The sequence below is a fragment of the Spiroplasma sp. TIUS-1 genome, assembly GCF_010365785.1.
Taxonomy (GTDB): domain Bacteria; phylum Bacillota_I; class Bacilli_A; order Mycoplasmatales; family Mycoplasmataceae; genus TIUS-1.
In genome coordinates this window covers 634,387-692,057 of sequence record NZ_CP048387.1, presented here as the reverse complement: position 1 = coordinate 692,057, position 57,671 = coordinate 634,387, and the positions used below count along the sequence as shown (strand labels likewise).

Sequence of the window (57,671 nt, the reverse complement as noted above, 5' to 3'; positions counted from 1 at the left end):
TTTTGAAGAATTAATTAAATTAAATATTGATCCAAAAAAAGCATATAACTTAATAACTTCAGATATTCAAGCTTCACTAAATACTCATAATATTGAAATAAAAGAATCAAATTTCACACCATCAAAAATTGCAGATGTAATGAATAGATTAGATAGAGGAAAAATTTCTTCTAAACATGTAAAAGCAATCGTTACAATATTGGGAGATCACAATAAATCTATTAGTTCAATAATTGAAGAAAATAATTTAAAGGTTATTTCAGATCCTAAATTTATAGAAGATATCATTGTTAGACTTGCAAAAGACAATCAAGAGATGATACAAGAAAATATTCACACAAGACCAGAACGTGTCGAAAAAACATTAATGGGTCAATTAATGAAAGAAACTGGTGGAAATGTATCTTTAGTTGTAGCAAACGAAATTCTATTAAAACTATTAAAATCATTTAAGTAATCAAAGAGCAATATATATTGCTTTTTTTATTTGAATATTGTTAAATTAAATAACTATTTTAAATAGAAATATTTAAAATAAAAATTAAATAAAAGGAGAAAAAATAAAAATGTTTTTAGCAACAACAATAGAAATAATTAATACAACATTAACAACTGTTACAACATTAACAGTTGTTACAGCATCACTAATTCTTCCTCTAATTATTAAAAAAAATAATGATAGAAATAAGAAAAAAGATGCAATTGAAGAAGCACTTTTAGATTCATTTGATAAATACTTTTCAACTGAATATCCTAAAAATGATTTTGAATGGTACTACGCTGAATTGCTAGCAATTATAAAAAAATTTAATATTCGAATTTTTATTTGTTTAAATTGCAAAAGAAAATTAGACGTAAAAAAATACATGGATTATTTTAAAACTGTTGATAAAGTTATTCCTGAGATAAATAACTTTTCAGTTAACGCTGGTCAATCAGGCTTCAAAATAGAAATGATGGTTTTAGCTTGCTACAAATGCAAAGGTGAAGACCAATATAAAATAAACACAAGTAATAAGGAAATTTAATTTATTATGGACAAAAAGAAGCAATTAATAAAAGAACAAAAAAAATATGCAGGTGGTTATCTTAAATTAAAACCATACCTATTTGCAATGTTCTTAGTTGATCAGGTAGTATTTTTAATAGCTTTAATATTTTTTATTTTAGAAGTAACAATGTTTAAAGATAATAACCAGGCTTGATTGAATTACTCAATATTGGGTTCAACAATATATTTACTATTAAAGTTTACAACTAGCAATTGACTATCAAAGAATTGATATTACAAATCATTAGTAGTTTTTAAAAAGAAAACTAAAATTGATGAAATTGATATGGAAATTTTTAGAGAAGTAAGTTTTTTACCTTTATCATTTCTACTTTATATAATTTCAGTTAACTTTTTAACAGCCGTTTTTATTAATGTAGAAATAAATAATATTTTTGCAGATAACATTGTCTTATCCTCATTTATTGAAATAGCTATGAACATGTTATTACTACCTTCATTTTTGAATACATTTAACAAAATAGTTGGTACAAATAGTAAAGTTGATGCAAATTATGTTAAATTACTAAAAGATCAATATTATTCAAATAAAACATTGTTTGAAGATACTGAATTTAAGAACGACTACTTAAATGTTTATTTTAAAAAAGTAGATTTAAATTCAAAAAAGGGTATTTTTGTATTTAAAAATTCAAAAGATTTAACAAGTACAGAAAGTAATAATATAGAAAAGTTAAATGGTGAGATTTTACTTATATATAAAGAAATTTGAAATCAATATTATGACTTACTACAATTAAAAATGAAAACAAAATTCAAGAGATCAGAAATTCACACATTGTATTGAATAGAAAGAATTTATGATCATATATTTGTGGACTTTTTCGAAATTTAAATTTTTAAAAATAACATAAATAAAAAAAGCATTTTAAATGCTTTTTTTATTTTGCAGTGTTATATAGAAAGTAAATATTTTGAATAATTGCTTAAGGATAATTATTGGGTATTATTTTGATTTCCATAATTGTAATTTTATTTGTTTATCATAAATTAATGGTAAAATATTACTAAGAATTGGTGAGGGTGGGTTAAGAAAAAAGGAGAGATAAATGATTAAATTATTAAGTTTAATTGGAAGCATAGGAATAAGTGCTTCTGGTTTTGCACCTGTAATTGCAGGTTCAACAAACATAATTAATAAAGATATTACTGAAAGTTTTGATATTAGCGAAGTAAATGATTACATAACATATTCTCCGGAGATGTCATATTATCAAATGGATATTAATTACTTTAGTCTCGTTTTAAGAGGGTTTGCAGCTCGCGGAATTAATGAAGCAAGAAATTCAAATGATCTTAATTTTAATGATATAGATATTGAATATATTTGAAATATTGATGAAAATAGAGAGTTAAACAGGCAAGATGTATTGGGGCACTTTGGAGCCGGTACAAGAACTCTTGAAGTAAAAGTAGTTCCGTCAGAAGAAGGAAAGGAAAAAGGTTTAATTGGAGAAATGCTATTTATCAATTTTATGAAGCATGACTATTTAGACTTGTCAAACTCTGAATTGACTAATGCTCATTACCCAATTAATATACCAGAAAGATGACATCATGAAACAATTGAAAGCATTGTTGAACAAATGAAAATATGAATCTATGAAGTTTATAGAACAGCTCATCTTGGTTGATATACTCCATTAGCTTTTGGGCCAGAAATATTTAAATCTCAACCGAATCTTTTGTTTAATGCAGAAACAGGTAAAAGATTTACTCAAAATGATCTAGATAATATGAAAGATGGAGAAACTACTACATTAAAAATGGTTTTAAGCCCAAGTGAATATGGCAATGAATATGGTGTTTTGAATACCACTTTATATAGTTTCGATTTTGCAAAATACCCAAATAATATTTAAATATTTATACAATAAAAAAATTAATAAGGCAGATACTAGTTAACTAATGTTTGTCTTATTTTTTAATATAAGTTTTACTTTTTTAAAATTCGAGAAAAAGAAAATACCTTAGAAAGTTAGCTGCTTTAGAATACAAAGTTATAATAAGGCTTTATAACAATATTTTAAAGTCATTCAAAAAAGGTATAGTTTAGCTTTTTTTATTTTAACAAGCGTTGTTGATATAATTAACGTAGTTAGGAGTATTTATGTTTTTCACATCCAATACACAATTGCCAACATGAGCTTGAGCAATTATAGGAATTTTTACAATAATAGGAATAGTTCTTGGTTTTTGATCTTTCTTCTCTGGATTTAAAATTTTTTCTATAACGGCAAATAAACGAGAAAGAATTAAAAATCCTTTAAGTGGTTCAAAAGATATTGATTTAAGTAAATTAGAAAAATATAGTAATTTAATTGGTGTTGTAGGATTTGTAATAGATACCAAAAATGATGAGTACTTTAAATCTATATTTGTCGATACAACAGAAGATGCTAGCAAATGAGTTTTGGACATGAAAAATGAAATTATAAAAAATGAAACTAAGTTAGCAAAACAAGTAAATTCTTGATTGTGAGAAAAAGAATACACAATCAATAAAATAAACTTTGTATTAATTGCAAAGTTAGATTCTATTGATGAAACAATTAAGTGAAAAGAAACTCTTTTAGATGAGTTAAAATTAGAAAATAGAATGTTCGAGAGGTAGTTGTGAATTTATTAAGAAAAGTAGAAAATACAGATCCAAATTTATTTTGAATTTGAATAGGGATAATGATTGTTGGACTCATATTAGCTGTTGTTTTTGGTTGACTAACTTGACATATTAACAATCAAAATAATAAATATATGAACAAAAAAAATAGAGAATCAAATTCAATTTGGGAATTTACTAAAAAGAACTTTCCAATTTTTGTCACATTATTTGGAGTTATTTTGTTTATAACTGCGTTAATGTTTATTATTCAAACAAGTTAATTTATGGAGTTAAAAGTATTTACCAATAAGCTTATAAATGAAGCGCATGCATATTTAATTATAAAAAATAACAAAGCAGTTTTAATTGATACAGGGTGTTCTAGTGAAGAAATAATAGAATACAGTTTAAACAACAATATTCAAATTACAGATGTTTTTTTGTCACACTCACACTTTGACCACTTATTGGGATTAAATGAAATTGCAAAAATTTTTAAAGATTTAAAAATTTATATTGGACAAGCTGATTTTAAGAATGTATTTTCAGCAAAGAGGAATTTTTCACTAAGTAAAAAAAATCCATATGTTTTAGAAAAATCATTAAATTTCATTCCACTAAAAAATAAGCAAGAAATAGTTTCAACTCTTATAGGTAATGTGAATTATTATTTGATGGGCGGTCATTCTAAAGGAACTGCATTTTTTAAAATTGAAGAATTACTATTTGTAGGAGATACACTGTTTTTAGAAACATTAGGATTTCATAACAAAAGAATGCCCGGATGTAATATTAGAAAATTTAATAAGTCTCTAATTTGAATTGTTAACAATTCGTTTGGATTAACAATTTATGCAGGACATAGAAAAGCAGGATTTAAAATAGAAGATGTTTTAAATAATAAAGATCACCAAATTTATAAAGAAAATATTATAAAAATAAAATAAAAAAATTTGATTTCTTAGTAAAGGAATCATTTTTTTTATTTTATTTGTATGCTAATATATTTATGAAATAAAAAAGCAAAAAATTAATAAGGTGTCAGGGAATTGAGTGTCAATCTCAAACTGTACCAGCAACTGTAATGAGGATTGTTTAGCATTATCCATTGGGAAACCGAGAAGGCGCTAAACATATGAATCTAAGTCAGGATACCGGCCTATTAATTAAAAACATATTCTTTCCTGGCTAGAGAGAAGTAGTGTAAGTCATTTTTAATATTGTCTTTACTATAATTAATTAAGCCACGATTTGTAATCGTGCTTTTTATTTCCCAATTTTAGGGATAAATTAAATAATAGTGAAACTTAATAACACTAATTCTATAATTGTCCCCTTTTATAAAAAAAGGAGGTTATATGGCTAAAGTCCAAAAATATTACAACAACTCAGTGTCTCCACTTGAGTATGTTAAAAACAATTTTAAAGGTTCATTAAGATCGGTGAACTGAAATAATATCAATGATGAAAAAGATTTAGAAGTATGAAATAGAATTACTCAAAATTTTTGATTACCAGAAAAAATACCAGTATCAAATGACTTACCATCATGAAGGGCTTTGTCAAAAGAATGACAACAATTAATAACAAGAACATTCACGGGTTTAACATTGCTTGATACTATTCAAGCGACAATCGGTGACATAGCTCAAATACCTAGTTCGCAAACTGATCATGAACAAGTAATATATGCAAACTTTGCATTTATGGTTGGTGTACACGCTAGATCCTATGGAAACATATTTTCAACACTTTGTTCAAGTGAACAAATTGAAGAAGCACATGAATGAGTAGTTGGATGTAAGTCACTACAAGAACGTGCAAATGCTTTAATACCTTTTTATGTTGGTAAAGATGAATTGAAATCAAAAGTAGCTGCAGCGTTAATGCCAGGTTTCTTATTATATGGAGGATTTTACTTACCTTTCTATCTTTCTGCTAGAAATAAGTTACCAAATACATCAGATATAATTCGCCTGATATTGCGTGACAAAGTAATTCACAACTACTACAGTGGTTATAAATACCAAAGAAAAATAGAAAATTTATCAAAAGAAAAGCAAGAAGAAATGAAGAAGTTTGTGTTTGATTTAATGTATGAACTAATTGATTTAGAAAAAGAATATTTAAAAGAATTATATGAAGGATTTGATATTGCAGATGAAGCAATTAAATTTAGTATTTATAACGCAGGTAAATTTTTACAAAACCTTGGATATGATTCACCATTTACTGAAGAAGAAACAAAGGTTGAACCTGAAATATTTAACCAATTATCAGCACGAGCTGATGAAAATCATGATTTCTTTTCTGGTAATGGGTCTTCATATGTAATGGGTGTTTCTGTTGAAACTGAAGATGACGATTGAGAATTTTAAGATGCATAGCGAATTAAAAAAAGTCAGTGCTGATGAAATCATCAGACCAAAAGGTAAAGTAACATTAGTTTATTTTTCTTCTACATCAAACAACACTCATAGATTTGTGCAGAAATTAAATATTAATAGTATTAGAATCCCTAATGAAGAAACTGAGAGTATTCAAGTGGACAATGAATATGTATTACTAACACCAACATATGGTGGAGGTCATATTCATGGAAATAAGGTTGTTGATACAAAGGGATCAGTACCTAAACCAGTTATCAACTTTTTAAATAATAAAAAAAATAGAAGTCTATGCCGTGGAGTTATGGCTTCGGGAAATACAAACTTTGGTGATTCATTTGCGTTAGCTGGACCAATTATATCTACAAAATTAAATGTTCCGCTATTGTATCAATTTGAGTTATTAGGAACACAACAAAACGTTGATGATTTAAAAAAAATCTTAAATGATTTTTGAATTAAGGAGTAAAAATGAAAATCGAAAATATAAATAAATTAAATATTGAAAATGACGAATATATAAAATTAAATGCGCGTTCAAAAATTTTTAGTAAGGGTAAAGACAATTATTCGCTTGATAGAGAAGCAGCAAATAGTTATTTAGAAAATAATATAATGCCAAAATATATGAGTTTTAAAAGCACTAAGGAGCGTTTTGAATACTTATTAGAAAACCAGTACTATGATAAAAAATTAGTATCAAAATATAAAATGAGAGATATTGATGAACTAAACAAATTAGCTTATTCATATAATTTTAAATTCCCAAGTTTAATGGGAGCACTAAAATTTTTTAATGCCTATGGGTTAAAAACAAAAGATAATAAAATGTATTTAGAAACTTATACAGATCGTGTTTTAATGAATGCTTTGTTTTTTGGAAATGGTGATCTAAAGATTGCAAAAACAACTTTAAAAGAAATAATGCTAGGAAGATATCAGCCAGCAACGCCAACATTCTTGAATGCAGGTAAACAACAAAGAGGTGAATATATTTCTTGTTACTTATTGCGTGTTGAAGATAATATGGAATCAATTAGTAGAGCTGTTACAACTTCTTTACAACTTTCTAAAAGAGGTGGAGGTGTTTCTGTTTGTTTAACTAATTTACGAGAGGTAGGAGCTCCAATTAAGAATATTGAAGGACTATCAGCTGGAGTTATTCCTGTAATGAAAATATTGGAAGACTCATTTTCATACGCTGATCAACTTGGACAGAGACAAGGAGCGGGAGCAGTTTATTTAAGCGCACACCATCCAGACATTATGCAATTTTTGGATTCAAAAAGAGAAAATGCTGATGAAAAAATTAGAATCAAATCATTATCATTGGGAATTGTAATGCCTGACATTACTTTTGAATTAGCCAAAAAAAATGAACAAATGGCTTTATTTAGTCCTTATGATGTTGAACGCATCTATAAAAAGCCCATGTCAGATATTTCAATTACAGAAAAATATTATGAAATGCTTGACAATAACGATATAAAAAAAACTTTCATTAGTGCACGTAAACTATTTCAATCTATTGCTGAACTTCATTTTGAAAGTGGATATCCTTATTTATTATTTGAAGATACTGTCAATAAAAGAAATGCTCATGATAAAACAGGGCGTATTATAATGAGTAACTTATGTAGTGAAATTGTTCAAGTAAGTACGCCAAGTGAGTATTCAGAAGATTTAACATTTACAAAAATTGGTGAAGACATTTGTTGTAACTTGGGTAGTTTAAACATTGATAAAGCAATGAAAAGTGGAATAGAGTTTGGAGAATTAATTGAAAATGCAATTACGTCATTAGATCATGTATCAAGAGTTTCAAATATAAATTGTGCTCCATCAATAAAAAATGGTAACAACAATAATCATGCAATAGGACTGGGAGCAATGAACCTTCACGGATTTTTAGCAACTAATGGTGTTAACTATAAATCTGAAACAGCCGTTGAATTTACAAGTATGTTTTTTTATACTGTTGCATATCATGCATTTAGATCTTCAAATAAACTTGCAAAAAAATATGGATCATTTAAACACTTTGGAGTATCTAAATTTAAAGATGGTTCATATTTTGAAAAATACACTAAATGTGATGAACTAAAGTGAACACCTAAAATTCAAAAAACAATTGAGCTATTTGAAAAATATGGTGTTGCAATTCCAACTCAAAAAGAATGAATTGGATTAGTAAATGAAATTAAAAAATCAGGACTAGCCAACTCACATTTATTAGCTGTGGCCCCAACTGGATCAATAAGTTATTTGACCTCTTGTACACCAAGTTTACAGCCAGTTGTATCAACTGTTGAAGTTAGAAAAGAAGGGAAAATTGGTAGGGTATATGTTCCAGCATATAATATTAGTTTTGATAACATGGAATATTATGCAATGGGTGCTTATGAGTTAGGGCCAGATCCAATTATTGATATTGTGGCCGCAGCCCAGCAACATGTAGATCAAGCAATATCACTAACATTATTTATGAAAGATACAGCTACAACTCGTGATTTAAATAAAGCTTATATTAATGCTTTCAAAAAAGGTTGTGCATCAATTTATTATGTAAGAATAAGACAAGAAGTATTACAAGATAGTGAAAACTATGAATGTGATTCTTGTATGATTTAAAAAATATTGCTCAAAAATAAAAATGATTCTTTCTTTTGGAAGAGTCATTTTTTTGTTAAATTGTATGCTAATATAACCTTATAAATAAAAATAAACAAGAGAGTGTCAGGGAATCAAGAAAATCTTGAACTGTACCAGCAACTGTGATGTGGATTGTCTAACTATTATTCCATTGGATGTAAATCTGAGAAGGAAGTTAGATGTGTGAAACTTAGTCAGTATACCGGCTCAATTTGTTTGAGCGATATTCTTTTCTGGTTAAAAAGATGGTCATTGAAATATTCTTTTGATACCTAATTAAAAAAGCCACGATTAAATATCGGTGGTTTTTTTATTTTGTTAGAGTGGGTTAGATGAAATTAAGATATAGAAGCACAATTAACATTACAACAGTTGCTTGTTATTCTGCACTAGTATTTGCAATACAAGTGGCACTTGCCTTTATCCCAAATGTTGAATTAGTCACGTTGTTATTATCTTTTTCAGTAATGTTATTTCCATTATGGATGAGTGCAAGTATTTGTATAGTATTTACAATGCTTGAAGCATTGGTATTTGGATTCATGCCTTGAGTTATTTTATATTTAATAATTTGACCCTTATTATGTGTGATAACTTTATTACTTAAAAAAGTTATTGAAAAACAATGATTAGTTTTTGTTGCTGTAAATACAACATTTGGCTTTTTGTTTGGATCAGTTGATACATTAATATTTTATATAATGTATGGGTTTGATGGCCCAGCAACTATGGCTTATTGGATTAAATCATTACCATTTGATGTAATTCATGGGACGTCAAACTTTGTAATAGCTTTAACATTGTATAAACCTTTGACTTCTTTAAAAGAAAGATTAAGTGAAAAATACAAATTCTAAAGGAGAGATGTATGAAAAAATTATTTAAGATATTAGCTGCTACAATATTTCTTTCAAGTACCTCATTAACTTTGGTGTCTTGCTTTCCAAAAGAAGTTGAAGTGTATTATAGTGCCAATGGTTATAAATTTATGACATCAGAAGAAACTAAAAAACAAGTGCCTTTGATAATGAATAAAATTGCTTCATTTGCTAATCCATATATGAAGGGTAATATTACTGATGAGCTTTACTTTAATATTAAAACTTGAGAAGAAAAAGATATGATATTAGGCCAACCGGTAAATGAAAGACAAAAAGAAATCATGCTTGATACTTTTTCTGCAAATCTTAGAATATATAAAATAATTAGTATTGATAGTATCTTGAATCCAGCTTTTTTTGAAGCAACTTGATCAAAAGTTAGTGATAATCAATTTTCAATTGATATTACATATGTTGGAACAAAAGTAGCAACTATGAGTGGTGAATTTTTTGTTAGCAATACAAACGAAATAAGTGAAATAAATGAAAATACATTTGTTCAAATTTCTGAAATGGCAGAAGGAAATAAAAAGATAGTGACTTCACCAGGAATGGGGGCTTTTTGAGGAGTTACATTTATTGGTGATAAATACACTAAAGAAGAACAAGTTCAACTTTGGGAAGAAGGTGGTAAGTATCAGTACTATGATTGGAAACCAAAACAAACAATGACTTGAAAGGGTGAACAAAAAATTGAAGTTGATGAGTTGAAACAGACAATGACAGATTATTTAACTTCAAGATTAATTACATCTGGAACAATTCAATCCAACCTAAAAATTGACTACGAGCAAGTTGATATGAGTACAAGTGGGTTTAAGGGTAGCTCTACAGAGTTTATTCCAAAAGAAGGGGTTTCTCCTGAAACGGCAGAAAAACATTATCAATCTATAAATATGGGTAATCCAAAAAATAATGAATATTTTTTTTACTTTGAAGAAGATAATGATTTTGGAGCTACAACAATTATAGATCCAAACTATCCATATATTTGATATAAAACAAGACCAGATCACAAAATAAAACAAGGAGGATCAATGTTCCAATCACATTTGGAATATAAATGATAATTATGAAATACAAAATAACAGCATATATAACATCAGTAGTTATGGCAATATCTATTTGTGTCGCAGCACTTTTGGGATTCAAGTTAATGAACTATAAGGATGCAATAGGAAATTCAGGGAACGATAGTGTTCTTTTAATAAATGTACAATGAGATGACGAACATGGTAAAAGTCAAAAAGATAAAAAAATTTATAGTGATGTCTATGGTCGATCACTATACTCGATTATAAAAGATGATGAATATTTTACTGTGACAAAAACTGGAATGGTTAATTCAATTAATGGAATTGATGGAACAAAAAATCCATATTGAATGATGTACTCTACTACAAATGTCAAATGTATCAACAATCCAATTATAAAAAATTCTTGTGAGGTTGGTTCTGCAGAATTAATCTTAACCAATGTAAATGAAGTCACTTTTAAACTTGAGCACTATGGATATGCTTAAGATTTCTGAGTTAAATAAAACTTATGGCAAAAAGCAAGTTCTTTTTGACATAAACCTTGAAATTAATAAGGGTGAATTTGTTGGTTTGATTGGAAATAATGGGGCGGGTAAGACGACATTAATTAAAAGTATATTTGGAGAAATTGGACTAGACAGTGGATCTGTAACTTTAAATGGTGAGGATGTTTATAAAAGCGGTGCAATTTCAAAAATGTCATTTTTTCCTGATTCAAATAGTTTAAGACTGAATATAAACTTAATTGAATATTTAGACTATATTTCGTCCTTAAATGGAATTGAAAACAGAAAGGTAAAAATAGATAAGATTATTGAACTGTTAAAGTTAACACCTTACGTAAATAAAAAACTCAACCAACTTTCAGCTGGTTGAAAGAAAAGAGCTATTATGGCTTTTTGTTTAATTAATAATCCAGAAATTATTATTTTTGATGAGCCGACAGCCAATTTGGATATAGATTCTAAAATTGAGTTTTTAAGAATAATAAGATTTATAAATGACATGGGAATTACAGTTGTAGTTACAACACACTTAATTGAAGAACTTCAAAATAATATAAACCATTTAGTAATTTTAGAAAATGGAAAAATTATTTATGATGACAAATTTAATATTGAAACTGAAAGTATTAAAGAAATATATTCAAGAAAAAATAATGTTGAGGAAATAGATTTAAATGAATTACAGGGCCTATTTAAATAAAAAATTATGTGTTTTGAAACAGTGCATGATTTCAATTTTAAAAAATTGATTTTTAGTTGCAATAGTATTTCTATTTTTAGTTTCAGCAGTTGTTTATAGTATTTTGATTGATAGAATTAAAAATACAAATATAAGTGAGTATTTATCAAACACTAAAACAACAAATCAAATATATTTAATTATTGATTTTACTTTTATAACTATAATAAACTTAATATTGGCCAACATACTATTTTCAAGTCATATTAAAAACGGACTATATTCAATTGAAAAGAGATCTGGAGTAAAAATTAGAGAAATATTTTTGGTTAGATATTTTGTAATATGTTTATTTTCACTATTTGTAATCTCATTCTTATTGTGTTTTAAATTAATAGGTTTGATTTCAATAAACCCAGATAGGAGTTATGTAACTGTTGATAAAATTATGTTCTCTTATTTGGCAAATATAATATTTAACATATTAATAATTAATTTATTAGTCATAGGATTTTTCTTATTTAATAGAGTAATCACAATGATACTAATTTTGTTATTTGTATCTTCAAATGTTATTTCCCCAATAATATTTAATATAAGTTTTACAGGTTCAATTGCTAATAGTGTGAAACTAACTAACGCTCGAGATTTAGCTTCATCAAATGCCAAATTGAATATTGGGAAAAGTTTTTCTGATTTCATTGATGATAACCAGGAATATGAATTCTTGCGAAATGATTTTTCTAGTCTTGACATAAGACTAGATGAAGGTTCTGCACAAAAATCTTGACAATTATATGAAAGAATTTTTTATTTTGGAGACATCAGAAATGAAGGAATCTATGATCAATTGAAAATTAATTTGGACAATAACCTAAGCACTGATCCTGAATCTAATATTTATAAGATGCTGGAAGGTATATCAAAAGCAAATGAACAAATTGAACAAAATAATAACATCAATGATTGAAATAAACTAATGTTCAATAAACCAAATCACAGTTTTCTAGAGCCAAATAATTACTTAAATAAATTAATAAGTTTAAATATTGAAAACGGAAAGTACAACAAATTATTTAAGTACTTTTTAAATGAGTTTGATAATTTTTTCTTAATAAATGAAATGATAAATTCAACAGCATGAAGTGCCATCCGTACTACAGGTTCAATTTTTGAATATGGACTATTTGATACAGACGGTGAAGTCAGTTTAAACCAATTTAGACGTGATTATGTAGATCCTGGTGAAGTTACATTTTATTGATTGTTATTTCAAACATTAAGATACTCATTGACTATTGATTCAAAACAAATAAGAACATTTTATAGAGAACAACCATCATATGACACATATATGATGTTTAATATGTTTAATTATTTGCCATTTATTGCTAATGGTAATTCAATTAATAATAGGATTTTTGACGATATATATGCAGTTAATGGATTAAGTTTTGTTCAAACTCCAAGATTCTCATATGATTTGAATGTTGGTAAAGAATTTGAACAATACAAATCAAATACTGGTAAAGCTAAAGATATTAGAATTGATAGGGCATATCGTGTTTCAGAAAATGAATTAAAAGCAATTAAAGTAGGTAAACTACAAGCCAGTACAAACTATATATTAGTAGTATTGTTTGAAGTTTTAATTTCAATAATATTGTCACTTGTTGGATATTTCAACTATAAAAGAATTTGAAAATAAATATTTTTTTGAAAAAAATAAAATATTGGAAAATATTACAAGATATGTCTTGTATTTTTTTTTTTTTTTGTAATACTTAAATTGTACTTAATAAGATTAAGTTACAATTTATATAGGAGAAAAAATATGAATAAACCAACTTGAAATGGGTTTAGTTCTGGTTTCAAAGCTCAATCAAAAGCCTTTGGAAAAGGAATTATGCCTACTCTTTCCAAGTTATCTAAAGCTTTCTTATTACCTATAGCATTGTTACCTATAGCCGGGGTTTTCCTAGGTGTAGGGGCGGCAATTGCTAATCAAGGTAGTGCAGCTGGAATTAATGATGTTGGGATCTGACAAGGTCCTGACTTCGTTTGATACTTAGGAACATTTATGAATAAAATCGGTGATGTTTGTTTTGGAAACTTACCAATATTATTCTGTATTTCTGTTGCTCTAGCATATTCTAAAGACTCAGGTATTGCAGCTATTACTGCTGTAGTAGGGTTCTTAGTTATGAACGGAGCACAAGCAGCGTTAATTCAACCACTAAATCATATAGTAACAGCTGAAGAAGCTGCAAAATATTTAGATGAATTTATTAAAACTCTTAGTGATGAGCAAATTGCATTAATTTCAAGTTTAAATGGAGCACCTTGAACAATTGCAGAAGGTTGAGAAGCATTGAACTCAGATGCGCTAGGTTATTTACAATCAATAGCATCTCAAAATGGTGTCTTATTAACTGGTAACAAAACTCCAATCCTAGGTTCAGATGGGCAACAAGGATTTTCATTATTATGATATGGAGTTATTAATAGTGGATTGATTACAAACAACATTGGTATTCAATCATTGAATACTGGGGTTTTTGCTGGTATATTTGTAGGAGCAATTGCTGCGGCAGCTTACAACAAATATCACACAATTCAATTACCATCAGCAATCTCATTCTTCTCAGGTACAAAATTTGTTCCAATTGCAACTTTTGTATTTGTATTACCATTATCATTTATCTTTATGTTCATTTGACCTCTATTGGGAACTGGTTTAGCAGTTTTGGGGGAACAATCAGGTAAAGCGCCAATGGGTGTTTCTTCATTCATATTTGAAATGATTGAAAGATCACTAGTACCATTTGGACTTCACCATGTATTTTATGCACCATTATGATGAACTTCAGCTGGTGGATCTATTTCAGAAACAATTAATAAAGCCAATGAGGCATTTACAAGTGGTGGAACTTATAATGGGTTAACTGTAGAACAATTTATTGAAAAAGCTACAGCATTTACAGGTACAACATTTACTTGAAGCGACTTCTTTACAGCAGTAAGTACAAATGAAGCCTTATATTCAAAAATGGGTGACCAATATATGATGGCAGCCGTAATTTCAAACTTGAATAACGAAGTTGGAATTAACTTCATGTCATTCGAATATTTAGGTCTAAACATGGGACAATATCAATCAGGTAAATTTGGATTCATGATGTTAGGATTGCCAATGGCAGCCGTAGCGATGTTTCTAAATGTACCTAAAGAAAATAGAAAAAACGTTATGGGTATTTACTTCTCTGCAGCGTTTACATGTTTCTTAACAGGTATTACAGAACCATTAGAATACACATTCTTATTCTTAGCACCATGATTATTCTATGGTGTACATATGCCATTAGCAGCTATCTCATTCGGATTTGCTGGATTAATGGGAACACACATTTCTATGACAGTTTCAGGTGGATTCATCGATTACATCGTATTTGGAATCGTACCATTCTTAGCTGGAGCTATGAGTGCTATGTCAGCATTTGGAATCTTAATAGTTGTCGCCGCTATGGGACCAATTTATTTCTTCGCATTCTACTATGCAGTAAAATATGGAAAAGTAATGGTACCAGGTCGTGACGGAAGTTCTGATGCGCAATTAGCAACTAAAGCAGACTACAAGGCTGCTAAAGGAATTGAATCAGAAGGAAACGTGGTTTCATCTGGATCAGCTAAAGACGATAAAGAAGATGCTCGTATGGAAAAAGCTAGAAAAATTATAGAATTCCTTGGTGGTGAAGAAAATATCTTAGATGTTGATTCATGTGCTTCAAGATTACGCTTAACATTAGTAGACAATACAAAATTTGATAAAGCAGGAGTTATGTCTCTTGGTGGAACAACTGGAGCTCTTGTAAGAGGAACTCAAACAGTTCAAATTGTTTATGGTGGGGAGCAAGAAGCTATTAAACCAAGAATGATTAAAATTCTAAAAGAACAACGTGCAGCTAAAAAAGCCGCTTAGTTAACAAATATTCTCTTTTGAGAATATTTTTTTTATTTTTTTAAAAGAAAGAGTGGAACAAAATCCACTCTTTTATTAATTTAAAATATTAAGCAACTCCACAAATTTTTAAAACTAAATCATTAATGATTGTGTTTTTAGCAAATATGTACAACAAGTCTTTTTCTTTTAACATTGTATATTCATCAGGAATAATAATTTTACCATCACGTCTAATTTGAACAATTGTAAATTCTTTATTTGCAGCTAAGTTATTATCTTGAATTGTCTTATCGAAGTTTGTTTCTTCTAATAAATCTAATTTAACAAAAATATATTCATCATCAATTGATTGAACATCAACGTCAATATCGAATAATGATTTTGTCGCAATTAATTTACCTGATATTTCGTTAGGAATAATAATTTGTGTTTCTTTAAGACCTAAAGCTAACAACATACGCTTATGTTTATCATCATTAGTTTGAACTAAGAAGTTATCAATACCTAAGTCAATTAAGTTAAGGGTAACTGTTAAAGAAGAATTGATGTTTGAACCCATACATACAATAACACTATCAAATTGACCAACACCATTCTTTTCAAGTGTACGTTTTATTGTACAATCAGCAATGATTCCTTCAACAAATTCAAACTCATCCATATATAAGTTTAATTTATCTTCATTAATATCAAATAAATTTACTAATTGTTTCTTTTTATCAAGTTCACGAGCGATAGATATACCAAGGTTATTGGCTCCAATTATCGCAAATGTTTTTTTCTTTTTTGCCATGTTGCTAACTCCTTATAAACTTATATAATTATACAATAATGTCTATAAGTTGTATAATGATATTAATTCAAAAGGAGGTGGCTTGTGAAAACAAATAATTCAGTTGAAAATACTTCAAAAAATTTAGAAGAAACTAACATCTCTGATGACGTTAAAGAACTTCGAGAAGAAAAGAGGCGTTCAAGAAAAGATAAGATAAGAGAGCGTAGAATTGAATCTAAAAAATGAGTAAGAGAATCATCATTTTTTGCTAAAGTTAAAAAGGCAATGCCTTTCTCAAAAGTAATTGGTAAGATTTTTATGATTTATCTATTTACAGTTTTGTTTACAGGATTCTTATTAATGATTCCTGGAATTATTTCAGTAAGTGGTTCGGAATATAATTGAGATTACATATCTGGAATATTTAATGCTTCTGCAGCTCTTTCAGATACAGGTATTGTAACTGCGCCTGTTTGATCAACATACACTTTCTGAGGTCAGTTAATATTACTAATTCTATTTCAATTGGGTGGAATTGGAGTGCTAACAATTAAAATTACTTTATTGATTATGCTTAACAAAAAGATTTCTGTAAATGATCAAATTACAGCACAAACAGAACGTGGTGGTATTGCTTTATCTAATACAACAGAGATGATTAAAGATGCATTTGTATTCTTGATTATTGTTGAAATAATTGGATCATTTGTACTGTTCTTTGGATTTTATTTTATTGAAGTAGACCATGATTCGTTAATGCAAGATGGTAAGGCAATTGGTCAATCACCATTTAGAAACTTTGAAATGTCATTGTGGTTTTCAATTTTCCATTCAGTAAGTGCTGTTAATAATGCAGGTATGGATATATTTTCAGATAATTCTTTACAAGGGTACAATACAAATCCATATGGTTATTCAATACAATCAGTGTTTTTAATTCAATGAGTTATTGGTGGACTTGGTTATCCAACTTATCATGATGTAAAGAAAAAAATTAGAGCTATGAAAACAGGTGAACATGTTCAATTCTCATTATTCACAAAATTAAACTTTACTGTTTATTCAGCATTATTCTTTATTGGACCTTTATTGGTATTTTTCACAGAATTATCATCAGGACAAGATTCAAATATTTTATATACACATAATATTTCAGATGGAGTCGATACAGTGACTGCAGTATCTTGACATAAAGGTTTATTTGATATAGTTTTCAATGTTAGCGCTTCGCGTAACTCGGGGTTTACAACAATTGATATTAGAAGCATGAATGAAGGTTCAAGAGTAGTTTTATCAACATTAATGTTTATTGGTTCTGCTCCTTCATCAACTGCTGGGGGTATTCGAACAACCACCTTTGCTATCTTATTAATTCTATGTTGGTCAGTTATTAGAAATAAAAAATCTGTTTCTGCTTTCTCAAAAACTATTCCACAAGATACAGTTAGAAAATCTATGGCTGTGTTTGTAGTTTCTATGATTCTAAGTGTAAGTATGATATTTATAATATATGTAGACAGTTATACGCAAGCAATGGCTGAGGGCTTTGATATGACAGATATTATGGTTCTAGTTTTCTCAGCATTTGGTACGGTAGGATTTTCACCATATAACACTCATATAATTACAAGCTTTGGAATGGCATCTAAGTTTGCATTGATTATTACTATGTTCATTGGTCAATTAGGTATATCAAACACATTACTTGCTTTTGTTAAGCCAAGTTCAAAAGAGAGATTTAAATATTTAGAACAAGATGTTATGATCGGTTAATTAAAATTCCTTTGGGAATTTTTTTATTTTGTGACGTTAACAATATTGGAGGTCTTATGAATTACGAACACAAAATAAAACTTGAAGATGAAAATAGAACACTTGAAGATTCACTAAAGGTAGTTAATAACAATGGAAAAATTAGATTTGGAATTGTTTATGTTAACTATGTTTTCAATAATGATGAAAAAAATGCTCACTATAAAATTTTTGTAAAACCAGCAATAAATCGAGAAGCTGATAATTTTAAAGAACAAACATATCAATTTACCTATGATAACTTTAGAACAAATATTATAAATGGTGATTCACCAAACTTCTTATTTTCAAAGGGCACACCATATAAGTCAATCGAAATACCTTATGAAAAAGTAGTAAATAATAAAATAGACATAGGGGTAAGAACTGTGGTTGATGGCAAAAATGAAATAGCTTTTGCTTCAATAGACTTAACACCAATATATAAAGATAACCAATTAGTTAATTTTGTATATGGAGACAGACCAAAGATGATTAAAGAATCAACATTAGATACTAAAATAGTTAGAACTAACTTTGCCAATTATAAATTTAATATCAATCAAATAAATAAATACAAAGAAGGATATTCACCAAAATTTGAGTTTAATAATGAAATTGAGTATGTTCAATTTGAATACGGAAATTATGATGACGTATCGTGAAGAAATATTAGTAAGCCTTTGCTAACTATTACAGAAACAATAGCTACAGGAGTAGTAGTTAATAAAAGCTCAATCAAATCCGAGGTTGTTTCTTATAATGATAAATTTGAAGATAACTATGAGGATGTTCTAAATTTTCAAGTTAATCAAGTAGGCAAAAACACGATTTTTGAATCTAAATTCTCAACAAGATATGATGATCAAAAACATATGGTTGTAAATGACAAAAATAATGCACAAAATTTTATTGTAAAAAATCCAAAAGCACATATAAATTCAGATATCAAATACGACATACAAATAGGTGCAATTCACTACTCTGCATTGTCAAATCTAAATTATGAAAGTAGAGTTGATGCAATGCTAAGTAATAGTGCAAAAGGAATATTAATTGAACAAACAAAATATGTTTGGAAACGTACTAATTTAACCAATCTTGACTTTGGTGATGATAAAAAAATAAAGGAAATAATTATGAATGCTAAAGAATCAATTAATTAAAAAGCTTGGATGAATTTCACTACTAGTTATGCCAACAATTTATATTCCTTCTGTAATTGTGTATAAAACTATTCACTACCTAAATTCTGGAGTTGACGTAATACAAGATGCGATAACTGAAGAAGTTGAGTCTGAAAATAAAATAAATATAAATGATGAATTAGGTTTTATTGAAATTGGTCCATTAAATAACATAAATGTATTTAATGTTATTCAACGAATAAACTTAATAAAAAAAACGAACTTTGACTATAGGGACTTTAATATCAATATGTTAAGCATCAAAGATGATATTGGCTTGGCAGAACTAATAGTAAAGAAAGAATCATCCAAGTATACACAAGACGAAAATGTGTTAGTCGAATACAGTGTTCAAAAAAGTGATCAATTAGAATTCACATCAAAAAGTATTGATATAAATTTTTCACTATTTGAAAAGATTGATATAGTTAAATTTGAAAGAGATGAAGTTTATATTGATAAAGATAATTTTGAAATGATATTTAATAAGAAGTTTTTAAAACTTGAGCCATTAAGTGAAAGAGTAGAATTAAAATTTTCTTATGACCATACTAATAAACCAAAAAATGTTAAAGCTATTTATGTTGGTTTTAATATACCATTTGAATGGTCTTATTCAATTGAATCAAAATAGTAGTTGCCTATTTTCTTATCGAGTAAATATATATATATAATGTATTTGTGAGGTAAATATGAACTATTTTGAAGAAATAAAAAAAGGACTAGTTGCAAAAGGTGCAAAAGGTAATATCACAAAAGAATCTGATTTAAAAGAAATTGGTATCGATTCACTTGACCTAATGGATAGTGTTGTTGATCTAGAACAAAAACTAAATATTCAACTTTCAGATGATACATTGATGAGTATTAAAACCATTAATGACATTATTGTTGCAATTGAAGAATTGGTTAAATAATGAATTCAACTGAAATGAATGATTTTTATATCAACAGATTAAAAGAATTAAAAATCAAATTAACTGAATTACGAATCAATATTATTAAAATAATTTCAAGAACAAAACACTTCACAATTAATGAACTTATAGATATGTTGAAGCAAATGGACAGTAAAGTAAATATTATGTCTGTTTATAACAACATTGATTTATTACTTGAAAATCACTTATTGTATGCAAATACATTTAATGGTAAATATATAATTTATGAAGCAATTAAACCTCATCTAATTCACATCAAATGTGATGAATGTTCGAAAATTATTGATGTTGATGATAAAAAGGAAAATACACAATTCATGAATTCTTTTATTAGTCTTGGTAAAAAATTTAACGTTGAAGTTAATCATTATAAAATTGAGTTACATGGAATATGTAATGAATGTAAATAAACATATTGCATTTTGTATATAATTACAAAAGGCAAATTATAGGGGTATAGTTCAATGGCAGAACATCGGTCTTCAAAACCGAGTGTTATCGGTTCGAGTCCGGTTACCCCTGCCAACTAGAAACAAAGCCACCTTAAAGGTGGTTTTATTATTTAGGAGTGTAGTTCAATGGTAGAACATTAGTCTCCAAAACTAAGTGCTGTGGGTTCGATTCCTATCACTCCTGCCAATAAGAAAAAAATAAACATGCTTAATTTGGGCATGTTTTTAATTTATTTGCTTTTATTTGCATAATACTTTTAAATTATATAAATAGAGGTTTACATGACAAAAGATCAATTTAATGATAAGGTTAAAGAATTTAAAAGTATTTTACTAATTGAAAATAAGAAATTAAAAGATATAAATCCTGATGCTGAAAAATTCTTTGAAAACAGAATTAACGAGATAGAAGACATTGTTGAAAGTGCTTCAAGGATGCTAGCAATTAATAAAGAAAATATTGATTATGGAAGTGTTTTGTTGACGGCCTCAAGAATGCATTTACGAGAAGTACAAGATTATTTAGAGACAGATGATGAAAACACAATCGCTGTTGCAGTTGACTCATTAGATCATATATTTAACTTCTATTTTAAAATACTAGATTTTATTATGCAAGATAAATCAAATTATAAAAAATCAATGGATGATTTAAACAATATAAGTGAACAAATTTTTAAGTCAATTTTAGGCAATGTAATTATGGGATCAATACGAGCTTTAAAAGAAAAAGGAGGCAATTCAGAAGTTACAGCTTACATGTTAAATAGATTTTCTGAAATTGGTTCTTATATAGATGACTCAATTAATATTTTGGGTAAAATAGAAGATAATATTGAATATGGTTCTGTTCTGTTGGTAGCTTCAAAAATGCAATATCTAGAAATGACTAAAGTTATCAAAGAATCTAAATTAAATCCTGGTGAATTAGTTAAATTTATTCTTAATTACATTGGTGCTATTTATTTTGAAGTGTTATTTGAAATAAAAAAAGTAAAAAATAAAATGTAAAAAATATGTTCTAAACGAACATATTTTTAATTAATCTTTTGGCACAAACATTAGTGTAAAGAAATTTACACCACCATGACAGGCAAATACTGTAGGAAGATCTTCTTCTCTAAAAGTGATTTTATGTTTGTTTAGGGTGTCAATAACTGATGATTTAATTGTTTGTTTCATTGCTGTTGATCTAACAAATAAAACATCTCTATTAGTAATAGTCTTAATTTTATTAGCATACTTCAACATGTTTTCAACAGCCGCGTCAATTTTGCGTGACATTCCAATTTTTTTAGGTGGAACTGTTCAATGAATAGCAATTTTTGTATTAAGCGCTGCAAGAATAGAAACCATCATTCCTCCACCACGTCCTGATTTGGCAAGTCTTTTAATATCACCAGGAACAAACAATATTGCAGATTTTTTACTAAATTCAGTTACGAAGTTTTGAATATCTGCAACCTCAGTTAGTTCTCCACTTTGTATTTTTTTATCTAAAGCAAATGCTAAGTATTTAATCATGTTTCCATCTGTTGTGTGGTCCATGATTGAAACCTTACCAGCAACTTCTTCTTCTTTGGAAACCATAAAAGCCGTTTTAATCATTCCTGATAATTTTTCAGAAATTGTAATATGAATTATATGATCATATTCTTTTAGCATTTCTAGGTAAAATTCTTTTAATTTACCAGGAGAAGCAAGTGAAGTAGTTATGTCATCTCCATTTTCAATTAATTCATAAACTTTGTGACTTTCAATGTTTTCAATTGTATCGTCGAATTCAGTTGTTTTATTGTGAATAACAACCAAAGGAATAGTTTTAATGTTTTTTCCAACTAACTCTGATTCCAATATTCTAGCTGAACTATCAACTAATATTCCGTATTTCATATTATATTTTCTCCTTCATGTCGCACATAAATGCAAATACCTCTAAACCGATGTGGGCTGATAAAACGTAAGGTATATAAACCACTGTTCCTATTTCAATTCCAGCATCTTTTAGTTGTTTTAATATATAGTCTGAATCACTTGTGTTTGAAAGTGATCAACCAATTTCAACTTTTTTAACATTATCTTTTTTCAATTGATCAATAGTTTCGTTAACAGCCTTTTTTCATGTTCTAGCTTTACCGAATTTATCAATCTTTCCATTTCATTTTAAGATAGGGCAAATTTTTAACAATTTAGCTAACATAGCTACAGCAGGAGTGATTCTTCCACCAGCAACTAGTCTTTTTAAATCCTGAACAATAATAAAACCATTTATTGATTCACATTCCTTATCAACTTTTTTAACAATTTCTTCAGCATTCAAACCTTCGTCTGATAATTGTTGAGTTCACTTGGCAATATATTGTTGTAAAAGTGAAATACCATTTGTGTTCACAACATGGACTCTACCGTCAAAATCCTTAGACAACATTTTCATTGTTTGGTATTGACCTGATAATCCACTTGAGATAGGTAGGTTGATTATTTCATCATATTCTTCCAACAACGTTTCTCATAGTTTCAAAACAACACCTGGATTAGATTGTGATGTAAGTAACCTTTCGTTATTTATGAGCATATCTTCAAATTTTTCTAATGTTAATGACTCGTCGTCATTGTAATTTTTTCCATCTTGTGTTGTGATGATTAATGGTACAAAGTAAACATTATCGTTTTTAATGTGACCTTTAAATGATTGAATTCCACAAGAAGAATCCAATACTATTGCTAATTTCTTTTTCATATAATTATCCTTACTTCTAATAAATTTATTATATACTTGCTAAAAATAAAGGCAAATTATGTATTTATTATATTTTTTCGTCTAAGTCAGGAAAGAAAGCAAATGTTTCTAAACCAATATGTGCTGATAATACGAATGCAATATACATATCGATACCAACAACAATACCTGCATCCGCAAGTTCTTTTAAAATAAATTTTTTATCATTTTCATTTCTCAAAGATCAACCAATAATAATTTTTTTATTATCATCTTTTTTCAATTGTTGAACAGTTTCAATTACAGCCTTTTTTCATGTTCTAGCTTTACCAAACTTATCAATCTTTCCATTTCATTTTAAGATAGGGCAAATTTTTAACAATTTAGCTAGCATAGCTACAGCAGGAGTAATTCTTCCACCAGCAACTAGTCTTTTTAAATCTTGAACAACAATGTAACCATGTATTTTTTTACATTGCTCATCTAGTTGCTTAGATATTTCTGAACCACTTAATCCTTTTTCAATTAACTGTTCAGCTCATGATGCAATATATGTAAACAGTACAGAAATACCATTTGTATCAACTACATGAACTTTGCCATCAAAATCCTTAGACAACATTTTCATTGTTTGATATTGGCCAGACAATCCGCTTGAAATGGGTAGGTTGATTATTTCATCATAATCTTTTAATAGTTCTGTTCATTTTTCAATAACTTTTCCTGGATTAGATTGTGCTGTTAATAACTTTTGATTGTTATTGAGCAGTTCTTCAAATTTTTCAACTGTAAGATTCTCATCGTCATCATAACTTACACCCTGTGGCGTTGAAATAATCAGTGGTACAAAATGTATGTCTGCGCTTTTATTCACTTCTCTAAATTGTTTAATACCACATGAAGAATCAAGTATGATTGCTATTTTCTTTTTCATGTCTAGTTTCCCTTAAATTTATAATAGTATTATTATATATAAGAACAAAGGCAGAAATCATGAATTTACTAATAGCTTACAACTCAAGATTTAAAACAATTATTATTAAAATTTCTAACAAGCAAAGAACTAGCATTGTTGAAAATGAGGACATGACATTAATTTATTCTGGATCAGAATTAATTGGTATCAATGTTTTAAATGTTGAATTAGATAATAAAATTTCAAGAAAAGAATTGGAAATGATTGCATTAGATAAAATTTCACATGTGCTAGATGTTCAACAAATAAATAAAGAGCCTCAATTTATTGTAGTAGAAGTAATTGAGTGTGAAAAAATTCCAGATACACATTTGAGTTTGTGCCAAGTTAAAACTGGAAAGGAAATAATTCAGATTGTATGTGGAGCCAGCAATGTAAAAGCTGGTATGAAAACTATTCTTGCGAAAGTAGGAAGTTGAATGCCCAATGGTTTATTTATTGAACAGGGAAAATTACGAGGTCATGATTCTTTTGGAATGTTATGTTCTGCAAAGGAATTAAATTTAGATAAATTTAATGAAAAAGGAATAATTGAATTATCAAGATTTACAAAAATTGGTAAGTCACTATGGGAGTTATAAAATGAAATATAATATACAAATTGATAAACGTGTTTTAGACAATTATTTTTGTTCTGATTATTTTGATAAGTCACAAAAGATTGCTAAAGCAATTAACTCAAAAGCTATTGTAACAATGCAATGGTTTCAAAGAAAGGATAACTCAACTGTTGCCGGGCTTGAATATATTTTTGAAATTTTAAGATTATCTGGATTATCAAATAAACTTCAAATTGAAGCAATAGAAGATGGAGAGGTTGTTAACAATTTAGAACCAGTATTAAAAATTACAGGTAAATATAAAGATTTTGTGCATTTTGAAGGGCTATTTGATGGTATTTTAGCACGTGCAACAACTGTTTCTACAAATATTAGAACAATTAAAAAAGCGGCTAACGGTAAAGCTATTTTAAATATGAATGATCGTGGAGATTATTTTTTGAATCAGCAACTTGATGGATATGCTTCATATGTTGGAGGTGTTGATACATTAGTTACACCAGCTTCTACAGAAGTTGTAGCTAAATTAGTTGCCAAACCAACTGGTACACTACCACATTCACTAATTGCATTATTTGATGGGGATTTAATTGCAGCACTACACGAATATAAAAAACAATTTCCAAATAATAATTTAGTTGCATTGGTAGATTTTAATAATGATGTTATTACTGATTCACTAAAAGTAGCAAATGAATTTGGTAAAGAGTTATTTGCTGTAAGAATTGACACATCTGTATCAATTGTAGATAAATCACTTCAAACACTAAAAGAAAAAGACAAAGAGCTACATGGAGTAAACCCAACTCAAGTTAAAATGTTAAGAAAAGCATTAGATGAAAATGGTTTTAATCATGTGAAAATAATTGTTTCTTCAGGATTTGATGATAAAAAAATTAAATACTTTGAAGATGAAAAAACACCAGTTGATATTTATGGTGTTGGTGAATTTATATTATCTAATAAAATTAACTTTACTGGTGATTTAGTGATGGTTAATGGAATTGAAAGATCAAAAGTAGGTAGAAAAAACTCAAGCAATAATAAACTTAAAAAAATTATTTTATAAAAGGAGTCATATGTGAAAAATATTCAAACCTAAAAATAAAGAAACAAAACAAACATTATCAGATCATGAAAAACAAGAGCGTAGTGTAATTCGTCAAAGTAGCTATGAAGATGATTGAATGTTGAATATAGAACCAGTATTAGAAGGTGATGAAGAAGCAGATGAAGAGGCTAAAAAATTAATTGAAGAAAATCACGGTAATTCTTCAAAAGTTGAAACAAAATCAGTTTCAAAATCAAAAGTTACAGAAGGGCCACTATCTTCAATTATTTCTGGTGCAAAAAAGACAAATGAGGCAAACATAGCTGAAGTTATTGAAGGAAGTGATACTCATAGGAAAATGGCGCTAATTGAAAAGATTAGAAGAGAAGGTGGTGAAATGCCTGAAGATGTATTCACAGATTTATCTAAATCATCATTTGGTTCAGAATACAAAAATCGTGCAAATAGTATATCTTCAACATATAAACCAATGTCTATTGAAGAACAAATTGAACAACGTCGTTTATTAAGTGAACAAAAAGCAAATTCAAGAAAGCTTACAATACCTCAACCTGAAGTAAAAAATGATATTGCAACTGAAATTCAAAAAAGAAAAGAATTAAGTCAAAAAGTGTTGGAACAAAGAAAACCTTCAAATGAAGAAGATAAAATAGAAAATGAGAAGGTGGAAACTATAGATTAGTTTCTATTTTTTGTCTTTTTTTATTTATACTCTTAATAGATATATAGATTAATAATATATATAAAGACTTGGAGGTTTTATGAATAGTAACGACTTAACTTTAACGCTTCTGATAATTATGATAGTTTTCTTTGTAATAGGAATTATTGTTTTTATCTATGTTGCGTTTGTGATGAGAAGATTTGGAGTGGCTGCTAAAAAAGTTAACTATTTCTTTGAGGATTTAACATATAAATCAGAGATGCTAAATTCTACTGCTGAAGCGGTTAATAGAATCTCAAACTATATTGATCTATTCGATGCATTTGCAAAACGTAATGTAAAAAGTTGAGCAAAAGTTGCAACTCAAAATAAAGATATTGCTTATAAAATTGTTGATAAACTAAGGGATTTTGCTAACTCATCAGATAGCGAGTAGGTGAATGTATGCTTAAAATAATAAAGATAATCGGTTGAGTCGGAGTTGGTATGCTTCTTGCACCAAAAAAAGGTCAAGAATTACGTGTTGACTTTGTTTCTTATGTTTCAAAATTTAAACCACAATTACAAAAATTAATTAACTCAATTGATGAAGTTTGAGAAAAATCAAATGAAGAAAGACATGATGAGCTTGCTGCTAAAGTAGATATTAAAATTAATGAAATAAGAGAATTAGAAGAAGAACTAGATATTGTTAAAACAAAAGAATTAGCATTCAAGATAATTCAAAAAATTGGAAAAGTTTCAGCACAAATTGCAACTGAAGTTGGATCATCAGATAATGTAAGGCAAGTTGCAAAAGAACTTACGGGTGTTGCTGTTAATATAATTGATAAAGCTGGTACAGCTTATGAGGAAGTTAAAAATAAATCTGAGATCATTGCAAATGATGTTGCTGTTGAATCGGATCAAGAAAAGATAAAAAGAGAAGAGAAACAATAATATGGATATTTTAAAAGAATTAAAAGATCGAGGAATTGTTAAGCAATTCACAAATGAAAAAAAAATAATAAACGCCCAAAAAAACAAAAAGGGCGTTTATTGTGGCTTTGATCCAACTTCAGATTCTTTACATATCGGTCATTTAATTCAAATTGTTAACTTAAAAAGATTTCAAGAATTTGGGTTTAATGCTATTCCATTAATTGGTGGAGCAACAGGTATGATTGGTGATCCATCATTTAAATCTGATGAGAGAGTATTATTAAACAATGAAGATGTTATTAAAAATAAAACAGCAATTGCAAATCAACTTAAGTCAATGTTGGGTGAAAAAATTAAGGTTGTTGACAACTTAGATTTTTATAAAGATATGAGTATTTTGGATTTCTTAAGGGATGTAGGAAAACACTTTAATTTATCGTACTTACTAGCAAAAGAAAACATCGCAACTAGAATATCTACAGGATTATCAATTACTGAATTTTCATATACAATGTTGCAAGCGCATGACTTTAAAACATTATATGTAGATTATGATTGTCATATTCAATTTGGTGGATCAGATCAATGGGGTAATATTACTTCAGGATTAGATTACATATCTGATTTTGATAAGAATCACAAAGCTGCAGGTATAACTTTTAACCTTTTGACTAAAAAGGATGGAAAAAAATTTGGTAAAACAGAATCTGGAACTATATGACTAGATTCAAGTAAAACTAGTGAATATGAACTTTACCAATTTTTTATTAACCAAGAAGATGATGAGTGTGAAAGTTTATTAATGTTTTTAACTACGCTATCAGTAATTGATATTAAAAAAATAATGGTTGATCATAAGAAAGAACCATTCAAAAGATTAGCACAAAAAAGATTAGCAAAAGAAGTTGTCACATTTGTGCATGGTAAGGAAGGATTAGAAAAGGCCTTAAAAATTACTGAAGCACTATTTAGTGGAAATGTTGCTTCATTAGACAAAAATACATTAAGTAGCATTTTAAAAACAATGAGTATAGTATCTATAAATAAAGTAAAAAGTATTAATGAATTATTTATTTCTTCAGGAGTATGTAGCTCTAATAGAGAATTCAGGGAACTTCTTGAATCTGGATCGCTATACATTAACGACGAAAAAATAAATACAGCAGACGTAGATGTGACACCAAACATGTTCATATCAGATAATAAAATTTTAATTAGAAAAGGTAAGAAAAAATACTACTTAATTAAAATGGCATAGGAGTACTTATGAAAAGTTTCAAGTTGTTATTCAAAAATGGTTTTAAACAATTATTTCAATTTAAATTTAGTCTTTTGGCTATTTTAATTTTGGCAATGATCGGAAGTTTAGTAATTTCAACATCAGTTTCTACTATGAAGAAACTAAATCATGAATTTAATAAAGTGGTTAATAGTCAAGAAAAATTTTCAAACGTATATGAAAACACAACAGAAGTGGGATTGGGAGAAGACTTTGGTTATCTTCCATTTTTAGACCTTGTTTCAAAAGAACAATCAACAAGTGCTTTCATCAACTTCTCAGGTGAGGTTCAGTCAAATATAAATTTAAATTTAGTTGATGATTCGTTTATTGGTAAATATTTTACAAGTGAACAATTTAAAAAAATATTCCCATTTTTATTGACTTTATATTCAACAGAAAGAAGAGGTAATCATTTCACAATGATTCCTCACACAACTATTAATAATTATTTCACTCCAGATTTAAGCGGAATTAATAATCAAGATTTTAAGAATCAATATGGTGAATATGTAAAAAAATGAATACCAAAAAATATAGATGATTTAAGCTTTAAGTTACAATCGAGTGAAAATACATTAACAGTTGATTCAGATAAATCAACTTGATATTCGTATGCTACTGATATATTTTTTAATTTTTATGTAGATTATTTATCTTCGTCATCGGATGTGGAGCTAAGAAAAACTCTAATTGGAGAATATACCCTTGCAAACAAAAGTTGATTTAAAAGTTTTGAATCAAATACATGAATTAAAAATTTGGAATTAAACGAGTCCAATCCTCACTTTGAAATGTATAAATATGTACACTTTTCACTTTCTACACTTATTTCTCAAGTTATGTTCATGAGTGATGAGTTTTATAGTTTATTTAAAGCTAAAAACGATAACTTTAATTGATATGAAAATATGCCTGTATATACATATGCATATATTTTTGGAAATGCATCTAAATACGAAGACAAAGACGAAGTCTACAAAGAGGGAAATAAAGTTGTTGGGGAAAACAATGTAATATATGATCACGATTGAGAAAAATACATAGCAGATCCTTATGAAAGATTTAATTTTACAGAATTAGTTAATTTCAAATCAGTGTATGAAGGTTCCGATCCAAATAAAGAACCTAGTTTTGAAAATATAAAAGATATGAAAAATCTTGTTCCTGCTTTTGACATTAAACCTGATGGTGAATTTAAAAATAATGATTTTAAAAATATTCTTTTATATAACGGCGGATACAGAGGGGTTTTAAATCCAGTTGTGGCTATTAATCGTAATGAAAGTATAGCTGAATCTGTACCTACAATTATTGCTAAAAATGATTTCAAATCATTAACAGGTATAACTGATGGTGTGTATAAAAATAAATTACAACTAAATGTTACACAATCTCAATTATTATCAGCATTTTATCAATCAGATGAAAGTACTGAAAGGGCAGCTGGAATTTATGGCATAGATTTTGAGTCTTTGTTTGAACAAATTAATTCAGATAGTGCTCAATTCCAACCAATTAGCCACTGAAAATATAATGTACATGAAAATGTATATAATAACCCATTAAATTATTACTATAAAATGCATTTAAAAATGGCAGCTAAATCAGCTAATATGGATTTAACAGTTCGTGATGAATTGATTTATTCTGATATTTTAGCAGGTAAAAAATATAGATTAATTACTATGGACTCTCTTGAAAAAACAAACTTTGAATTAATTGAAGGTACTAAACCTTTAAGTCGTGGAGAAGTGGCAGTTAGTTCACAATATGCAAAATATAATAATGTTAGAGTTGGTGACTTATTAAAAATCGGTAAATCTAACTTAGCTGTTTCTGGTATTGCAGTTGATGCATATTCATTCTTTCCAATAGTAGATGCTACAGTTCCAATTCCAAAACCAAGAACTTCTGGAATTATGTATCTACAAAAAGAGACATTGAATGAAATTTTTAAAAATGATTTAACTCAAATAGATATGTCTAGTTATAAGCAATCAATTTATTTATTTGCAAAATCAGATGAACAAAGAAATGAATTTTTATATAAAGCAAACCTATCAAAAAATAACTCATACCAAAACTACTTAAATTTTGGTAATTCAGATCAAATTACCCCAATGAACTTAAAGAGTTTTGATAACAGTACAGAAGCATTAAACTGAAAAGTTTTTGAACTTTTCAGTGAAATATTCTTTTGATCAATTTCGGGCATTGTTTTAGTTATTATGGTTGCTATTGCGCTTATGCTGTTTTTAGTTATTAAAAAATCAATTCAAATGAACTTAGAAAAAATAGCTATTTTAATTTCAATTGGATATAAACCAATTGAAATTTCAGTAAGTTATGTTTGATATGCAATTATTATTACAGCTATTTCAGTGCCATTAGGTTGAATAGTTGGGACGGTATTACAATTACCAATTGAAAGGTTATTTCAAGATTTCTTTACAATCGACGCTAAGAAAATAGCAATTAGTGCTGAGGCATTTATTATAACATTTGCCCTTATGGGAATAGTAATTGGATTATTTTTAACAATGTTGATAGCATGGAAAAAAATGTCAAAACCTTACATAGAATTGATGAATGAAAATAAAGTTCCAAATACAAGTAAAATATTTAATTTTCTTAAGAAAAAAGTATTTGGTACAAAGGGATTTAAAAGAAGATTTGCATTTGATGTTGCTGCTGGAGCATCAAAAAGTTTATTTTTAATGTCAATGCTTATTGTCGTTTCATCACTAATGATTTCAAACCTGGTGTTTATTCCTTCAGTAGCATTAACAACCAAGTCAAAATATAATGAAAATGTCAAATATAAAAATGAATTTAAATTTAATGATCCAATAACTAATGATCCGTTAGCTTCAAGAAACATAAACTATTGAGCGGGTGTTAGTGACAATATTAACAACATGATTGATATTAATTATGAAATTGGTAAATCAAAAGATACAAGAATTATCAATAACTATAATGGATATAAATCAATATCTTCTAATTCATCGTTTATGCCTCATTTATTGTATTCATCAACTAATAATTCGGGTGATAAAAAACAATTTATTAGAACTACATATGAAGATATGGTTAACGATCCATCTGAAATGCTATCAATTTTACTAGGTTCATTTATGTATAACTTGCATAACAATAATGGTAAAGCGTTGTCAATTGGTATGTTTGATCAATTAATAACTGAAACTTTAAATGAAAATAGTGGTCTTTCAATGAAAGCAAAAGCTAAAACTGCTGATAGACTTACAAAAATTATTGGTGGTTCTTTACCAACAATTTTGAAAATGGTTAACTTTCCAAACATGGAATTTAATGATGGGGATGATTGAAAAGAATCACTATTACGTTCATTTACAACAAAAGCACCTTCATATATTAAAGAATATATTGGTGTTAAAGAAAGGCAATCAGCAATTAACTTTGGTTTTAATACAGTAAACGTTGTACCAGGAAAAGACTCACTTGGAACAGAACTAAAACTAAATAGTGATAATGGAACGTTGAATGTTGTAGGGGTTGATAGAAACCAATCAGCGTTTGAAATACCATATAATTCATTTGATAAAATTTATGGTAGTGATCAAGAAATTAATGAAATTTATAAATACTTAAATGGAGAAACAAATACTGCACCAAAAAATAATCAGTATTTTGATTCGTCTACAAACACATTAACAATTCCAATGATAATTAACCAATCTGAAAAAATAGTTAATAAAATAAAGGTTGGAAATGAAATAAATAATATAAATGTAAATACTAATAAATATGTAATTAATACACCAAAAGGTGAAAAGGATTTTGTAGTTCCAAACGCTGCATGAAAATATGATGATACAGACTTCTTTCTTTCTGATTATTACCGTAACAATTTTAAAAATGAAAGTATTAATACCGATTTACAAAAATTATATACAACAGACTCAAATAACAAAATTCGTCACTATTATAAAAATGCATTTGCAATAGACCAAAACAAGATTTCATATAAAAATCAATATACTCATGTTGTAGTGGGTAACAAAGATGATTTTTACGAATCTCTTGATCCATATGCTGTTGAGTTCATAGGTGATGATTTCGATACCAGACGCGATTATGAGGCAAATATTGAAAATGTAAAGCTTAAAGAAAAAACATATATGTTTGGTGATTTTGTTTATGAACAAAATGGTCAAACTGAAGTCAAGGCTTCATATGTAAGACCTTATTACAACTATAGAAACTTTAAATTATTTATACCTGTATCTTCTATTGTAGGAAAAGATTATGATAAAAATTCACTAGAATACAAAGCTGATTTATCTAAATTTGTTTTAAATAATGGTTTGCTATCAACAAATAATAATTCATTAGTAAATTCAGGTTGAATAGATGATAAAAATAATCCAACAACTTCAGTTAAAACTGTATCAAAAGAAGAAGTTCCAACTGATACGCTTGATGCTTATAAAGCAGCAGGTAAAGAAGAATCAGAACTAGCTGACTGAGTTGTAATTAGACCTTATGATATAGATCCATTAACTGAAAGAAGAGGTCATGAACAATACTTATCAAAAGTAAGTCAAGAAGGTACTGGTCAATATTGATTAAAAAATATGTTGGATCGTGCAGATAAAGATGTGATGGGAATGAGTTCTCAACCAGTATCAAGTTCTAATCAAACAAATAAAAATGTTAAAGATTTAAAAGTAAAATTAAGAGTTGTCGGTGTAATGGATACCTATAATGGAGTAGGTATGATTACTAATTCAGATTTACTTAATTTATTAATATCAGTAGAAAACAATAAGCAAACTGTATTCGATCATTCTAGATTAGACAAATATCAAGAAGTCGGAACTGATGAAGGTATTAGGTTGTATGATAAAAAAGATTTCAATGTTTTTAATACTAAAGATTGATGAAAAGATGCATATATTTATACTTCAGGAACTGAAGCAAATAGAAAAAATCAAGTTAACAATTCAATTGTTAACAGATACTCTAATTCAATATATTCAAATGTATTAGAGCCATTGCAAATTACAACTGGTGTGTCAATGCAAACTGCTGGTAACTCAGCAACGTATGCACTCCATGATGATTTAAATACTTATGGTACTTCAATTGTTGAAACTAAATTATTAGCTGAACAAAAAGAGGTTATCGATCAATTGTTTAAAATAGCAATGTTTATTGCTCTAATATTTATAACAATTATCTTAATAATAGTTATTATTGTTATTTTGATTTCATCAGATATTTATCTATCAAAACTAAGAACATTTATTGTTTCATTGAAAGCATTTGGATATTCAAAACGCGAAATATGAGGTCTTGTATTTGGTGTATCATTTGGATTAGTAATATTTGCAACTATCTTTGGTTTCTTACTATCATGAGCAACAGTAAGTATTGTAATCGCATTTATTATCAAATTAGGTATGGCAGTACCATTTGTGGTATCGCCATTGGTCCCACTAATAACATTCTTATTATTGGTTCCATTATGAGCTATAGGATCATTAATAATATCAAACAAAATATTATTGTTAAAACCGGTTGACGGTTTTAAACAGAGTTAAATTTAATTTATTGACAAGGAGGTAATAAAATGTTTAAAAAAATAATTAATTCTATGTGTGCATTTATATTAGTTATATTTTCAGCAATGACTGTTGTAAGTTGTACAACAACTGAAATCACATATGGACTACAACGTTTATTTTATAAAAATGCACAAATTGCCTCCTTTGCTGCCTCTGCTGCAATCTTAAATGATAAAGATGAAGCTCAGTCTACAAGCGCAAATTCAGTTCTTGGAGGAGGGGCAATTGGTCAAGAATATTTAATGAAGACATATGGAGAAATGACTATTGATAGTGCTTTGGGTAAAGGTTTTATAATTAATCAAAATAGTTCAACTAAAATGAGTGAACTATTTGAATCTACGTTTGTAAAAAATGGAGATGGAAAAACAAATTACATTTATACAAACTCAGAAAATGAAAATGGAAATCAAATTGTTTCAGACAGTACAACAGGTTATACAACAGGAACTTCTGCACTTAATAATATAACTTCACTAATAGAACCAATATTAGATGCATTAACATTAGGCTTGAGTCCATCAACGTTATCAACAATTATAGGTCTTTTTTTCCAAGAAAAAATCACAGTTCCTGGATTATCATTTTCAGGTGTTTTGAAAGAAATTGAAGATAATCCTTTAATTGAAAAAATTATGGACAACTATGTTCTAGATTATCAAACAAGTGAAGAAAAGTATGTTAAAGACACAATGAATGAACTAGCAGGAAAAATAAAAGCTGAGAGTTCAAGAATTGATTTGTCTGTTCAATTTATTAAGATGACATTAAAAACTGCTTATAACTTTTTTGACGATTACCTACAAGGTAAAGTGAAGGATTATCAAACATATATATCAAATACTTATTGAACTGGGAACATTGCAAATAATATTATTGATTTTTCAAAACTGTCAAATTTATTAAAATATGCAACAACAACTAATGAAAGTTTATTGTCAAAAAGAAAAGTAGCTCAAGAAGCAATAGCACCAATGATTCCATATATTAAAAATGTCATTGGTGTAGGCCTTGAATTAATTTTAAAAAGTATGGGTGTAATGACAGATGATTGAAAAAAAGGTGGTGGATCATCTTTAATAAATAGTGTTACTGATTTAATTGGTCAAGTATTAAAATATTTAGATACCAAAGATGATAAAGAATTAAAAACCCTTGTAAATAATCAGATTAAAAATTTAATTATTGAAGTTGGTGATGTATTTATTGGAATGAATGAAGAGTTTTACAAAAAATACATAAGAGATGCAATTGTTAACATTATTGAATCTGCAAATATACCAGTACTAGGAAGCGCCTTAGTAAGTTCTGCAAAAAAAAGTGCTGCTGCATTTGGTAAGCAATTAAAAAGTCTTACTGGTTGAATTACTTGAGGTATAGCTTCTCTGTTCATTAAATCTGCAATAAAACCTATATTGGATAAAATAGACACTTCATTAATTCCGAGCTTTGAAGATATCTTAGGGTTTAAACCAATAGCAGTATTTATGGATGAAAAGAATTTTTTAAGTTCAGTAGATAATGAAAATACATTAAATGTTTTACTTGGTGCATTCCAAGATCTATCTATTGAAAATATTACAAAATTTTTTGCAGATAGATTAGAGCCAATGAGCAAAGATAAGAATATTACTTTTGATTTAAATTATGTATCACAATTATTCGATCGAGTGCGAACAACACGTGTGATCATTGATGGTGAAATGGAAAATGCAATCAAACTATCAAAATTTACCTATTGTGAAAATCCTTATGTGGAAAAATGTAAATATCCATGAGAAAGTAGTGTTGATTTTGTAGAATATGATGATGCGAGTCATGAAAGTAAATATTTATTTGGTTATGATAAAAAAAATGCTCCAGTTGAAAATCAACCATTTTACATGACTCTTGGTTTAGACCAAATGGGAGCAAATGTAGCTAACGGATCTCTTGGTGAAACTCTTGTCAAACTAATGGGTAAGGATAGCGGAGAATTGCTATATTCAATATCAACTATTGTTCAAGATATTATGATTGCAATACCAGCTAAAAGTAAAAATTATTTAGATGACAAATTCTTAAAACCTTTATATCAAAGATCAAATTGGACAATGGATGAATTTAATACATTCAGAAAAATGTTGCCAGCTAATGTTGATGAAAAGGAACCAGAGTTTTCATTTAATCTATATAGAAAATTACCAAATTCATATGTTAAAAAAACATATGTTGTAACAATAAAGCAAAACGAAAATAAATATTGAAAAATAACAAGTATTACGAAATAAAAAAAAGAATCCTTTTGGATTCTTTTTTAGTGTCTTTAAGTAAAAAATTACTTAATTAGACGGTTGTATCATTCAACTATTAACGCTTCATTTATTTCTTGGTTTAATTCACTTCTTTCTGGAAGAGCTTTGAATTTACCTGACATTTTAGTTTTATCAAATTCAACAAATTTAACTGTTGAAAAGTTTGCACTTAATGCCTCTTTCATTTTCACATTTTTCATTGATTTTTCTCTAACTGAGATTTTATCTCCAACAGTTAAAATGTGAGAAGGGATGTCTAATTTTTTACCATTAACTAAAATATGTCCGTGAGCAACAATTTGTCTTGCTCCTTGACGAGTCATTGATAATCCCATTCTATAAACGATGTTGTCTAAACGACTTTCTAATCTTTGCAAGAAAGCAGTACCAATAACTTCATTTTCTTTTTTAGCTTTAACATATGTATTTCTGAATTGTCTTTCAGTAATTCCATACATAAATCTTAATTTTTGTTTTTCGTGTAATTGCAATCCGTATTCAGAAAGCTTAACTCTACGAGCTCCGTGTTGTCCTGGAGCTGTAGTTCTTTTTTTACCTTTTGAAAACTCTTTACCATCTTCTCTAATTGAGAAACCGTAACGTCTAGCTTTCTTGAAAGTAGATCCTGTAAATCTTGACATGATTTATCTCCTTATTTAATTTTTTTTCTAAGAGAAATCTAGATACTTCATCACTCTAATCGAGGAAGTGTAGTGTTCGCCTTTTTCTGCAAAGGTTACGACTAATTATTTCACTAACTAAGAACTCAACTATGTGAGAATGCAGATATCGAAATTTAACTTAAAAATATTATAGCAAAAATAATTTTTATATTTTTAATATATATAATTAATGTAATAAGAGAGGGGCGACATATGAGTAATTGAACAACAATGCAAACAGTTAGCTTCTCAATATTTGTGGCCCTGGCAGTTATTTCAATTTTATTTTTTATTCTTTTAATTGGTGCTAGATTTATTTTAAAAACTCAAGCTAAGTGCTTAGAAGAAATTTCTATTATTCATAAAAATCCTGTTAAACACAAATTACAACGTATTCAATATATTTCAAATACAACAGCTACATTTATTTCTGAATTAGATATTTGATGATCAAACTATGAACACTTACTAATGAATGAACTTAATGCGGTAATTGTTGATTTAAATGAATTTTCAAAAGAAAAAAAGAATTTAATTCCAACACCAAAACATATTTTTAATATTAAAAAATATAGAAAACAAATTGATGAAGTTAAATCAAAAATTTATATTATGCAAAAAGAAGTTGAAAATGCATTAATGGTTGAAGATATTCAAAGAACATCAATTACTTTTTACAAAATAATTTTTGAAGAGATTAGAAAAAATATTGATATATTGTTAACATCTTATCCAGAATTGAATGCTGTAGAAGCAAACCAAATTCTTTCAAGAATTGATTCGTTATTTTTAAACTTTAATTCAAAATTGGCAACAGGGTTATTTGAAGGTAGTTTAGAAACTTTATCAAATATTAGAGAATCACAAGTTTATATGATTGAATTAATTGACTTGGTTCCTTACCTATTAACTCGTGTTAATACAAAAATTCCAAATCATATTGAAGAACTTCGTGAAAAGTATGCTTCGCATATGATTTCAAAAAATGCTCATCATTCTAAAAATTCGCAAGCATTTAGTGACTTAGAAAAAAAAGTAAAATTAAAACTAAAAGATATTAAAGAATTAATAAATGTATGAAATATGAAAAAGGCATTGAAAGAACTTGAAGTAATTTTTAAAATGTTTAATGATTTTAATTCATCAATTGTAACTGACGATAAATTAAAAGATTACTTTATTGAAAACATTGACATAATCAGAGAGATAATAAAAACTGTAGAAGGATCAGTTAACGCTATTGATAAGGGTTTCTCAAATGTAGAATCAATTAACAAAGCTCCGACTATTGAGAAAAAAGAATTTGATAGAGCTAAATCAAATTTCAACTCATCTAAAACAAAGTTGCAAAGTAATTTTTCAGATTGGGATTACTTTATCTCAAGAAAGCACACAGCAGATATAAAAGTTATTAAGGATAAGTTGGTTAAAGAATTAGCAACCATTCTAAATTCGATAGATAACTTTGAAAACTCATCAAGAATAATAGAGAAGTCTCTATCAACAAAAGACAAATACATTTCAAAAATTGGTTTCATAAGAACATTATTAGAACAAGTTGAAAATAAAATATCAATCAATAAGCATATGACAGAATTGGTTCCATTAAGGGACAGATGTTCTGAAATCAATGCTAACTTAGAAAACTTTATAACATCAAGGCAATCTGAGTTTGAAAATAAATCGTCAAGAGATCAATTGTTTGAAGAGATAGCAAAAATTGAGAATGATACTTGAGAATTAGAGAGAAACTTGAAAGATTGTGTTTTTGCTGATTTCATTGCTCAAGAATTATTGATATATCTTGAAAAATATTCAGTAGCTGACTTCAAGATTGATCGTGCATTAATCAATTTGGAAGAAATGTATAAAAATAGGGAAATAGATAGATTAATACATGAGTTATTGAATATCTTAAACTCACTGATAAAAAGGTAGATAAAATGAAAAGTATTTTAGTTAGATATGGTGAATTAACTCTTAAGGGAAGCAACAGAGATATATTCATTGATAAGTTAAATAAAAATATTAAATTTAAACTTAAACCGTTTAAATCTTTTTTTGACTACAAAAAAGACAGAAATAGTCTTGAATTGGAAATTATCGACGAAAAATATATAGACCAAATTTTAGAAGAATTAAAAACTGTATTTGGTATTCATTCAATGTCCATTGCACATCGTGTGGGACATGATTCACAAGAAATAATTAAAAAAGTAATGGAGATAGCTCCAACTCTTTCTGGGTTTTCTTTTAAAATTGAAGTACTTAGAAAAGACAAATCTTTTAAGATTCCTTCAGATATATTTAAAAGAGAAATTGCATCTGAAATTTTAAAAACAATTCCAAACATTACAGTAGATGTTAAAAATCCACAGAAACTTGTAAATGTGTTAATTAAAAACAACAATACATATATTTACATTGACAAAATTCAAGGATTAAAAGGATTACCTGTTGGCACTTCTGGTCGTGGTATATCAATGATAAGCGGGGGAATAGATTCGCCAGTTGCAAGTTATCTTGCACTAAAACGTGGAATGAAAGTTGATTTTTTACATTTCATGACACCACCTCACACAACACCTGAAGCTGTTCAAAAAGTATTTGATTTAATTAAAGTAACTTCAAAATATAATGTTAGAGATTTTAATTTTTATGTTTGCGATTTTTCAATGTTGTTAAAAGAATTGATGCATATGAAAAATGACTCATACAGAATTACAATTATGAGGCGAGTATTCTTGATAATAGCAAATAAGCTAGCTGATAAAATTGAAGCACAAGCAATTATTACAGGAGACGCTTTAGGTCAAGTGGCGTCACAAACAATTGACTCAATGAATGTTATTGGATCTGTCTCAGAGAGACAAATCTTAAGACCACTAATTACATACGATAAAGAAGAAATAATTAAGATATCAGAATATATTGGAGCATATCCAATTTCAATCTTACCATTTGATGATGTGTGTTCAATGTATGTTCCAAATAAGCCAATTATTAAACCTACTTTAAAAGAGGCTGAATTTCAAGAAAAAGAACTCATGTTAGATGTAATGATTGATAAAACACTTAAAGATTCAATCAAAAAGTATTACCTAAAGGATGGTGAGTGATTTGAAGCAGAATAAGCAAAAAAAAATAATTGGTGTTATCGATGGTATTGAAATTGATAAACGTCATGAGTTTGAAGATAGGGATCAAAATGTTGAAAAAGTGAACACACCTTATTTGAAGATAAATACAAAGAAATCTACAAATATAAATAGAATTGAAATCAGTAAAATTGGAAATCAAAAAACTAGAAAGAAAAAATTTACCGAGAAAATTAATGTTTTTGCAATAATGATTGGCTTGGTAGTATTTTTATCAATTGTTGCATTCGCTGCTTATTTAGCATTTGCACTAGTCTAAATATAGGAGGCATCATATGTTAAATTTATTGAATGTAAAGACGTCATATAATTTTTTTAAATCAAATATATTAGTTGAAGATTATATTAAATTTGCAGTCAAAAATAAAATTGATGCAGTTTTTTTTGCTGATGATAATGTGATGTATGGTGCTGCTGAATTTAGTAGCCTAGCCAAAAAATCAAATTTAAAACCAATAATTGGTTTATCTTTGAATATTGCTCAAGATCAAATTATCTTTTATGCAAAAAATATTGAAGGTTATAAAACACTTTCAAAAATATCTTCAGATCTAAATTCAGATGAAAAAATAGATATTAAAAAAATATTCTCTAAACCAAATAATGACCTCGTTGTTGTTTACTGTCCTTGGTTTGAAATTAATACATCTTTAAGTAATCAATTAAAATCATTTGCTCAAGATTTTTATTTTGGAGTAAATGATAAAAACTTTAGAAAATTAGATGGATTAGATAATGTTATATTTGCAAATGAAATTAGGACAATTAAAAAACAACCAGTTGATTTGAATGTAATAGAAGTATTAAACAAAATTGCAAATTGAACAGATGAAATAGTTCCTGATTCACATTATTTTACTGATAAAGAAGTTGGTATTTATATTAATCCTGAGTTGCATATTAAAAATCTAAATAAGATTATTGAATGTTGCTCATTTGATTTGTTTGAACAATCAAAAAAACATTTGATGAAGTATGACGACAAAATTGATTCACTTGAATTAATTGTAAGCACTTGTACAAATACACTAAATAAATTTGTTAAATTAAATAATTACGATATTAAAGAATACAAAGTACGTTTGGATTATGAATTAAAAGTTATTAAAGAAATGGGATTTGTTGATTACTTTTTAATTGTTTGAGATTTAATTAACTATTGTAAGAAAGCAAAAATAGTTGTTGGACCTGGAAGAGGTTCAGCAGCGGGTAGTTTAGTTTCATTTTTATTAGGTATCACATGATTAGATCCAATTAAACATGGGTTATATTTTGAACGCTTCTTAAATACAAAAAGAATTACAATGCCAGATATAGATATTGACTTTGAAGATGAAAGAAGAGAAGAAGTTTTAATTTATTTAAATAAAAAATATGGAAACAAGTTTGCCTCTATTTCGACTTTTCAAACATTTGGAGTTAAAAATGCAATTAGAGAATGTGGAAAAGTATTAAACGTATTAGATGGAGATATTGAAAAAATGTCTAAGTTAATTGAACCTAAATACTTATTTGACATTGAAGGGGCAATTGCAAATTCACCAAGATTAGAAGCTATAATTGAAAAATATCCAACTCTGATTCGTGCAATCAAGCAAGTGTTAGGACGACAAAAACAATTATCAACTCACGCCGCTGGAGTTGTATTTTGTGATGTTCCAATTAGTGAAGTTATTCCTGTTAAAAAATTATCTAATGGAATTTTTCAAACACAATTTCCAATGGATCATTTAGAGGAGATGGGATTAATTAAAACTGATATCTTAGGTCTAAAAAATTTAACTGCAATAAAAAATACATTAAATCAAATAAATAAAAGTCAACAGGTTATATCATTAAGACAAATTTCACTTGGTGATAAAAAAACTTTTGATCTTTTAAGTCGAGGAGAAACTCAAGGTATTTTTCAGTTTGAATCTAAAGGAATGATTGAAACTTTGGTTGGAGTAAAACCTAAAACATTAGAAGATTTGGCAGTTGTATCAGCTTTATATAGACCAGGACCACAAGACATTATTTCTGATTTTATTAACCATAGAAATAATAAAAAGCAATTACTGATTGATCCACGTGTTGACGGAATCTTAAAATCAACAAATGGATTTATTGTCTTTCAAGAACAAATCATGGAAATCTTTCAAAAGATTGGAGGATTTAGTTTAGGTGAAGCCGATATTGTTCGTAGAGCAATTGGTAAAAAAGAATTAAGGGAACTTGAAAAATACAAAACACAGTTTATTACAAATTCAATTAATAACAATATAAATGAAAAAAAGGCTAAAGAAATATGAAATCATATAATTCAATTTGCAGCATATGGATTTAATAAATCTCATGCTCTAGCTTACGCTATGATTTCTTATTGGCAAGCTTATTTTAAAACAAACTATCCACTTGAATTCTTTACTTCTCAATTAGATGGGGCAATTAAAAATGGACCTAAAACAAATGAGATTTTTCAAGAAGTTAAGTTAAGAAATATTACAATTAAAAAACCTAGTGTTGTTAATCCAATTTCTAAATATGAAGTTGGAACAAATTCAATTTCAATGCCACTAACTACAATTAAAGGTATCTCAGAATCTTTTGTATCAAATATTGTTGACATAATGGAAGATGATAATTGTAAGAAAAATATTTATTTGATGTTACATAATCTATTTTCAAAGTATCCTGACACACTAAACTTTTTTGATACAATGGTTTATTCAGGAATTCTAGATAGTTATGGAATTTCAAAAACGGGATTATTGAAGTTTAAAAAAGTTTTTTTAGCACTACAAAACACACTTCCAGTAACAAACATGAATTTAAAAAATAACGAAGATGTTGATAATCCACTTGATTTTGTTTCATCCGAATTTGAATGTTATGGATTTTATTTAAACTCACATCCTGTAGAAATATTTAAGAGATCACAAAACATTCATTCAACTTCAATTAATGGTGTAATTGGAGTAAATAGGAATTACAATGTATATACATTGATAACAAGTGTTCGAGACTTCACAGATAAGAATGGAAAGAAAATGGCGTTCTTAACTGTTGAAGACGAAACAGGATCATTAGAAGTATATGTTTTTGCTGAAGCTTTTGAAAAGTTTAAAGACAAAATGAAAATTAATGAATTAGTAAACTTAAAATTAAGTACAAAAGAATATAAAGGAAAAGTTAATGCTACATTAGTGGAAATGAAATAATGAAAAAAATATTACTAGTAGATGGAAATGGATTGCTATATCGTGCATTCCATAGTTCATCTTATTCTCAAATGAAAACAAGTCAGGGTATTCCAACGAATGCTGTTTTTACTTTTATCAATATGCTAATGAATTTTATAAATAAGGGTGAATACCATAATACAGTTGTTTTATTAGATAAGGGAAAACAAACTTTTAGACATGATAAATTAGAATCATATAAGGCTGGTAGAAAAGAAACACCTGATGATTTGAAACCTCAATTTGCAATTGTCCGTGAGTTTTTGAAATCTTCAAATATTGATCATTTTGAAATGTCTAATTATGAGGCTGATGATTTGATTGGATCACTTGCAACTAAATATTGTAAGGATTTTAAAATTGAAATATTTTCAAATGACAAAGACATGTATCAATTAGTAAATGAAAACACATGTGTTATTAAACAAAAAAACAAAGAAACTATCATTGTTGATGAAAAATATTTAATGGAAGAAATGAAATTAACACCATCACAAATAATTCATTACAAGGGATTGTGTGGAGATGGTTCTGACAATATTAAAGGTGTAGAAGGTGTTGGTGATAAAAAGGCAACAGAGCTTTTAAATGAGTATGGAACAATTGAAAATATTTATGCAAATATTGAAAATATCAAAGGGAAATTGAATGAAAAATTAATTGCTGGGAAAGAATCTGCATTCTTATCAAAAGATGTTGCAACGATTAAATGTGATATTGAAATCCCTGAGTATAAAAACAATGAGTTTAATTTAGACCAAGATGGACTTAAATCTTTTTTAGAAAAATTTGAAATGAAAACATTATTAAAAAAATACTCATTCAATGAATATACAAAGTTAGTTATTGAACCGGTAACTAAGATTGAGTTGAATCATCAAGAAATTGAATCTTGAACTTCTAAATATGCGCAAGATGAAAATTATATTTACCTAGAAACTTTAAATGACAATTACCATGATTCTCCAATGATTGGAGTGGGTATTGTAAATAATACTGGTGGTTATTTTTTAGACTTAGAAAAAGCAAAAAATAAAGAAATTAATATTTTTAACTGACAAGAAGGATCATTTACTATTGATGAAAATTTTCAAGGATTCTTATTAAATTCAAAGTTTAAAACCTATGATATTAAAAAAACAATTTATGTTTTAAATAAGCTTGGTTATAAAACCAAAAATGAAAACTTCATTTATGATGCTATGATTGCAGGTTATGTATTGGATGCAAATATTAAGCCAAACATTTTTGCACTTAATGAAAAATTTACAACTAATGAAATCAAAAATACTGAAGATGTTTTTGGCAAGGGTGTTAAAAGATCAACAATGATTGAACAGAGCGTAAAAGCTGAATATATGATTGAATGTGCAAATGTGATTAGAGAAAGTGAAAATGAAATTATAAGTTTATTAAAAGACAAAGATCAATTAATGTTATATGAAAATATAGATTTACCATTTTGTTTTGTTCTTCTTGAAATGGAACAAAACGGAGTAAAGATTGATAAAAAAGAATTATTAATTCAAACAAAAGCAACTGAAGAAAAAATCAAAAACATTGAATCACAAATTTTTGCAATAACAGATAAAGTGATTGGTGAAAAATTTAATCCAGGGTCGCCTAAACAAGTTTCAGAATTATTATTTAATAAACTTGGATTACCAAACACATCAAAAGGAAGTACTGGAAAAGAAGCATTGGATGTTCTATACAACGCTCATGAGATTGTACCTTTGATTTTACAACACCGTAAATATTCAAAACTATATTCAACTTATTTAGTTGGTTTTGAAAAATATATTGAAGACGACAATCGTGTAAGATCAATTTTTAATCAGACACTAACAAATACAGGTAGATTATCTTCTTCATATCCAAATCTACAAAACATATCAGTACGTGATGCAGATCAAAGACAATTTAGAAAAATATTTGTAACTGATGATAATAAAATATTTATGAGTTTTGATTACTCACAAATTGAATTGCGAGTATTAGCAGAAGTTGCAAATGAAGAAACATTATTAAATATTTTTGCAAAAGATGGGGACATACATACAGAAGCTGCAAAAATGATTTTCAACACAAAAGAAGTAAGTTCTGACCAAAGAAGAATAGCTAAAATATTTAACTTTGGTATCTTGTATGGATTAAGTGATTTTGGATTAGCAAAGGATTTAAACATATCAATTCCAGAAGCAAAACAATTTATAAAAAATTACTACAACACATTCTCTGACATTCAATCATTTAAAATTGGAACTTTAGAAGAAGCAAATGCAGAAGGATATGTAAAAATGGTTTCAAACAGAAGAAGATACATTGCGGAGTTATCAAGTTCAAATAGAATGATTAAATCGTTTGGAGAAAGAGCAGCTATAAATGCTCCAATCCAAGGAGTTGCTGCTGATATTTTGAAAGTAGCCATGAATGAAATATTTGCAAAGAAACTGAACATTAAATTTGTAGGACAAATTCACGATGAAGTTATATTAGAATTACACGAAAATGATTTTGATGAAATTAGTAAAATTGTTAAATTAACTATGGAAGAAGCTTTTGCAACTTTATTTGCTAAGTTAAATATAAATAAAAAACCTAAAGTAAAAGTGGAGGTAAAAGGATCACGTGGTAAGACGTGATTCGATTTAAAATAATATGCCTGAATTACCTGAAGTAGAAACCGTTGTTCGTACATTGAACAAAACTATAAAAAATAAGGTTATAAAAGAAATGAATTTCTTTTATAAAAAAATATTACAAAATACAACTGAACAAACTATTAAAAGAACATTAGAAAATCAAAAAATAGAGAAGATATCTAGAAAATCAAAATTCATAATTTTTGAATTTAATGAATATGTAATGATCAGCCATCTAAGAATGGAAGGAAAATGATTTTATTATCCAAACCTAGAAACTATTCCTTCAAAACATACTGAAGTTCAAATTATTTTTGAAGACAATACGCAACTTATGTATTTTGATACTCGCAAGTTTGGAACAATTCACTTATTTAAGCAAGATGAATATGAACATGTTGATCTTATTGCAAAGTTAGGACCAGAAGCAATTTCAAAGAATTGAACAGCTAAAAATTTATATGATAAATTGCAAAAGAAAAAAACTGCTGTTAAAACAGTTTTATTGGATCAAACAATTATTGCTGGGTTAGGCAATATTTATGTAAATGAAGTTTTATTTGAGTGTAAAATATTGCCAACAAGACCTGCTAATGAAATATCTATAGAGGAATGTCAAAATATCATTAATAATTCCCAAATAATACTTCAAAAGGCCATAGAATATGGTGGAACAACTGTAAAATCTTTTCAATCTTCTGAGGACAACAAAGGTGGTTATCAACAGTTTTTAAAAGTTCATTTTAATGAAAAAAAACCTTGTAAAAATTGTGGAAATAGTGTAACAAAAATGTTCGTAAATGGACGAGGTACATATATATGTGTAGTATGCCAAAAATAGTGTGTATAAGTGTGTAACTTTCAAAAATGCTTTATTTAAAGCATTTTTTTGTTTGAGAAAAGGATATTTTCAATACATTAAAACAAACTTTCTTAAACTATTCCATTTTGTTTTTTTTGTAATATATTCTTTTTAGAACAACACGAAAGGAGAAGAAAAATGGCTGATTTTGAATACAAGATTTTATCATATCCAAATCAAAATTTAATAGATAGAAATTCACTTTCAGCTCTTTATCTTCCAATTCTTGGAGCAGAAGCCTTCTCTCTATATAACATGTTATTAATCGATGCTGAAATTACAAAATCAGCCCCAGATTTTTTACTTTCATCTAAACGTATAGAAAATTCAATGAACTTAAATCCAATTGATGCTCGTAAGTCATGAAAGATTTTAGGAGCATGTGGATTAATTGAAATTAAGAAGAACCGTGGTACCGAAAAATATAATTTTGTAATTAAAGCTCCTTTAACTTTTGAACAGTTTTTTGGTGCAACCAATGAAGAAGAACAAAAAAACATTTCAGAAAATCTATGCAAACTTTTATTAAAAAAACTAGGTGAAGAAGATTTCTTCATTACTAAGTCAATGTTTAAATCTGTTATCTCAGCTAGTTCAAATACAGAAGAATTAGATGATGTAACAGATAGACTGTTTGATGTATTTGATATGGATCTAGATGAATCAGATGAAAATGTAGCTAGAGCAATCAAACTTAAGGTTAACAATTCAACTATATTATTAGACAAAAAATATGATGAACTACTTGACGCATTGATTATTGAAGGAAACTTAATTCTTCAATCTAAAAAGAGAAAATATAAAAAACTTATTATTTCAGCATTTAGAAACTTTTCATTAATTGAAGTAAGTGATATGTTTGATATTTTGAATTCTATGAATGAAAGAGATATTCCATTAAATGAAAAAACTTTACATACTGAAATTCAAATATTAGAAGAACAATGAACAATGCGTTCTAAATCTACAAACTCAGATAAAGAATCAAAAGAACAAGAAGCTATTAAGACAATGGTTGAAACTGATTCACTTGAATATGCTGCTGCAATTGCAGGTAAGTTAAATAACATGAATTCAGTTAAGAATATGATTGATTTATTACGTGCTAAATATATGTTGAAAGATGGATTAATAAATATCTTAATGTCTTATTCATCTTCTAAAAATGATAATAAAATTGTTGCAAATTACATTTTTAAAATTGCTGATACTTTTGTAGCAAACGGAATTGACACAATTGAAGAAGCACACAAATTCTTGAAATCAATTAAAGAAAAAACAAAATTTAATGTATTTACTAAAAACCAACGTGAACTATCTATGTCAACACCAATGGATGTTCCGTACAATGATCCATTGGGTATCTCAGATGAAGAGATGAAAAAAATGCTTGGGGAAAATTAGTATATGAAATATACAATTGACCAAGTGAAAAAAAATTCAATAATTAAAAAAATAATTATTGAAAATAAAGTAAGTGACGAATTTGTTGAATATGATCTTACGACTTTGAACAGATTTATTAGTCAACATAAAGAATGTAAAAATAATGGTGGCATTGATAAGTGTGAACAAAATATCAAAGGTAAACAGCTTGATCTTTATTTTCAAAATTCACAATTTTACACAACATTTGTTCCATGCATTCATTACTTAAATGATCATCCTAATTATTTTCAAAACCAAAATTTAATCTTTTCAGACATTAGCTTAGATACAAAGTTTAAATCAATTAAAGAATTAATTTTAAGTGAAAGCAAGGTATCAGAAACTAATTCAAAAAATATTGCAGCTATTGCAAAAAAAGTTGAAGATGGAATGAAAGTTAATAAGGGAATTTATATTTATGGAAAGGTTGGTGTTGGTAAGACTGAATTTTTAAAAGTAACTGCAAATCGTTTTTTACAAAAAGGTAAAAAGGTTGTTTTCATCAAAACATTAACACTAACAACTAAAGCACATGATGAAATGTTTGCTGAGATAAAATCTAAAAACACTCTTAACATGTGTAAATATGCAGAAGTATTATTTTTAGATGATGTTGGGGAAGAAAAACCGACTACTTGAAAAAGAGATGAAATATTATTTAATATAATTGATTATAGATATTCACATAAATTATTAACTTTCTTTAGTTCAAATTTAAATTTGACTAAATTAAGAAATAAATATTCAACAGTTTATGATTCAAAGCAATCTCAAGAAGATGAGATGGTTAGTGCAGAAAGAATTGTTGATCGTATTAAAGGTTTAGTTAATGAAGTAGAAATGTTGGGTAAATCTAGAAGATAATTACAAATATTACTATGAATAATTTACTATTTTATTTTATTAATCAAAGTAGTATAATAGATAAGTACTCGAACTTACCGTTTGATTAACATATATAACACAGGAGCAAAAAAATGAAAAAAATCGCAATTAATGGATTTGGAAGAATCGGTAGATTAGCATTCAGACAATTATTCGAAATGAAAGATATCGAAATTGTTGCAATTAACGACTTAACAAACCCAAAAGTATTAGCTTACTTACTAGAACATGACTCTGCACATGGTAAATTCATGGCTGGAAAAATTTCTTACACAGAAAACTCAATTAAAGTTAATGGAAAAGAAATCAAAATCTTAGCAGAAAAAGACGCAAACAACTTACCATGAGGAACACTAAAAATTGACTTAGTAGTTGAATGTACAGGATTCTATGCTGACAAAGAAAAAGCAATGGCACACATCAATGCAGGAGCTAAAAAAACTATTATTTCAGCACCGGCAACAGGTGATTTAAAAACAATCGTATATGGTGTAAACCACAAAACATTATCTAAAGAAGATGTTGTAGTTTCAGGTGCATCATGTACAACAAACTGTTTAGCACCAATGGCTAAAGTATTAAACGATGAATTTGGAGTTGTTAAAGGGTTAATGAACACAATTCATGCTGTAACAAACGACCAAAGATTATTAGACTTACCTCACTCTGACTTAAGAAGAGGGCGTGCTGCTGCATGAAATATTATTCCTTCAAAAACTGGAGCAGCTGCTGCGGTAGGAAAAGTTTTACCAGAATTAAACGGTAAACTAGATGGATTATCATTACGTGTTCCAACAATTACAGGATCACTTGTTGACTTAACTGTTGAATTAGGAAAAAATGTAACTGTTGAAGATATTAACAATGCAATGAAAAACGCAATTAAAAAAGATGCTGATTTAGCAAAAGCTTTAAACTACGTTGATGTTGAAATTGTTTCAACAGATGTTATTGGTTCACAATACGGTTCAGAATTTGATGCAACTTTAACAAGAGTTATGACAGTTGATGGAAAACAAATGGTTAAAGTATTCTCATGATACGATAACGAAAACTCATTTACTTCACAATTTGTTAGAACAATTGGATACATGTTATCTCTATAATAAAACCTTAAAAATATCAGCATTAGCTGATATTTTTTTTGTAAATTTATATAAATAAAACATCAGTGTTAAACTGATGTTTTATAATTTATTATTAATTAATTCATTCTTTGTTTTTGACCCATATCTGTATTTAACAGCTTTATTAGAGCTAATTATTCTGTGACAGGGAATTAAAAGCGCAATAGGGTTTTTACCAATTTTTGTAGCAATTGATCTAACAGCTTTTTCTTGTCCAATTAATTTAGCAAATTCACCATAAGTCAAATAATTACCATAGTCAATTTTTGTAAGTTCTTTATAAATATATTTAGTATTATCTGAAAGATATTCAAGATAGAAATCGCTTTCATTAAATATATATGACTTACTTTCAAAACTATCTAATTTTGTTTTGACAAACTCAATCTTATCCTTATCTTCAATTTCTAAAATATCTTTAAATTCATTTAAAGAATCATAATATGGATTTGATAATCCTATGAATGCGATCTTGTTTTCTTTAGTTAAAAGAGCAATAATTTCAAATTTATTTCAAATAAATTTAACCTTGTAATAAATCATTTATCACCTCATATATGTAGTATATAATAATAAAAAAGGCAGAGGTAGCGAAAGCTTGAGAAATACTCTTAGAACCTGATCTTGGTAATGCAAGCGTAGGAAGTCCTAACATATTTTAACGATGTCTTTTTTGTTATGGAGCCCCTTATGAACGAAAGACGTTTTTTATTTATAAATATAACTTTAATAAACATAAGAATAATTTTATTAATAATTGGTACTTATTTTTTAAGTAGATATCTAATGGAAAATAAAACAGGTAGTGCTTCTACTACAATGTATGTTGTTTTTCTTTCTACATTTGCTGGATTTTGAATCATGATAATGATTTTAAATCTAGTCCAAACTATACTTGATATTAAAAACAATATTTTAAATATTGGTATGTGGATATTAGCTTTAAGTTTTGAAAGTTTTGAATTATTAAAAAACAAAGAAAAATTTGAACCTGATTTTTCTCATAATACAAATTGAACAAATATTAGAGAATTAGTATTAACATCAATCTTCTTAGCACTATTTTGGATATTTTCAACTGTGAATATGTTTATCCCAAGTTTACCAATTGGAGCATCAATATCCGTTAAATTTATACCTTTGTTTGCTTCTACAATATTTTTAAGATTTAGATATGCATTCATGTTAGGAATAATTGCTGGAGTATCATCTTTAATGTTTGCTCCAACTGTTATTGCATTTGGTCAATGAACTCTTGAATACTTTTTAGTACTACTTGTACCAAGTTTAGGAGCATTATTTAAAGTAAACAGTACATCAAAAATAAGCACTATTAATACAACTATATTAATAGCTACAATTCCTTGAATGTTATCATTTATATTTCGAGTAATGGCAAGTTCAATTTACTGATTTCAATATGCATGAGAAGGGTATAACGTAGTATTATTTGCAATAATATTCAATATACCTAACTTATTGATAGATTACACTGTGACTTTAATGATAATTCCGGTGTTCTTAAAATTAAATCAACATATTAAATTTAACTAATATTTTTAATCTTGCTATAATTAAATGAATATGGAGGTCATATGCAAGATTATAGTGTGCCTGAAGAAGTAATAGTTAAAAACAAAGAAGAGGCGAAAGCTGCTCAAAAGCAGTTTATGCAAACTATTGTTCTTTATTACAAAAAATACTGAAGGTTAACAGTACCAATATTCTTTATGATGTTTGTGTTTGCTGGTACAGCATTGTTATTACCTTTAATAACATATCAAATGACAGTGTCGATTAGATACTATAACTTTATTCCAAATGATAGTTCCATTAAGGATGTCGCATCAGCACAACAAGAATTATTAGATAAATTAACTTTGGGTTTTTGACATTTAAAGTGACAAGGTCTTACAATAATTGCTGTTTGTTTAGTAATCGTTTTTACTATGACATCATATGTATTTGATTACATGGCGTTCATGGTAGGTAGAAGAATTGAAATAGATTTAAGAAATAAAAGTTTAGAAGCTTTAGTTAGACAAGATATTTCATATTATTCAGATAAAAAAATAGGTGAGATATTAACTAAAGTTATTTCTGATACTCAGATTGTAAGTGATCAAGCTGTACAAGTACCTATGCAATTTGGTATTTCAGCATTAGAATTACTAGCTGGAACAGTAATGATGTTTACATTTGCATGACAAGTTGCACTTGTTCCGTTCTCTATGCTACTGCTGATTTTATTAGCAATGTTAGTTGCTTTTGCTGTAACTCGAAAACGTGTAGAAAAAGTGAGAGAAGCTATTACTAATATTAATGGAGATGTAACTGACAGGGTTGCAACAGTTAGGTTAATTAAAGCAACTGGAACAGAACAATACGAAACTGATAGATTTAAAGAAGTTCATAAAGAATTTTATAGAAGAGCCAAATTCGTAGGTCGCGCACAAGCAATTATGTTAACAACATTATTTGCTGGAGTTGTAGTTATTCAGTTTTCTTCAGTGTTGGCATCAATTATTATTTTTGGTGTTATTAATCCAACACCATCATATTTTGATAATAACTTTGCAGCCTTTAATTTAGCACAAGGTATATTAATTGGACCATTATTTCAAATATTGAACTCATTGTTTGGGTTGGCTCAAGCATCTGTTGCCGCTAAACGTGTTAATGATGCTATTGGTGCAAAGTCAATAATGGACCCACATTACAACGATGGAATTAAAATTGCATCAATTGATGGAAATATTGAATTTAAAAATATTGAATTCAGATATCCTGAAAAACCACAAAAAGTTGTTTTACCTAAATTTGACTTTGTATTTGAAGAAGGAAAATCATATGCTTTCGTTGGGGAAACTGGATCAGGTAAATCTACTATAGCTAAATTATTATTAAGATTTTATGATGTTTCATCAGGACAAATTATCATTAATGGTGAACATGATTTAAGGGATTTAAATTTAGCAAGTTACCTATATCACATTGGATATGTTGAGCAAGATCCTCAAATTCTATATGGAGATGTATATGAAAATATTAGATATGGTAGATTTAATGCAACTGATGAAGAAGTTATTGAAGCCGCGAAGAAAGCAGAATTACATGATCTAATTCAAACATGACCTGATGGCTATGAAACTATTTTAGGTGAACGTGGATTTATGTTATCTGGTGGACAAAAACAACGTCTTGTTATTGCTAGAATGTTCTTAAAAAATCCTAAAGTTTTAATTCTTGATGAAGCCACTTCAGCTTTAGATAACATTGTTGAAAAGGAAATTCAAGCTAAATTAGATGATTTAATGATTGGAAGAACATCTGTAACTATTGCACATAGACTATCTACTATTAAGAACGTAGATAAAATTATTGTTTTAGGTGCAAATGGGGCAGGTATTGTACAAATTGGTACGTTTAATGAATTGAAAAATAAACCAGGTCATTTCCAAAAATTATATAAAGCTGGATTAATGTCTTAAAAATAAAACCACACTCAACGGTGTGGTTTTATTTTTACATTGCAAAAAAAACTATTAAAGAAGATAGTGCAACAATGATTCCAGTAGTTAGAGTCATTATTCTAATTTTTCTATCCATTGCATGTTCAGCATCATATATTTTAGAATATCTTTTTCGTGAATCATTATAGTATTCAGCAGATGATTTATTATTTCTTCAAGACAATATGATTCAACAAAATATAATTGCAAGACCAGTTAAAAGTAAAACGTACTCCATAAATTTAACATTATCTATTGCAAATCCAATACCTAAAATTATTCCAAAGATAGCTCAAGGTAAGAGAATAATTATTAGTCAGTCTCATCATTGAAAGAATGAAATACGTTTATACTCACGATAACCTTCATTAATTTCACTCTTTTTTTGTAGTTCCATTTTTCTTTCCAATTCAAGCTTATGAAGTTGCATTGTGTCTTGTTTTAACTTTTTGTATTTATTTTCTTTTTTCAATTTAACTCCACAAAAAATATATCTTTTTAAATTAATTATATACAATATATATATAACTACTATTTTATATACAACCCAATTTTTTAAAAGCAAATTAATTTAATACATAACATAATATATAAATAAGTGCACTGTTTTTGTGCAATGGAGGAATCATGGAAAATACTAAAAAAATGTCTACAATAGAATTTGATGAAGCACGTTCAATCGACGTAGATTCATTTATTATGGACTTAAATGTTAATCAAAAACTCAAACCAAAAGGCGCGACAGCCAGCAAAATTAAATCTATGTTTATTTCTTCAAGAGGAGCAATGGTCGAGTTTAATGCAAAACGTCCATTGCTGTTTTATTCTTTAAAGAGAATTTTCTTCTCTTTATTAACATTGATAGTTGCTATTTCGATTATATTTTTACTACTTATAATGGTTACTCCTGATACAACTTATGTATCAGATTTAACTGATAAATCACCAATTAAACCAGGTACAGAAGAGTACTATAACTTAATTGCAAATAGAAAGAAATCAGTTGGACTTACAGGATCAGTTTTTAACCAAATTTGAAATTATTTTTATAATATATTGCCTTTCTTTGAAAAAAATATAACTATTATTGATTTAAATGAGGGTACACCAACAGGGCAAGTTCTTACAACTCGTATGTTTTTTGGAGTAGTATTTACTAACTCATTTGGTCAACCGTTCGTTTCAAATGTTGGGGATTTATTTGCAAAAGCTATGCCAATATCATTTGCGTTTGGATTTACAGCCTTGTCATTAACTTACATAATTGGAATCCCATTGGGAATTACAGCTGCTAAGAATAAGGGTAAATGAATTGATAACGTATTAAATGGTTCATCAGCAACACTAATTTGTGTACCACCACTAGTTATTGTTATGTTGTTATTTATATTCTTTTCAAAAATAACAGGTGTATCTACAATATATACACCAGGAGATATAGGAACATTTATGGTTCCAGTATTTGTAATTGTTGTAATGTATATTCCAACAGTTATTGTAGAAACAAGAAGATATATTGTTGATGAGATGACTAGTGATTATACTAAGTTTGCAGAATCAAAAGGTATGAAACCAGGGCGAGTATTCTATATTCATATTTTTAGAAATGCAGGAATTAGAATTATTAGAACTATTCCAATAGCATTGGTTGCAACAATTTTTGGTTCATCAATATTCACTGAACAACAATGATCAATTCCAGGAATGTCAAGATTTATTGTTGGGGGAGTTGCACAAAGAGAAATTTTTGTTGTACTTGGATACATTTCTATAGCTTCATTCTTTGGAGTTATTACTTCACTAATATCAGATTTACTAATGGCCATAATGGATCCACGAGTAAAACTGACTTAATAAAAATTTATATAAAAAAAGGAGGACAACTCAATGAGTTTATTTGAAAACAGAGAAAATGATTTTGAATTTGATGCAGATGATCAAGTTCACACAATCGAAGAAAACTTCTCTAAAAAACAAATCGTTGAAGCAGTTGATGATCGAGTTGTTGATTTAAAGAAAAAATTAGAAATTGCACACTTAACTGAAAGTGAATTATTTACACTAGTTGGTGTTAACAAAAATGAGGGTGAAACAATCAATCCTCACTCATATAGTTATTGAGGGTCAGTATTCGGATTACTATTTAAATCTAAAGTGTTTATAGTTTGTGCAATATTATTTTTAGCAATAATTGCATTATCAATAATAGTCCCAATTGGGAAAAATGCATGACCGCTACCAGATGACCCAACTCAAGTATTCCCTGATGCATCAAAAGCACCATCAATGAGTCACTGATTTGGACTTGGTGTTTATGGTGAAGACTACTGAACTACAATTTGAATAGGTACATCAGTTACATTACTATTTGCGATCATAATTGCATCAATTCAAATTCTTATTGGAATTATTATTGGATCAATTTGAGGTTATAACAAGAAATTGGATATTGCATTTATTGAAGTAACTCGTTTCTTAACACTAATTCCAACATTGGTTTTATGATTAATTGTAATTTTACTTTTTACATCATCAGATCCAAAATGAAAAAATAGTATGTTTGTTGTAATTATTGCCGTTTCAATTACTTCATGAGTAGCATTGGCTTCAACAATTCGTGTTCAAGTTATGTTAGTTAAAAATACTGAATATAATACAGCTTCAATTACATTGGGTTCTTCAGGAAGAAAAATTGTTACAAAAAACATTCTCCCAAGAATCCTACCAGTTATTGTGCAAACTGCATCATTTTCAATACCAAATGCTATTGCAATTGATTCAACACTTAACTACTTTGGTTTCTCATTCCTTTCTGCAGGAGAAAGAAAATATACATCTCTTGGTAAGATATTAAACTTATCTCTAGCTGATAATAAATGAGAAGCAAATCCTTCATTATTAATTTTTCCATTAATAATGATTGCATTAATATCAATCGTATTCTTCTTAATTGGTAAAACATTTGCCGATTACTTAGACCCAAAAACTCACAGATAAAAAATAGGAGGTAAATATGGATAACAAGAGAATTATTATTTCTGTAAAAGATTTAGTTGTAAACTTCAAAGTAAGAAGTTCAGTGCTTACATCAATCAGAAATATTAACTTGGATATTTATGAAGGTGAAACACTTGCACTTGTTGGTGAA

The 57,671-nt window shown here is 27.8% G+C and carries 51 protein-coding genes, 2 tRNA genes and 3 riboswitches (2 of these 56 only partly in view); of the genes, 46 read left to right on the top strand and 7 right to left on the bottom strand.

Annotated elements, in window-relative coordinates; all coding sequences use genetic code 4:
- The 16 genes from gatB to STIUS_RS03005 form a co-directional block, all read left to right on the top strand.
- Positions 1-457: the final stretch of an Asp-tRNA(Asn)/Glu-tRNA(Gln) amidotransferase subunit GatB gene (gene gatB, locus STIUS_RS03080; RefSeq protein WP_162649915.1), read on the top strand. Its footprint begins 980 nt before the window's first position; only the last 457 of its 1,437 coding nucleotides appear in the window; its start codon lies beyond the left edge, outside the window; the stop codon is at positions 455-457.
- A gap of 109 nt (positions 458-566) precedes the next feature.
- Complete coding sequence (locus STIUS_RS03075; RefSeq protein ID WP_162649914.1) at positions 567-1,028, top strand: hypothetical protein; 462 nt, start codon at positions 567-569, stop codon at positions 1,026-1,028.
- A gap of 6 nt (positions 1,029-1,034) precedes the next feature.
- Positions 1,035-1,907 (top strand): hypothetical protein, encoded by an 873-nt coding sequence (locus STIUS_RS03070; RefSeq protein ID WP_162649913.1) that lies wholly within the window; start codon positions 1,035-1,037, stop codon positions 1,905-1,907.
- A 214-nt stretch (positions 1,908-2,121) separates the two neighbouring features.
- On the top strand, positions 2,122-2,934 hold the full coding sequence (locus tag STIUS_RS03065) for a hypothetical protein (protein ID WP_162649912.1): 813 nt from the start codon (positions 2,122-2,124) through the stop codon (positions 2,932-2,934).
- 248 nt (positions 2,935-3,182) lie between these two features.
- Complete coding sequence (locus STIUS_RS03060) at positions 3,183-3,686, top strand: hypothetical protein (protein WP_162649911.1); 504 nt, start codon at positions 3,183-3,185, stop codon at positions 3,684-3,686.
- Between the two features lie 2 nt (positions 3,687-3,688).
- Complete coding sequence (locus tag STIUS_RS03055; protein ID WP_162649910.1) at positions 3,689-3,955, top strand: hypothetical protein; 267 nt, start codon at positions 3,689-3,691, stop codon at positions 3,953-3,955.
- Positions 3,956-3,958: 3 nt separating this feature from the next.
- On the top strand, positions 3,959-4,621 hold the full coding sequence (locus STIUS_RS03050) for an MBL fold metallo-hydrolase (RefSeq protein ID WP_162649909.1): 663 nt from the start codon (positions 3,959-3,961) through the stop codon (positions 4,619-4,621).
- A 72-nt stretch (positions 4,622-4,693) separates the two neighbouring features.
- A riboswitch (cobalamin riboswitch) is annotated at positions 4,694-4,852 on the top strand.
- 180 nt (positions 4,853-5,032) lie between these two features.
- Positions 5,033-6,052: a class 1b ribonucleoside-diphosphate reductase subunit beta gene (nrdF, locus tag STIUS_RS03045; protein ID WP_162649908.1), complete on the top strand. Its 1,020-nt coding sequence runs from the start codon at positions 5,033-5,035 to the stop codon at positions 6,050-6,052.
- Position 6,053: 1 nt separating this feature from the next.
- A complete protein-coding gene (nrdI, locus tag STIUS_RS03040) occupies positions 6,054-6,530 on the top strand; it encodes a class Ib ribonucleoside-diphosphate reductase assembly flavoprotein NrdI (RefSeq protein ID WP_162649907.1) in 477 nt (158 codons plus the stop codon).
- Between the two features lie 2 nt (positions 6,531-6,532).
- A complete protein-coding gene (nrdE, locus tag STIUS_RS03035) occupies positions 6,533-8,692 on the top strand; it encodes a class 1b ribonucleoside-diphosphate reductase subunit alpha (RefSeq protein ID WP_162649906.1) in 2,160 nt (719 codons plus the stop codon).
- Positions 8,693-8,775: 83 nt separating this feature from the next.
- A riboswitch (cobalamin riboswitch) is annotated at positions 8,776-8,939 on the top strand.
- Between the two features lie 106 nt (positions 8,940-9,045).
- Positions 9,046-9,570: a hypothetical protein gene (locus STIUS_RS03030; protein WP_162649905.1), complete on the top strand. Its 525-nt coding sequence runs from the start codon at positions 9,046-9,048 to the stop codon at positions 9,568-9,570.
- Positions 9,571-9,581: 11 nt separating this feature from the next.
- The gene (locus STIUS_RS03025; RefSeq protein WP_162649904.1) at positions 9,582-10,664 is read left to right on the top strand and encodes a hypothetical protein; all 1,083 of its coding nucleotides are present in this window, start codon (positions 9,582-9,584) and stop codon (positions 10,662-10,664) included.
- Between the two features lie 2 nt (positions 10,665-10,666).
- The gene (locus tag STIUS_RS03020) at positions 10,667-11,116 is read left to right on the top strand and encodes a hypothetical protein (protein WP_162649903.1); all 450 of its coding nucleotides are present in this window, start codon (positions 10,667-10,669) and stop codon (positions 11,114-11,116) included.
- Positions 11,103-11,837 (top strand): ABC transporter ATP-binding protein, encoded by a 735-nt coding sequence (locus tag STIUS_RS03015; protein WP_162649902.1) that lies wholly within the window; start codon positions 11,103-11,105, stop codon positions 11,835-11,837. Before STIUS_RS03020 ends, STIUS_RS03015 begins: the two co-directional genes overlap by 14 nt.
- Before the next feature lie 25 nt (positions 11,838-11,862).
- Positions 11,863-13,524 carry a hypothetical protein gene (locus STIUS_RS03010; protein WP_162649901.1) on the top strand — a complete coding sequence of 554 codons (1,662 nt, stop codon included), beginning with the start codon at positions 11,863-11,865 and terminating at the stop codon, positions 13,522-13,524.
- A gap of 126 nt (positions 13,525-13,650) precedes the next feature.
- Entirely contained in the window at positions 13,651-15,795 is a 2,145-nt protein-coding gene (locus tag STIUS_RS03005; protein ID WP_203234700.1) for a PTS transporter subunit EIIC, read from the top strand.
- An 88-nt stretch (positions 15,796-15,883) separates the two neighbouring features.
- Here the strand turns inward: STIUS_RS03005 and STIUS_RS03000 are convergent, their stop codons facing one another.
- Entirely contained in the window at positions 15,884-16,570 is a 687-nt protein-coding gene (locus tag STIUS_RS03000) for a TrkA family potassium uptake protein (protein WP_162649900.1), read from the bottom strand.
- Positions 16,571-16,654: 84 nt separating this feature from the next.
- On the opposite strand from STIUS_RS03000, the gene STIUS_RS02995 reads away from it, so the two are divergent.
- The 8 genes from STIUS_RS02995 (at position 16,655) to STIUS_RS02960 (ending at position 21,934) form a co-directional block, all read left to right on the top strand.
- Positions 16,655-18,325 (top strand): TrkH family potassium uptake protein, encoded by a 1,671-nt coding sequence (locus STIUS_RS02995; protein ID WP_162649899.1) that lies wholly within the window; start codon positions 16,655-16,657, stop codon positions 18,323-18,325.
- 56 nt (positions 18,326-18,381) lie between these two features.
- The gene (locus STIUS_RS02990) at positions 18,382-19,509 is read left to right on the top strand and encodes a hypothetical protein (RefSeq protein ID WP_162649898.1); all 1,128 of its coding nucleotides are present in this window, start codon (positions 18,382-18,384) and stop codon (positions 19,507-19,509) included.
- The gene (locus STIUS_RS02985; RefSeq protein WP_162649897.1) at positions 19,487-20,164 is read left to right on the top strand and encodes a hypothetical protein; all 678 of its coding nucleotides are present in this window, start codon (positions 19,487-19,489) and stop codon (positions 20,162-20,164) included. Before STIUS_RS02990 ends, STIUS_RS02985 begins: the two co-directional genes overlap by 23 nt.
- A gap of 58 nt (positions 20,165-20,222) precedes the next feature.
- Entirely contained in the window at positions 20,223-20,447 is a 225-nt protein-coding gene (locus STIUS_RS02980) for a phosphopantetheine-binding protein (RefSeq protein ID WP_162649896.1), read from the top strand.
- Complete coding sequence (locus STIUS_RS02975) at positions 20,447-20,881, top strand: Fur family transcriptional regulator (protein ID WP_162649895.1); 435 nt, start codon at positions 20,447-20,449, stop codon at positions 20,879-20,881. Before STIUS_RS02980 ends, STIUS_RS02975 begins: the two co-directional genes overlap by 1 nt.
- Before the next feature lie 40 nt (positions 20,882-20,921).
- Positions 20,922-20,996, top strand: a tRNA-Trp gene (locus STIUS_RS02970).
- 39 nt (positions 20,997-21,035) lie between these two features.
- Positions 21,036-21,110 (top strand) — tRNA-Trp (locus tag STIUS_RS02965).
- Between the two features lie 95 nt (positions 21,111-21,205).
- Positions 21,206-21,934, top strand: coding sequence for a hypothetical protein (locus STIUS_RS02960; protein WP_162649894.1), 729 nt, complete (start codon positions 21,206-21,208; stop codon positions 21,932-21,934).
- A gap of 30 nt (positions 21,935-21,964) precedes the next feature.
- Here the strand turns inward: STIUS_RS02960 and STIUS_RS02955 are convergent, their stop codons facing one another.
- From STIUS_RS02955 to STIUS_RS02945, 3 genes are all read right to left on the bottom strand, one after another.
- Complete coding sequence (locus STIUS_RS02955; protein WP_162649893.1) at positions 21,965-22,816, bottom strand: DegV family protein; 852 nt, start codon at positions 22,814-22,816, stop codon at positions 21,965-21,967.
- A gap of 1 nt (position 22,817) precedes the next feature.
- Positions 22,818-23,663 carry a DegV family protein gene (locus tag STIUS_RS02950; protein ID WP_162649892.1) on the bottom strand — a complete coding sequence of 282 codons (846 nt, stop codon included), beginning with the start codon at positions 23,661-23,663 and terminating at the stop codon, positions 22,818-22,820.
- A 67-nt stretch (positions 23,664-23,730) separates the two neighbouring features.
- Positions 23,731-24,576, bottom strand: coding sequence for a DegV family protein (locus tag STIUS_RS02945; RefSeq protein WP_162649891.1), 846 nt, complete (start codon positions 24,574-24,576; stop codon positions 23,731-23,733).
- Between the two features lie 59 nt (positions 24,577-24,635).
- Between STIUS_RS02945 and ytpR the strand changes: the two genes are divergently transcribed.
- The 8 genes from ytpR (at position 24,636) to STIUS_RS02905 (ending at position 36,999) form a co-directional block, all read left to right on the top strand.
- Positions 24,636-25,199, top strand: a complete 564-nt coding sequence (gene ytpR, locus STIUS_RS02940; RefSeq protein WP_162649890.1) for a YtpR family tRNA-binding protein — start codon at positions 24,636-24,638, stop codon at positions 25,197-25,199.
- A 1-nt stretch (position 25,200) separates the two neighbouring features.
- Positions 25,201-26,247 carry a nicotinate phosphoribosyltransferase gene (locus tag STIUS_RS02935; RefSeq protein WP_162649889.1) on the top strand — a complete coding sequence of 349 codons (1,047 nt, stop codon included), beginning with the start codon at positions 25,201-25,203 and terminating at the stop codon, positions 26,245-26,247.
- Positions 26,248-26,257: 10 nt separating this feature from the next.
- The gene (locus tag STIUS_RS02930; protein WP_162649888.1) at positions 26,258-26,932 is read left to right on the top strand and encodes a hypothetical protein; all 675 of its coding nucleotides are present in this window, start codon (positions 26,258-26,260) and stop codon (positions 26,930-26,932) included.
- A gap of 79 nt (positions 26,933-27,011) precedes the next feature.
- Entirely contained in the window at positions 27,012-27,350 is a 339-nt protein-coding gene (locus STIUS_RS02925; protein ID WP_162649887.1) for a hypothetical protein, read from the top strand.
- A gap of 8 nt (positions 27,351-27,358) precedes the next feature.
- Complete coding sequence (locus STIUS_RS02920; protein ID WP_162649886.1) at positions 27,359-27,853, top strand: YtxH domain-containing protein; 495 nt, start codon at positions 27,359-27,361, stop codon at positions 27,851-27,853.
- Position 27,854: 1 nt separating this feature from the next.
- Positions 27,855-29,093 carry a tyrosine--tRNA ligase gene (tyrS, locus tag STIUS_RS02915; RefSeq protein ID WP_162649885.1) on the top strand — a complete coding sequence of 413 codons (1,239 nt, stop codon included), beginning with the start codon at positions 27,855-27,857 and terminating at the stop codon, positions 29,091-29,093.
- Positions 29,094-29,101: 8 nt separating this feature from the next.
- Positions 29,102-34,705 (top strand): ABC transporter permease, encoded by a 5,604-nt coding sequence (locus STIUS_RS02910; RefSeq protein WP_162649884.1) that lies wholly within the window; start codon positions 29,102-29,104, stop codon positions 34,703-34,705.
- A 29-nt stretch (positions 34,706-34,734) separates the two neighbouring features.
- Positions 34,735-36,999 carry a hypothetical protein gene (locus STIUS_RS02905; RefSeq protein ID WP_162649883.1) on the top strand — a complete coding sequence of 755 codons (2,265 nt, stop codon included), beginning with the start codon at positions 34,735-34,737 and terminating at the stop codon, positions 36,997-36,999.
- Between the two features lie 47 nt (positions 37,000-37,046).
- Here STIUS_RS02905 and rpsD read toward each other — a convergent pair whose 3' ends face one another.
- On the bottom strand, positions 37,047-37,664 hold the full coding sequence (gene rpsD / locus STIUS_RS02900) for a 30S ribosomal protein S4 (RefSeq protein WP_162649882.1): 618 nt from the start codon (positions 37,662-37,664) through the stop codon (positions 37,047-37,049).
- 234 nt (positions 37,665-37,898) lie between these two features.
- Here rpsD and STIUS_RS02895 point away from each other — a divergent pair, with 234 nt between their 5' ends.
- The 9 genes from STIUS_RS02895 to gap all read left to right on the top strand — a co-directional run bounded on the left by STIUS_RS02895 (position 37,899) and on the right by gap (position 50,990).
- Positions 37,899-39,623 carry a septation ring formation regulator EzrA gene (locus tag STIUS_RS02895; protein WP_162649881.1) on the top strand — a complete coding sequence of 575 codons (1,725 nt, stop codon included), beginning with the start codon at positions 37,899-37,901 and terminating at the stop codon, positions 39,621-39,623.
- Positions 39,624-39,628: 5 nt separating this feature from the next.
- Positions 39,629-40,819, top strand: a complete 1,191-nt coding sequence (gene thiI, locus STIUS_RS02890) for a tRNA uracil 4-sulfurtransferase ThiI (protein ID WP_162649880.1) — start codon at positions 39,629-39,631, stop codon at positions 40,817-40,819.
- Positions 40,806-41,102, top strand: coding sequence for a hypothetical protein (locus STIUS_RS02885; protein ID WP_162649879.1), 297 nt, complete (start codon positions 40,806-40,808; stop codon positions 41,100-41,102). The genes thiI and STIUS_RS02885 overlap by 14 nt, the downstream gene beginning before the upstream one ends.
- A 16-nt stretch (positions 41,103-41,118) precedes the next feature.
- Complete coding sequence (dnaE, locus tag STIUS_RS02880) at positions 41,119-44,043, top strand: DNA polymerase III subunit alpha (RefSeq protein ID WP_162649878.1); 2,925 nt, start codon at positions 41,119-41,121, stop codon at positions 44,041-44,043.
- On the top strand, positions 44,043-46,724 hold the full coding sequence (gene polA, locus STIUS_RS02875) for a DNA polymerase I (RefSeq protein WP_162649877.1): 2,682 nt from the start codon (positions 44,043-44,045) through the stop codon (positions 46,722-46,724). The genes dnaE and polA overlap by 1 nt, the downstream gene beginning before the upstream one ends.
- Before the next feature lies 1 nt (position 46,725).
- Entirely contained in the window at positions 46,726-47,550 is an 825-nt protein-coding gene (mutM, locus tag STIUS_RS02870) for a DNA-formamidopyrimidine glycosylase (RefSeq protein WP_162649876.1), read from the top strand.
- A gap of 159 nt (positions 47,551-47,709) precedes the next feature.
- The gene (locus STIUS_RS02865; protein WP_162649875.1) at positions 47,710-48,975 is read left to right on the top strand and encodes a DnaD domain protein; all 1,266 of its coding nucleotides are present in this window, start codon (positions 47,710-47,712) and stop codon (positions 48,973-48,975) included.
- A 3-nt stretch (positions 48,976-48,978) separates the two neighbouring features.
- A complete protein-coding gene (locus STIUS_RS02860) occupies positions 48,979-49,863 on the top strand; it encodes an ATP-binding protein (RefSeq protein ID WP_162649874.1) in 885 nt (294 codons plus the stop codon).
- Positions 49,864-49,976: 113 nt separating this feature from the next.
- Positions 49,977-50,990, top strand: a complete 1,014-nt coding sequence (gap, locus tag STIUS_RS02855; RefSeq protein WP_162649873.1) for a type I glyceraldehyde-3-phosphate dehydrogenase — start codon at positions 49,977-49,979, stop codon at positions 50,988-50,990.
- An 81-nt stretch (positions 50,991-51,071) separates the two neighbouring features.
- Here the strand turns inward: gap and STIUS_RS02850 are convergent, their stop codons facing one another.
- The gene (locus tag STIUS_RS02850) at positions 51,072-51,554 is read right to left on the bottom strand and encodes a methylated-DNA--[protein]-cysteine S-methyltransferase (protein ID WP_162649872.1); all 483 of its coding nucleotides are present in this window, start codon (positions 51,552-51,554) and stop codon (positions 51,072-51,074) included.
- 30 nt (positions 51,555-51,584) lie between these two features.
- A riboswitch (TPP riboswitch) is annotated at positions 51,585-51,673 on the top strand.
- Positions 51,674-51,797: 124 nt separating this feature from the next.
- Here STIUS_RS02850 and STIUS_RS02845 point away from each other — a divergent pair.
- Both STIUS_RS02845 and STIUS_RS02840 read left to right on the top strand, forming a co-directional pair.
- Positions 51,798-52,565: an energy-coupled thiamine transporter ThiT gene (locus STIUS_RS02845; RefSeq protein WP_162649871.1), complete on the top strand. Its 768-nt coding sequence runs from the start codon at positions 51,798-51,800 to the stop codon at positions 52,563-52,565.
- A 41-nt stretch (positions 52,566-52,606) separates the two neighbouring features.
- Positions 52,607-54,502 (top strand): ABC transporter ATP-binding protein, encoded by a 1,896-nt coding sequence (locus STIUS_RS02840; RefSeq protein ID WP_162649870.1) that lies wholly within the window; start codon positions 52,607-52,609, stop codon positions 54,500-54,502.
- A gap of 34 nt (positions 54,503-54,536) precedes the next feature.
- Here STIUS_RS02840 and STIUS_RS02835 read toward each other — a convergent pair whose 3' ends face one another.
- Positions 54,537-54,995, bottom strand: a complete 459-nt coding sequence (locus STIUS_RS02835; RefSeq protein ID WP_162649869.1) for a hypothetical protein — start codon at positions 54,993-54,995, stop codon at positions 54,537-54,539.
- A 155-nt stretch (positions 54,996-55,150) separates the two neighbouring features.
- Between STIUS_RS02835 and oppB the strand changes: the two genes are divergently transcribed.
- The 3 genes in view from oppB to oppD are tightly spaced (at most 33 nt apart) and all read left to right on the top strand, a layout consistent with a single transcriptional unit that may run on beyond the window.
- Positions 55,151-56,377, top strand: a complete 1,227-nt coding sequence (gene oppB, locus STIUS_RS02830) for an oligopeptide ABC transporter permease OppB (protein WP_162649868.1) — start codon at positions 55,151-55,153, stop codon at positions 56,375-56,377.
- Positions 56,378-56,410: 33 nt separating this feature from the next.
- The gene (gene oppC, locus STIUS_RS02825; protein ID WP_162649867.1) at positions 56,411-57,520 is read left to right on the top strand and encodes an oligopeptide ABC transporter permease OppC; all 1,110 of its coding nucleotides are present in this window, start codon (positions 56,411-56,413) and stop codon (positions 57,518-57,520) included.
- A gap of 16 nt (positions 57,521-57,536) precedes the next feature.
- Positions 57,537-57,671, top strand: partial view of an oligopeptide ABC transporter ATP-binding protein OppD gene (gene oppD / locus STIUS_RS03765; RefSeq protein ID WP_162649866.1) — the start only. 1,548 nt of this gene lie beyond the right edge of the window; only the first 135 of its 1,683 coding nucleotides appear in the window; it begins with the start codon at positions 57,537-57,539; its stop codon lies off the right edge, out of view.